The organism is Nocardia sp. JW2, from assembly GCF_051843015.1.
GTDB lineage: Bacteria > Actinomycetota > Actinomycetes > Mycobacteriales > Mycobacteriaceae > Nocardia > Nocardia coubleae.
Map to the genome: position 1 here is coordinate 56397 of NZ_JBPXLK010000006.1, position 57228 is coordinate 113624.

Genomic DNA, 57228 nt, shown 5'->3' on the forward strand with positions numbered 1-57228 from the left:
ACGACGAACGGAGAGAATCTGGTCAACCAGAACGACGGCAACCTGGTCCTGTACACCGGAAGCGGGGCCGCGGCGTGGTCGTCGAGGACGTGGACCACGGGCCCGTCGACGTTGGTCCTGGAAGACACCGGCAATTTGGTGCTCTACCGCAACGACGGAGGGGCGATCACCTGGTCCACGGGAACGGCACAAGGATAACCGAAGGCCCCGAAACAGGGCCCACACAGTATGTGCGGGCCAGTTTGTCGTAACGTGTCGCGACACCATGCCAATGCTTCGCTTTGTTGAACGCCCGCTCGAGCACATCGCGCACCTTATGGGCGTCTAGTCGAACCTGGGCGGGCATCCACCGGCACGGCCACGGCGTTTCCAGTTGACTACCTGAGACCGTTGCGGAATCACCGCGAAGATCCGCCTGCTGCGCAAGACTTTCGGTTCGCTGCCGAGGAATACGCCTTATCGGCTAGCACCCGATCAGGATTGTGTCGCGGTGGCCACCGGCCGGCTTCGGGACCGCGATCACGACGAGCGCCGCCGGCATCATCGGCGAGCGTCAACGCGGCCAGCACCCGATCCCAGGCGGCCTTATAAACCAGTCAGGTGCTCAGCGAGAAACACGTCATCGAGAGTCGTCTCGCCGCGCTGGATCAGCAGGCAGCTGGACACTCACCGATGACCAAGGATGAGATCAGGAGCCTAGTCAGCTCCGTGGGCGGACTACTCAACGCCTTGCGCCGGTCGGATCCCGCCGACAAGCATCAGGTGTACCGGCAGCTCGGCGTGAAACTGACCTACAACGACGACAACACACGGGCCGATGTCGGCCCCGGACCTGCGGGGATGGTCCGATCGAGATCCCGCCGGTAGCGAGCGGTGCGCCGTCGGCCCCGCACCCGCGGGGATGTTCCGCACGTAATCGACCTCGCCATGCCCCACGGCGCGTCGGCCGCCGACGATGCGTGTCGGCCACGCACCCAGGTAGTAGCTCTCTGGTTCAGATGGAATCTTTCGCAGCCGCGGTCCGTGCGGGAGTACACGCCGATCCGTCGATCGAGTGGCGCGCGCCCGCGTCCATTCTCGACGTCCTCGAAAGGGCCGCGATCAGGACTTGCGGAACTCGGTTGTGCGGTGGCGGCGGTGCAGCTCGCCGATCGCGGTGCCGTCGGCGGTGTTGAACGCGGTGAGCAGGGTCGTGGTGCCGCGACGTGCGTAGGCGTTCCAGATCCCAGCACTTGCGTGTGCTGCGCGATCTATCGGAGGCGGCAACTCGGGTGACTGTGATCTCAGCTGTCGGTGCGTGAGGACCGGCGGTATCGCGTGTCCTTTCTCGTGAAGGTGTCACAGCTGGATCGAGGAGAGACGATGACGAGCAGGGTGCGAGTGGCGGCTGTGCAGGCCGAGCCTCGGTGGCTGGATGTGTCCGCCGGCGTCGACCAGGTCATCACGTTGATCGAGGCCGCGTCGGAGCAGGGCGCCCGGTTGGTCGCTTTCCCCGAGACGTTCATACCCGGTTTCCCATGGTGGATGTGGTTGCGCGCGGTCGAGTGGGACGGCGACATCCTCGCCAGGTACCACGCCAATTCGATGACCGTCGACGGCCCCGAGCTGCGCGCGATCCGCTACGCCGCACGCCGCCGAGGCATCCACGTCGGCCTCGGCTTCTCCGAGCGAGCCGGGAACCGCGTGTTCATGTCCCAGGCGCTGATCGACGATCAGGGCGACATCACCGTCTCCCGCAAGACGCTGCCCACCGCCCTGGAACGCAGCGTGTTCGGCACGGCGGACGGGCCCGCGCTGCTGCGTGAAACCGCACTCGGCACGATCGGGGCGCTCGGTGGCGCCGACCATTTCCTGTCCGGCGCGTGCGAGGCAATGCAGCGGGCGGGTGAACACATCCATCTGGCGTCCTGGCCCGGCTTCACGTTCTGCCGCGGTGACACCCGGATCGACGCGGCGGAACTGAGCACCGCTGCCAGCCGCAGGTACGCGCGGGCGGCTCGCAGCTACCTGCTGGCCCCGACTGCGGTAGTCCCGGTGCGCGGATGGCAGGCCGCGGCGGAGGGCCGCGCCGACGTGCTGCACGGGGGCAGCGGTGTCGCCCGGATCCTCGGCCCCGACGGTCACGACCTCGCGATCCCGATGAATCCCGACCAGGAAGGGCTGCTCGTCGCCGACCTCATCGTCGCCACCGCGCGCTATCGCCCTGCCTTGCCGTTCGCCGACCGCGCGCTCGCCTGACAACTCCGCGACACACACCCCACGGTCCGCGCGCCTCGGTGCGACGACGACTAAGAAGTTGTCATGGTCGGCCCCGGATGGGACCGACGAATACCGATAATTTCCGGGTCGGACTGCAGCGCCGTCCATCGATGCGGCGGGTGACACTGGCACGGCGGGAGAGATCGGTGCGCGAGACCGGCCCGATGAACCCGCGAGGCCGGTCGATCGGGGAGGTCGCTGTGCTGCTGTTGGTCGGCCCCGATTCGGAGTTGTCATCCGCCGAGGAAGTTTCGCTAGTAACCGTGGCGAGGATCGGTTGGTTGGCGTGGTCCCGGTGGTGCCGGCGAGCGTTCTACTCCATCGGAGATCGTCGTGCGTCGGAAAGGGGAGTCCGCCAAGCTGCGGGATCGGCAACGGCAAATCTGCGACCGGTCACTGAGGTCGGTACGAGCCGGATGAAGAAGTTCTTCGCGCCGCCCTGCCACGGGAACAGGGGTAGATCCACGGTGTCCATCAGGTCACCGATTTCACGAATCCCTTCGGCGCGACCCTTGATTACTATGCTCCAGGCTTCGTGGGACTCGGCCAGGTAGCCGTCGACCTCCAATGCGACGCGCGGATTCGACAAGGCGGCGGACATCTTCGTACCGGGCGCGGATCTGAACACGATGGTTCCATGGTCGACCAAGTAGTTGAGAGGGAAGATATCCGGGTCGTCGTCCACCGACACGGCGAGGCGGCCTATCTCCTGGGTGCGGAGCAAGGCCCAGCATTCGTTGACAGCGAGTTCTTCGGCTTTCGGGTTGTCGTTTTCCATTTCTCAGCCTTTCTGTCGTGAACGCCGGCCGATAATCGTCTTCCCTAGGAACCACTTCACAGTGTGCTGGATTCATTCCGGATGCACGACCACCACCGAGCAGTCGGCGTGCTGAACCACGGTGCCAGGCAGGTTCGCGACACGGCGCTTCTCAACGAGTCTCAACATTGCGGTGAGGTCCTCTTCTTTCAGGCACGGACAGTGCCACCGCCCTGGAGCGGCCGTCCGCTCGCGGTTGGACTCGGCCGTCACGATAGGCTCACGCGGACAAGAGGTTGGCGTTCCTGGAGGTGTGGTGCGCGGGGGGAAGTTCGCCGAGGCAGTCTGTTTGGCCGCTGTGGCAGCGATGGTGGCAGGGTGTGGGCAATTGGTCGAAGGCTCGCCGATCCCGGTGAGCACAGATCCAGCCGCGACGGTGCCGCCGCAGTCGGCCATCTTTCCCGGCGACCTCGCGGAGGCCAGCGTGGCACCGGGCACCGCGGACTTGATGGGGCGTGTCCGGTCCTCGCACGCGTGCTTGCTGCATGATCGGGAGTTTGCGCGGCGCTACGGGACCCCTGCCGACGGCTGGTTGATCGAGAGATTCAGCAAGTGCGGGGTGATGGTCAACTCCGATGTCGAGCCCGGCGCGGGCTACATCTTCGAGTTGTCGCTTGCCGATGCATATCTCAGCATCGATCGCGACCAGGACACCGCCGAAGCAGTCGGTGGCCATGAGGTGTTCCGGTCACGAACCAGCTACGGCACCCACGACTGCACCTACTACCTTCCGATCGGCAAGACAGGGTTCGCGCACGGCCTGCGCGGTCGGCGTGTCCATTCCCCCGGCCAGCCCAGCGAATGGCCTGCCCGCTGTGAATCCACCAAGGAGTACCTGGGTGCTCTGGCGGATACCTTGATCGAGATGCCGCCGCGCGACATCGGCGCATCACCTGGATCGCGGTCCCTGGTGCAGAAGAATCCGTGCGCGGCTGATGTGAAGATCCGGGATCTGTTTCCCGGCTGGAACGGTGGACAGACCGGGTGGGTCAGCGCGTACTCGTGCACGCTCGACTTGAGCAAGCCGGGAGACCCCTACAAGATCACCGTCACAGCGACGTTCATGCGTAACAACGAGCAAGCCGCGGTACGACCGGAAGACCGGGTCGTCACCCACGAGGGCATGAGTGGAGTCGAATACCCGTCGACGGGGAATGCCGCACTGCCGTCACCCAACAAATGTGGCTACGCGCTGACCTATGTTCCGGCCGCGGTACCGGGGGCGGCCACGGCGCACGTGGTGAGTGTGTCGGTGGACGCCAACCCGCACAACCCACTGGCTGCCAGCTGGCCCGCGGCGCCGTTCGACATGTGCGAGCGTGCTCGGGCGGTCAGCAGTGCGGTCCTGGCCGGTATTGGCTGACAACCGACCATCCGAAGGTTGCTATCGTGTCGCCTGCCGGAAGTCGCGGCGCTTCTTATCGCTCCGGTGGATTCGCGAAGCACACGCGCCCGAGCGGAATTGGTAGAGCCTAGTGACCATATTTGCGGCGACGGAGGAAGGGAAGTCACTCTCGGCCTGGAGGCGGCGGATCTCGGTCTTGGTACGACAGTTGCTGGTCATGGTCGGCTCCGTGTGCGGGTCGTCCCACGCTCGATCCCGCCGGGTTGCGTTGATGACCTAGCAACTCTCACGACCAATTTGGAGGTCAACCGAACAGACGCAATCGCCTATATTTCGAGTGGGGCATATCCATTTGGCACGGTGCCCCAGCTTCAGCTGATCTCGTTTTATCCGGCTGATATCGGAGATTTGGATGCTTCAGAGGTCGGCTCACAGGAGATGGGTATCTTTCTGGATCTGCGGGAGCGCGTCAGTTTCCGGAGGGTCAACCTATCTTCGCGCTTACCGGTCCACACCCTGTAGCGCGATGGAACGGCGGCAGGGTTGTCATCCTACTCAGGGCATACGTGGGTCAGGTGCATATCGATATTGTTAACCCGGAGAATGCTGTATGGCTTGGCGATCTAGACGGCGATGATAACTTCTAGCGCAGTCCCGGATGATCGGATAGTCCCCTGGGGTTGGCTGCCGGCGAAAGTAATGCTCTGACACGTTCGTCGGGAGATGTTTGGGAGACCGCCTTTACGTCCGTCAACGTGGTTATGCAGATCGGAACGACTCGCACCGGGAGGAGTGAATCGCCCCGGTGAGTCCGGAGACCTATCGGTGTGACAGCCCAACGGCGTGCTGGGCTGGGTGTTGAGCGTAGGACGGTTCGACCACTACGCACACGGTCTGATTCAGCGGACATCATTGGTGCTGGACTGACGGCGCAATCATCCTGAAGCTCTTCTCATCCAGCGGTCTACTCCGCAAACCGCCCGCTACAGGCATGACGGTTGGCGGATTTTAACCCGTGACCACTTGACGCCGGTTCACGTCGTCCGAAAGCTACCCGAAAGTACCCAAAACTACTGGGATAACAGGACTTTGGCGCGCGCAGCATCCTGGTTACTTCCCATCGTTTCCCGCTGTTTCCGGCTATTTCTGTGTGATTGATGTGGGTTGGGTCGAGTACCGCGGACGCGGCCTTGCTGCGCTTTCAAGAAGTCGTCAACTTCGCCCGTGCTCGGTCGGTGTCGTGACGATGCACCGGCAGGCCGCTCGATGGACGGCTAGGGCGCTGTGACGCTGCGGTATGACGGTGCTGCTCAGGGCGCGTGATGAGGTGGTGTGTATGTGGAACCGGATGCTGGTCTGCCGTGTTGGTGATTTCGGCCACGGAGCGGTCGAAAGTGAATGAAGTTTGGCTGGTTGGTCTGCAAACGCGCAGGTCAATTGGTATGCTCCCCGCGCGAGCGGGGATGAGCCCGGGATGAAGCTTTCGCCACCAGTTTCGCCTACGTGCTCCCGGGGACCTCGGTGTGGCGTGAAACCGGAGATCGGCCGGTCAGAAGCGTTCGAGGTCATAGAGTTCGGCCCCGGAGGTGTCGAAGACCGACGCATGATCGGCATCCGAGAACACGACGAGGTAAGTGGCACGATTGGAGCTCTGAACGACGCGTAGCGAGTACCTGCCTTCGGCGTCGGGTTTGCTGGACATCGAGCACGTCATCGGGCCGCCGATGTCGAGCGGTCGACCGTTGCTGTAGTAGAACCCATCGCAAGCGCCGCCGTCGGAACCGAAGGTTTTGGTGCCGGTGCCGTCGGAGGCAGACCAGGCGCCGGACATCGTCTCGGCACCGCCGACCTGCTGCGCTTCTTGTTGGCTGGTCAGCTGGTTGGCGGAGAAACCGAGCAGCGTGACCACCCCGATGACGACGAACGTCGCGAGGACCGGGTGGCGCCGGGCCTGGTTGACGACCTTGTTCCTGACATTGACCGGGCCCGAGGCGTGAATATCGCCCGCTACACCGAAATTGCCGGAGTAGGTGCGCGACCCGGCATCGGACGGGACGGGAGACGGAGCCGGGGTTGCGGTCAGTCGCGCGAGTTCGGCGCCGAATCGGCTGTCGGCGGCGACCGCCGCCGAAATCGACCGTTCCACCGCGACATGGGTTTCCGCGGACACCGCGCCGTCGGTGGCGCGGGCCTCGTAGAACAGTTGTTGCACGGCCGGGTCGCCGCCGAGCTTGGCGACAACAGCCTCGCGCACCCCATCGATCGCGAGGTCGAGCGCTCGGCCGGTGATTCCGTTGATAGGTTGGCGGACTCGGCCGGCCTTGCCGATCGCCCAGGCGACCAACATGGTCACGGCAATTTCCACGGTCATCGCGTATTCACCTTTCCCGAATTGCGGGGCGCGCCGCGGTGGGCCGCGGCGCGCCGGTTCAGCCCCATGTGCTGGAGTCCCAGTCGACGGCGTTGTCGATCTGCTGTGTGCCGTTGCGGCCCGCCTTGCCCCCGGTGTCCTTGCTGAATCCGAAAGTGCCGCAGTAGGAGTCCACTTCGGTGCGCACGCCGATGGTGTTGGCGGTCGACAGCGTTTCGAGGTCGTGGGCGGACAACAGGTCGTCGAGGGTTTCGTTCTGTTCCTCGTAGCTCATCGCCGCGAACTCGGAACAGGTCACCGTCGTCGGGTCCTGCCCGCACGAGACGGACGCCAGGACCAAGACGATGCCTACCGTCACCGTGGTGACGCGTCGGAATGTCATCGGCGATCCACTCCCGGTCATCGACTCAGGCCCGCGAAGAGGACGAGCCCACCCACGATGGGCAGCGCGTAGAACCAGTCCGTCATGAAGTAGCTGCCGCGCGAGAACGCGATATAGCCTCCGTATCCCACGGATATCAGCCCCAGCACGATCGCCACGATCGCGCCCGAACCGTAGAAATTGAATCCGGCTACACAGAGCGTGATTCCGAATACCGCTACGAACAATGCGTTGACATATCGCATTCGATTACCTCTTATCCGTTTCCGAAGGGCGGGGTGCGCATTCGAGTGCACCCCGCCCGGTGCCCGAATCGGCGGGCCTTCTCGTGACGACGCCGTGGGCGTTGCCGCATCGAGAATGCGCTGCTGCGGTGGTGTCGGGGCGTGTGGCGTGGAAACGCTGAAATACGCTGAACGCCACTGGAAACGGAGAGGTAGCCCTCAGGCGAACAGGGTGGGGTTCCCCCAGGCCAGAGCCGGTAGCTTGCTTGGACGCCCGACGGCCGCACCCAATCCGGCGAGCATCGGATTGGCGACCGTGTCGGGACGATAGGCGACCAGGCGTAGCCGCAGGACATCGCTCACGTCGTAGCGGATACGCGCCGGTTCACCGTAGGTCACCTCGACCTGTTTCTGCGCCTCGCCGTCGAGGAAGACCTGGAAGTAGCCGATCTGGCGCGCGTCGACGGCGTCGTCCAGGATTCCGACCAGGGTCTCGAACTCGTGGAACGACCGGCGCAGGTTGTACTCGATCGGGCTACGCGGGTCGCCACAGAAATTCGCACAGCGGTGAACAATGCTGTTGCCGTAGTGGATTCCGTTCAGATCGGCTCCGGTGATCTGCAGATCCGGTCCGCGCGTGATCGGGTCCAAAGCGTCGGTGAGCAGTCGTGCCGTGCGCTTGCGTGGTGCGACATCGGCAGGCTGTGTTTCGGTGCGTCGGGTACCGAACCGCGGCCCGACCCAGGTGCCACGAGGCGGCGCGGGATGTTCGGTGACTCCACTGAGCGCCGCGAGCAGATCGTTGACGCCCTCGGTCGTGAATTCGCTGATCTCATACCGGGTGGTGGAATGAGCGGTCAGGAAGACCGGGACCTCGTCGACCGAGCGGCCAGGGAGGATGACCGGCAGAATTCGCCGGGTTTCCCTCGGACGATCCCTCGTGATGCCGTCGCGGATGATCGCCGCCTCGAACTGTGCGCCCCGCCCCTCGTCCGCGGCGGCGGTGCCGTCCGCACGGCGTTTGTAGGCGGGAGAGGCGATGACGAGCACGAAATCCGCCTCGGTCAGTTGCTCGATGGCCCACAGCGACCAGTCGAGGCGCTCCTTGTCGTCCCAGACGTCGAGCCGGACGTCGACGCCCGCCTCGCTGCGGAGGAACGTGCTGAACTCGCGTACCAACTCCTTGTGCTCAGGTGAGTCGTGCGAATAGGAGACGAACACCCGTGGTGCGCTGTCCGAGGCCGGCGGGCCGGCCGAGTCCAGCTCGGTGCTCACTGGAGCGAGGTGGGCTGCTCAGCAGCCCGTGTCGGCGTCATCGTTGTCTTGTTCCTCATGTCGTCCCTTCTGATCGACGTCCCGAAGATGTTCTGCCCGAGTGGAATACGAATCGCGCGGCGCGCTCGCCACCCCGTGGCGAAGTCGGTGACGGGCCAGAATGGTAGGCGAGGTCGAGCTCGTCGCGGATTGGATTCACCACGACAGATCCGCCACGGTGTCCAGAGCCCGCACCAACCGGGATCCCGCCGCGACGGTCAGATCCCAGGTGAGTGGCAGCGGAAGTATGCGGTGGTGGTGGTCGACGGTGCGTACGGCCAACGCGATCGGAGCCTGGGTCGGGTACAGCAGCGGGAACAACAGCGTCAGCACGAGCGACTCGGTGCGCAGAGCGACCGCGATATGGACGACCCCTTCGACATCGGCGGTTCTCGGTGTGGATACCGATGCGCCGAGTGTCGCCGCGAGTCTGGCGCAGTCTCGTCCGATCGGCAGGATCTGCACTCGGGCGGGACGGACCTCGACCGCGCCCAGCGTGGTCGGCGTCGAGACGAAGACGGCCATGACGCCGTTGGGCAGGAGCACGTGGTGGTCTTCGGTGCGCTGATTCTGTCGGGTCACAATGGGCGTGACATACCTGCCCAGCCATGGCGTCAGGCGCAGGCAATCGGCGAACGCCACGAGGTCCGCGGCTGAGGGATGCTCGGCGCCCTCGGTGTGCGAGTGCACGATTCCCTTCAATTCGAGGTCGGGTTCGACCAACTCGACGCGCGTGAGGGCGCGCTGGAACGCCGCTGAGAAACGGAAGGTCGCCGTCGGCGAAACACCGTCCGGGTCAGGAAGAAATGACGTGATCAGTGGCATTCCGAGCGGACCGAGCAACCCGCCACCACGTTCCGGTGGGTGGGCGGCAACGTGCTGGTCGATGGCGGTGAGGGCGGAGTCGACGATGGAGATGTGGCGGAACATCTGCCTTCACGCGCCCCGTTGGGCGTCGGGGCCGAAGTCGTCGCCCCCCGCGGGTAGTCGATGTCGTCGCGCAGCGGTTTGCGCGTGCAGCGGCACTGTCGTCACCTGCGAGAACTGGCGGTCGAGTGGCTCGTCCGCCCTGTCCACCAGCAGAATTCGGCCGTCGGAGTCCAGCACCAGGCCGTACGGACGGAACGGATCGCACCTCGGCCTCGACTCCGCCGCATCGAAGGGGACGTCATCGTGGGATCTGGGCCGGCTCATCGCCTCGGACACGGGCGTCTCCTTCGGTAGACTGAACCGTCATGCCAGCACGGGCGAGGTGCGGGGCGCCCGGAGATCTGGAAAGCGCTCGAAAAGCCTGCAGGATGCTGCGCGGTCCCGAGCAGGAGGCTGACTGTGGGCAGCAAGAAGACAACGCTGAAGTTCGTGCGATTCGCCGCCGAGTTGAGAGCCGCCAAGCTACGCGCCGAGCGGACTTCCGGCCCGGTGGCATGCAGCAAAGTGGCCAAACTGGTCGGTGTCTCCGCCAGTAGCGTCTACGCCTACCTGCGGGGAGAGACCCTGCCCGATACCAAGCGCCTCGACGAATTGCTTGCGGCGCTGAATATCTCGGGTCCCGATGCCAAACGGCTGGCCGATCTGCGGGAATCGCTCGAGATGTGGCATCGGGGTGAAGGTGCGGGTATCGCGCGCGGCGCCGAGGACTGCCCCGAGACCGAGACGACCGCACGAGAGGTGTTGCGGCACAACGACCTGCCGCGCGACATCGCCGTTCTGCACGGCCGGGAACGCGAGCTCGACGAGGTGATCACGGTGGTCGGTGACGGCGGCACGGTCTGTGTTCTGTCCGGACTCGGGGGAGTCGGCAAGACCGCGCTGGCGGTTCGTGCCGCGCGACACCTGCTGTCACGGTTTCCAGACGGCTGCCTCTTCCTCGACCTGCGCGGTTACGCGGCCGGGCCGGTCGTGGCACCGGCGGTAGCCGCGGGCGCGCTGTTGCGGCAGATGGGAGTTGCCGCCGAATCGATTCCCGCTCAACCGGACTCGCGGCTGTTGCTGCTGCGAGACAAGCTCGGTGCGGGAAAGTATCTCGTCCTGCTCGACAACATCGTCGACTCGGCGCACGTGGCGCCGCTGCTGCCGGGAGCGGGTGCATGCGCGATCATCGTCACCAGCCGCGGCACGCTCAACGGACTCGACGAGGTGGATCGAGTGCCGATCGGTCGGCTGAGCGAGGACGATGCGCTCGCGCTACTCGATCGCCTCACCCGCGGGCTGCCTCCCGAGCGTGTACCGAGCGCTTCCCAGCGCGCCGCGATCGCGCGCCAGTGCCACGGCCTGCCGGTGGCGATCAGGATCGCCGCGGCGATCCTGCGCAGCGAGATGTGGCCGACGGCCGAGCACGGCGAGCCACTGGTCGCGCTGGAGATGCTGCACGACGGTGACCGTGATGTCGAGTCGCTGTTCGAGTACTCCGTGGTCCGTCTGCCACCGGAATCGGCGCGGGCGTTCACGGTACTCGGCCTGCACCCGGGTACGAGTTTCGACATCGGGAGCGGCGCCGCGCTGATGGGCATCGAGCCCGCGGACATGTGGCGGCATCTGCGCCTGCTGATCGAGGTGAGTCTGCTCGAACCCGCCGCGCGCGGGCGATACCGCTGCCACGATCTGGTCCGCGAGTTCGCGCGCCGCCGCGCCGCCGTCCACTGCGATCGGGCCACCGCGCGGGCGGCGCTGGTTCGTCTCGTCGAGCATTACACCGCTTTCGCCGACGGCATGGACAGAGTGCTGACCCCGTCCCGGCATCGCGGCGAGATGGCGCCTGGTCCGCGTCGAGTCGCGGCGACAGAACCGACGTACCAGGAGGCCATGCTGGCGATGACCGCCGAGCGTGACAATCTGGCCGCCGTGGCCCGCGCCGCGTTCGAACACGGTCTCGACGAGCAGTGCTGGCAGATCGCCTTCGCGGTGCGCGGGTTCGCGTTCATCGCCAAGGACATCGAATTGTGGACCGAGACCCATGAGCTGGCCGTCACGGCCGCCGTGCGGGCCGGAAACCAGTATGCGGAGGCTGTCACCTGCAACAATCTCGGGCTCGCCCTGATGACGGAGGGCGAACCCGCGGCGGCTGCCGTGCGTTATGAGCAGGCGCGGGCGCTGTTCGTGCGGCTCGGCGACCGGCACGGAGAACACACCGCGCTGGCCCATCAGGCGTGGGTGCATGTGCACAGGCGCGAGTTCGAGCAGGCGCTCGAGCTGAGTCTGCGCGCCCTCGCGTTCGCCGATCTGCATGGTGCGCCGCGAAATCGGGCCATCCTGTTGCGGGACACGGCCCTCGTCGAGGTGAGTCTCGGCAGGCATCTCGACGCCTTGCCGAGGCTGCTCGAAGCGGCGGAGATGTTCCGGACGTTCAACCTGTTCGCCGACGAGGCCATGACCGCGAACGTACTCGGTGACGCCTATCTGTCCCTCGGCGATTTCTCCGATGCCCGAGAGGCCTTCGAGCATGCTGTCGCCCTCGGACAGATTGCCTGCAGCGCCGCCGAGCAGGCTCGTGGTCACGCCGGGCTCGCGAAGGTCGCCGACGCCCGTGGCGAACAGGCGGTGGCGCGACACCATCGGCGCAGCGCGATCGACCTGTCCACCCAGGTGGGCGACACCGTTCGGGTCACGGAGATCGTGGCCCGATCCGAGGCGGTCGAGGCTGCGCCGGCCTCGGCTGGAAGTCGGCTGGAGGACTCTGTAATCGCCTGAACGGCAACCCTATCCAGATTCGGGCGCGGCGTGGCTACCGTGAATTCCGTGAACATGGTGGCCACTCTCATCACGGCCGTGACGACCGTCGCGGTCGCCGGACTCGCCTATCTGCTCAACCAGCGCGGCCAGCTCGCCCAGGAACGGCGGCAGGCGCGACTGGTCAGGATCAGCAGGCAGATTCGTGAGCTGTACGGTCCGCTGCACGTCATGGTCGACATCAACGAACGCATCTGGGAGAAGCTGCGCGAAGCGCAGGTTCCCGCCGCGGCGCACCGTCGTCCTGATCTCGCCACCGAGACTTGGCGGCGGTGGCGAGACCACGCGTTGATGCCGGTGAACCGGGCGATGCGCGATCTGATCATCGAACACGCCGATCTCGTACCGGATTACGAGGTTCCGGAACCGCTGCTGAGGTTCTGTTCGCATGTCGCGTCCGTCGAGGTGCAACTGGCCGCCGAGTCCGACGGTGTGCATGTCCGCCCTCTGGTGCCACACCCGGGTGCCGCATACGTGCGCTACGTACGCGACACCTACGGACAGCTTAAAACCGAACAGCAAAAGCTGGTTCGTACGGCGCACTAATTCCGACCGTCCAGAATTCATTTCCGGGCGGTATCGGTTTGGGGTGCGCAATATCGCCGAAACGGCTGCGGCAGAACGAATAGTGCCGTATTCATCTACCCGGTGAACCTTGCCCGGCAACGCTGCCGCGAACCGGCTCACCACCGTCTTGAATCTGGACTGGAGCATGTCTTGAGTTTCATCAAAGCGAGGCCGTCGCGATGGCTGGCCGTGACAACGGTTTCAGCTTTGCTGGTGGCCGGCCTCGCGAACGCCGAGGGCGCACTGTCGTTACTGGAACGGTTCACCTCGGCAGACGAGCGTGCCCTGCCCACCGTCTCCCCGACATCGGCGCTTCCCTTCGCTTCCACGTCGAGCCTCGCCCCATCCCCGGGGGTCGCGCCTTCGACAGGTGCCCGCGCGGACGGGTGGTACGAGTTGACCTCGTACCGAGCCGTCTCCTGGAACAACGGTTTCGACCCGGTCGATCCGGTTCGAATCGGATCGGCGAGCTTCCCGAGCAGCATTGTCGGCTACTACCCGTCCACGTCGTCGGACCCCATGAATCGCGCGATCTGGACGATCGGCGGCACATGCGATCGGTTCTCGGTATGGATCGGCAAGGACGCTGATTCCGGTTCGTCCGACGGAATCGGTCGATTCGTCGTGCAGGCCGATGATCATGAGGTCTTCACCGGCGAGATGACGATGGCCGACGGCGCCCGCGAGGTCGCCGTCGACATTTCCGGTGCCATCCGGCTGACGTTGTTCGACACGAGAAGGCCCCAGGATGCGAAGAATGCGTGGGGCCGGCCGAGGGTGCATTGCACGGAGCCGCCCGGGCGTAAGCGCTGAGACCGAGTCGGTAGGAATTCGTTCGCACCGGATGAAACTTTGGCAAACCAGCAGCAGAGTGCGTCCCACCGCGCTGCGGAAAATGGAAGAGAAAAATGAATCCACGGATCGGAACAATCGAAAGAGACCGCGCGCTGGGGCTTCTCAACGAGCATCAGGCAGCCGGGCGCATCGACCTCAGGGAATTCGATCTGCGGGCGCAAAAGATCACCGCTGCCGCCACCCAGGCCGACCTGGACGCCATCTTCGCGGATCTGCCGTCGCCGGTGAGCAACCGACGTAATCCATTGCTGCTCGCCACCGTCGCGTTGGGGATTACATGCGTCGTGCTGGTCGGCGCGGTGGTGGTACTTGCCTCGCAGCGGTCGTCCGCACCGGCGAACGACACGGCGGCGCCGGTTTCGGTGACCGCCCCGCGTCCAAGCGCTGTAGCCGCCGCGCCGACCACTTCCCGATCCGGCACATCGACATCGACACCGGCTGCCGGGTCGACCTCGGGAGCTCTGTCGGACGTGAGCACCGATGCCGTGCAATACGTGATGGACTTCAAACCTTTGTCGGGTGGGGAGTCCGCGGATCTCGAGTTCGGGCCGAGCCGGGTGTCGGGAACTTCCTACAGCCGCTCTGTTCTGCTCTCGCCCTACCGGAAGGAAATGGCGTTCGTCGAGTACGACCTCGGACGCAAGTTCACCCGCCTCGACGGTGTGCTCGGCGTACAGGACGATTCGACGCCGAGCGACATCGCCGTGCAGTTCCAGATCTACGCCGACGGAACGCTACTCACCGACGTCCTCGTGAAACTCGGTGCCTCTGTGCCGATCCATCTCGAATTCGACAAGCCGTTGCGTCTGCGCCTGCAGGTGACCGATACCACCGGCGGTGCCTGCGTGGGAGTCTTCGGAGATCTGCGCGCTACCCGGTAGCGGATGGTCAGCTGGGGTCCTGTTCGACTGACTGTCGGGCCAGCTCCTCCACCAGCTCGGTCACCTCGGCGTCGCCGGGACTGCGTCGTCCGACGGCCGCGCGCAGGTCGGCGACGAACGAGCGTGACTGCGGGCCGGTCTCTTTCCGGGTAGATCCGTCGCGAGGCCGGATCGGTGAACCATCGGTAGATTGAGCTTCTCGCGCGACCGTGGTGCGCGGAAGGGTCGCCGAGCATCGCGACCGCGAGCGGGTTCTGGGCAGAACGGTGTGCAAGTCAGTACTCGCCATCGCCGGGGTCGCGTCGATTCACTTGACAGCGACCGGCTTCGATGTCGTCAACCTCGATGTCCAGGTGGACGCGGACCGTGCCGATCTTGGGCTTGGCCACTCGGTAGAAGGCCAGACACGGTCTGTCGTCGATCCTTTGGCCCATGGTTCACACATCCCGGATCATCGCCATGTTCGGTTGCGGCAGCTCCTCTGGCACTGCTCGAATCTTGCGGGCGCTGGGAGAGATTCGTCGTCCACAACGTGTCCACAGGGTGGCATGCTGCGACAGCATGGACAGTCACAGCGCTATCGTCGGTGCGCAGCTCCGAGCTGCCCGCGAGGCTGCAGGCGTGTCGTTGGCTGGGTTGGCAAGCCGGATACACCGAGGGAAGTCGGCGTTGGCCTACTACGAGACCGGGGAACGAACACCGCCTCCGGATGTCATAGGTGAACGTTCGTGCAGGTCAGAGAGATTGCTACAGTGTGGCGTGCAACGCATGGTCCCCAACACAACTCACCGCGATCGCCTCGGGGGAGTCATCGCGAACGCAATTGAGGATCTGCGTGAATCACGCCTTGAGACCGCTGTTCGGCTCGGCGTCAATGAAGCCGACGTACCGTTGCTCGTCGCGGTGGACGAGGGCGTTACACCGTCGACCGACTTCTCGACTTCTGTGAACCGCTGGGCCCGGTGCCAGGAATGACCATCATCAGTCTCAACCCAGAACCGGCGCCGCTGCCCCGAATAAGCGGCAAGGTGCGCCCCCTCGATCCCGAACGTGACTACACGCCGAGGGGACAGTTTCACCGCTGACTGGTCTCCGCGTTGTCGCATCAGGTGAGCACCTCAGGAAAGACCGCGACGAACCGATCAAGTCGCGAACGGATGGCGTGAAGCAGTGAAGACCGCCGCCGCAGCCATTTCCAGCCGTCGATCAGCGTCGTTCGCCATCACATTCTCCCGAATCCTCGCCTGCCACCGCTATCGATGTGAGGTGCATGCCGGAGCACCCCTTCCGCCGGTCTAGTTGCCCGTCCTTGCGGCGGACTCGGCACCGGCGTTCATCGCGGCCAAGTCCTCGGCCACGGCATCCCACAGCGCGCCGTACTCGGGCACGAGGGTGCGGACGTGTGCCAGGGTCGGATAGTCGTTCGGGTCGAATGCCAGATGCCCCGGACGACCGCCCGGCATGGCGGTGTCGGGCCATCGACGGGCCGGTGCGTTAGACGCGGAGTCGTCGACGAACAGGATCTGCGCCTGTCCCTGTGCGCCGATCTTCCACACAGCGCGGGTCGACGCGGAAATGGTCACGGGCATGAAGTCCTCCGATGGCCATGGATAGCGACAACGGGATCGTAAGACAGCCAAGCCGTTTCACGGAGTGTCGCGCCACAGGATGACGTCCACCGCCCAGCGAAGACCCCTCACCGGCGGAACGACGTCCGACCATTTCTAGAACACGTTATAGTTTCCGGATGCGGCCCGGACAACCCGCCGCACGAAAGGTGGTACAGGTGCTGACCTGGGACGATGAAGCCGATGTCGTCGTTGTCGGATACGGCGGCGCAGGGGTTACGACCGCACTCGCCGCTCGCGAACGCGGCGCGGATGTCCTCGCGATCGACCGGTACCTCGGCGGCGGCGCGACAGAGCTGTCCGGCGGAATCATCTACGCCGGGGCGGGCACCTGGGTGCAGCACGCCGCCGGCATCGACGACGACGCAGACAACATGTTCGCCTACCTGCAAGCCGAGGTCGGCGACGCGGTGAGCCCCGCGACGCTACGCCGCTTCTGCGAGGAGTCCCCCGCACTCATCGACTGGCTCACCGAACACGGCGTGCCGTTCGAGGCGTCGGTGTGCCCGTACAAGACCTCCTACCCCACCGACGACTACTACCTCTACTACTCCGGCAGCGAAAACGCCGGTGGCTACCGAGAACTCGCGAAACCACGTCAGCGCGGACACCGCGCCCACGGACCCGGCGTCTCGGGCAAGGCGGTGTTCCGCCCGCTGGCACGATCGGCCGCCGCCCGCGGCGTCCGGGTCCGAACCGGAACCACGGCGACCCGGCTCGTGGTCGAGGACGGCCGGGTGACCGGCATCGAAGCGGTCACCCTCGACGGCGCACCCGCCGCCGTGCGACGCCGTTTCGCGGCACTGGCACGGATCTCGTCGAAACCCGGTGTGTACCACCAGGGCCTGCGCCGAGCCGTGCAAGCGCTCATCGCACGCGTCGAGCGCAAACACGGTGTGCCGGTGCGGATCCGGGCCCGCTCCGGTGTCGTACTGACCACCGGCGGATTCATCGCCAACTCGGCGATGGTCGCCCGGCACAGCCCCCACTATCCCTGGGCGCAGGGTCTGCCGCTCGGATCGGCCGGGGACGACGGCAGCGGCATCACGATGGCCGAGCAGATCGGCGCGGCCACCGGGAAGATGGACGCGATGTCGGCATGGCGTTTCATCGGCCCACCCAGCGCCTTCTACGGCGCGATCGCGGTGAACACCGAAGGCAGTCGCATGGTCGACGAATCACGCTACGGCGCGGCACTGGGCGCCGCTATCGCCACCGCCCCCGGCCGCCGTGCCTGGCTGCTCGTCGACGCCGAGCTCGCCGCCGAAGCACGCACCCAGATCGCCGGCCAGTCGGTGTGGTTCCAGCGCATGCAGACCGAACGGCTCCTCCGATTCGGCCGCACCACCGGCCGCACCATCGAAGAAGCCGCCACCCGGGCGGGCGTCGACCCCGCAGGCCTGCGCGCCACCGTCGACGCCCACAATCACGCCATCGACCAGGGCACCCCCGACCCACTGGGCAAACCCGACGACATCCGCCGCCCCATCCGCACCGGCCCCTACGCCCTACTCGACATCTCCTTCGCCGCCCGCCTCACCTACCCCATGCCGATGCTCACCCTCGGCGGCCTCCTCGTCGACGAACAAACCGGCGCCGTCCGCACCGAAACCGGCGACACCATCCCCGGGCTCTACGCCGCCGGCCGCGCGGCAGTCGGCATCTGCTCCAACGGCTACGTCAGCGGACTATCCCTCGCGGACTGCGTCTTCGCCGGTCGCCGTGCGGGAACTCACAGCGTCCAGCACGTCGACCAGAACTGACTTTTTGGGCGTTCCCGAGCGCTGGGCGCCGTGGTCGGTCTCCCTGGTTCGCCACCGAAACAGGGAGACCTGGGGCGTTCCAGGATTCGGCGCGTGACCGCACCGTCAAGATCATCCGAACCCCCACAAAAACCGCAGGTCAGATAGGCGATTTGGTTTACGACAATCAGTCGGATAATCTTTTGGCACACCAGCAAGTCCGGGTGGCGGAATGGCAGACGCGCTAGCTTGAGGTGCTAGTGCCCGTATTAGGGCGTGGGGGTTCAAGTCCCCCTCCGGACACAACCAGTACACCCACGGGTGGTGTCGCTTCGGCGATCACCACCCGTGTTTCGTCTATGTAGGTCAGCTTGAGGCCGAACTGACGGTAAACCGCGTTCTTGTCCTCCGGATCAGCTCGGCCCAGGGCCGACACCATCCCACCGAGGGACTCAACCAGCTCCCGAATTTCTCGACGGTTCAGCCGCGGCTTCTCACCGGCAATTCGTTTCAAGCTCGCCAGCTGGCCCGCAGCGACCTGCCGTTCGGCCTGCGTCTCTCTGGTCCAGCCTGCGACCGCGACAGGATCAGCGCCTGCGTCGACCGCGTCGCGGTACCGAGCTAGCTTTCGATCACAGTTGCTGATCAATCGTCTCGCCTCCTCCATCTGGGGCGCCCGGTCAGCTTGGGCGCTCTCGACCGTGACTAACGACTCCTCGACCTGCTCGGGCCGGACGATCTGAGCCAGCCAGTGATCAAGCTGTCCTGTCAACTTGTCCTCGCGGATGTAGACCGATAGTTGATGGTCGATCTGGTTGGCGATGGCATATTCAGACGGGTACCGGCAACGGTAGTGCGCCTTGTCGTGGTGCCAAGTGCCCTGCATCAGGCGACCACACGACTCATGCGAGATCAGCCCCTTGAATGCATAGGGGTGCTTACGACGCTGGGTAGCCCGACCCGTTGATCGCGGTCCGCGCGAGGCCAACCGCAGCTGCACCGCATCGAACACGGAGCGATCGATCAACGGCTCATGCGCGGGCTGATCGGAGAATACCCATTGTGACTTCGGATTCCAGGTCAGCCGTGTTTCGTGGCCAAGGGCGACGTCCTCTACGTCAATGAGAGATTCCTGCTTGCGTTGCCTGTTCCAGACGGCGTATCCGGTGTAGCGCGGATTGGTGAGAATCGCGCGGATAGCGCTCTTGGACCACGCAGCCCCTTCGCGGTGGCTGTTGCGTGCCCGGTCGTGCGCTGAGGGACAAGCAATTCCGTCCGTGGTGAGCAACTGAGCGAGCGCGAACACGCCAACGCCAGACAAATACTCGCGAAAGATCCGTTGCACCACCGGTGCGGCAATTGGGTCAGGTTCGAGCCGATGCAACCGTTTGCCGTCGGCAGCCTTGCCCGGGTGCGGGTGGGGACCTGCGTCGGCCAGTTTGTAGCCGTATGGCGGCGCCCGCCAAGGTAACGGCCTTCAACCTGAGCCTGCGCTGCCATGGCGGCGCGGACGCGAATCTTGATCCGATTGCGTTCGCCCTTGGACATGCCGCCGAAGACGGACATGATCATGTCGTGGGCTTCGGAGTCTGGGTCGATCTGTCCGCCAACTTCAGGCACCCAGAGTTGGACACCGTAGTGTACGAAGACGGGGAAGGTCAGGCCGAACTGGTTGCCGTAGAAGGCACGTTGTGGCTCGCCGATAACGACTGCATCGAAGCCGCGGTCAGGGACTCGGGGCTGGTCACTATTTCAGTCCTGTTGCCGGGTAGGTGGTGAGTTCGACGGTCAACCCGAGTTTGGGTGCAAGGTCGAGGAGGCGGTCGAGTCGGAACCGCTTGCCGTCCATGATCCGCAGCGACCCCAATGTCGAGCGATGAATCCCAACCTCGGCGGCAAGTTCGTGCTGGGCTCCGACGACGAACCGCCTGCGTCACCGCGCGATGCGAAGACTGCGAATAGGCATTCTTGCCGAATTCCACCGGCGGCGAACCGATCGGGGCGCGTATCGCATCACTGATGACGAGACCAGTCGTCGGCACTGCCCCGACGCGTCTCGTGTCGTGGGTGAGGAGATCGCTGGGGGGTCTCCTCACCCACGACCTATTCGCCACTCCGTGGCCGTTCGTGGCCCTCAGCTCAATCCGGCGACGATCGCCGACCGAACCGGGTCTCCGACCGGCAGTCCCTTGGCGACCCGCCGCCACGCGTTGCGTCCCGCCGTCAACGAGCATCGCACCGCGTCGGTGATCGCCGCCGCATGCGTGTCGCCTAGGGCAGTGCCCGGCACGATGGAGATCTCCAGGTGCTCCGCCAAAGTCAGTGCGCGGGTGACGATCTGGCCGGTGAGCGACCCGTCGGCATCCGTATACAGGACGACTAGGACTTCGGTTCGTTCCTCGCCCGCATGCACCGCCACGCGGACCACGTCGCCTGCCGCGGTCCCGGGGCCGAACGATTGCACCGAGATCCGTGTCTGCTCGGCACCGGCGGGGGTACGTGTGAATTCGATGCCGAGCTCCTGGTCGATCTGTTTCTGGACGACCCGGCTCGATGACGCTTCGTCGCGGGAGGAGGCGGCCAGCGGCCGCACCGTCCACCCGGGCACCCGCATCACGAGGCGCCGCGCGGACAAGGAATGGGGTTCCGGTGTCGCGTCGGCTGCTGCCAGCAGGCGTTGCGCGATGAGGGCGCCCGCGGCGGCTGCCTCGGCATCGGGTTCGGAGTCGTCGGCGAGCGCGAGCAGCACCTCGATGTCGACGGGCAGGTTCAGCCGTGTGGGTCGATGATCTCGCGCCGTCACGATGCCTCCTCGGTGTCCTGGTCGCGGGCGTCGAGCTGGGCGCGCAGGGCCTCGCGCAGCATCTTCGTTCCCGCCGCGCGCAGCCGTTTGACCTTCTCCTGGCTGAAATTCAGGTCCTCGGCGACCTCTTTGGTCGTCTGCACGTCGGTGTAGGTGCCGTCGGGGGCGAGTACGAAGGTCGCGCGCAGCACGGCGGCGGTCTCGGGGTGCGGGATCGCGTCGAGCGCGTCCCGGAGGACGGCGCGGTCGGCCAGCCGGTCCTCACCGCCGACGAGTGTGTGGTCTTCGACGACGAGCGCGGTGGATTCGTAATCGACGCGCAGGCCCGGATGACGTTTCTCCGCTGTGCGACGCCGCCTGTTCTGCAGCACCTGCCACTGGAGTTGCTGCAGGACATGGGTTTTCCAGTGCCGGATACGTTCGGCGGGCAAGGTCGCCGTCAACGCGACCATGGTGTCCTGAGCGACGTCCTCGAAGTCCGAACGCATGTCGGGGTCGACCCGCTCGACGACATACCGCGCCTTGGCGACCGCATAGGTCGACATGGTGACCAGATCGGCGCCGAAGATGTGTTCCACCACCGCGAGGCGCAGCGGTGCGGGGACCGCGCTCCAGGTGGCGCCGAGCCAGGTGTCCAAGGGGTCAGAAGTCAACCCGTGCCCCCACTTCGTCGGCGACACCGTCGAATGCCGCACTGTCCGAGGAGAATTCGCGCGACGCATGCGGTGCTCTGCCGTCGGCACCGATCGTATGAGCTGGGCCTGGCAGCTCGATGCCGAACCGGCATGGTGTTGCTCCGACCGCGCGCCGGTCGGCGGACCGGGAAACGACCGGACGACTCGGGTCACAGCGGGAGCCTCCTGCTGATGGGAAACGGGCTCCTACACAGATGCCGTTGCCCGCGCCACCGGTTCGCACGACGAATGTGAGCTAGGACGGGCAGGTGGGGGAGGACACCATCATCGAGAACGCGATCTGGCAGTACCAGGCCTTCTCGATCTTCCACTTCCCGTCCTCGGCGACGAACGGCACGATCAACGGGCTGGTAGCGGTGTTCATCCTCCCGATGCCATCGGCGAGCATGCCCGGCGCACCGAGTCTGGTTCCGGTGATGGTGACGGTGACCGTGGCGTTGTTCCGGCCCGGTGCTTCGGCGATGCGGTTGGGCAGGCCCGGATCGTCGGCGATGCCCTGCACGTGATCGAGCTTCTCGGAGTTCGGGACCCTCGGGTCGAGCATGCGTGCGAACAGCCGCTCGACGTCGTCGGCCGACAGCAGTGGTGGCGGCGGTGTCGATGTGGGAGTGTTGGCACCGGCCACGGGCATGGCCGAACTGTCCCCGGTGGAGCAACCGGTGCCGAGCAGGGCGGTGATCGCCGCACCGGACAGCGCAGCACCGACAAGGAGTGATCTCGACAAGATGGTTCCCCCGGGAAGGTCGTGGATGCGCATCGGTGTCGAGCTTATCCGTCCGTGGTGAACGCGACTCGCCCCGCTGTGGTCGAGGGCCGACGATGACCGGGCAGTCGGAGTTCCAGCGCGACGACGCGCTGTTGTCCGAGCTCACCGGAGCGCCGCAGCGGTGGTTGGCACTGTGCCGGGACGCGGTCGCCGCGGGCCCCGAGGCGGCTCGTGGACTGCTCGACCTGCGCCGCGAAACCGGTGTGCTGGCACGGCACTCGCTGGCGCGGTGGAAGCACCTCGAGGCCGGCGACGACCCGCTGGAAGAGGAATCGGAGAACCCCGATCTGGAGGGTGATCGGGTCACCGCCGATGTGTCGGCGGCCCACGCGGTGGCCGCCCTCGCCCAAGCCCTGACCGGCGCGCGCGACATCGCCGAGGCGTGTGCGGTCTTCCTGCGGCACACCGAACGGGCCGGATTGCATTCGGCCGGTACCCAATTGCTTCCCGCCGGACCGATCACCGGTGGCGACGACCCGCTGGCCGAGGTGGTGCTGCACCTGCTCGGCCAGGGTGGCAGGCCCTCGCGCGGCTACGGCATCGTGACCGCGCTGGAACTGGCCGGTCGGCGACCACCGACGGTGCGGACCACCCGGGTCAGTGTGCTGTTCGTCGATATCGGGGGCGCCGGACGAGTCGGCGTGCTGCGCTTGGAGCAGGTGCGCGAAGGGCCGAGCGGGTTGCACCCGGACCCGGCCGCCATGTCGTTCCTGCAGGCGGATCGCGAGTTCACCGACAGTCTCGCGCGGGCGTGGGAGGTGAGCCGGCCTGCCGCGACCGGCGCGTGCGTGCTGTGGTCGGTGACCGGGGCGGGTCGCGTGCCCGAGAACGACATCAACGGTGCGTCGATGGCGGCGGCGATGGCCGTCGCGCTCGACGACCTGGCGCCGCGCCACCAGTTGGTCCGGTGGCTGCGGGTGCGCCGGCTCGACCCGGCCTGCGCGGTGACGGCGGGCCTGTCGGAGACGGAACTGACCCCGGTCGGCGGATATGCGGGCAAACTCGCCGCGGCGCAGCGTGCTTCGCTTCGGGTGGTGGTCGCCGCCACCGGCTACGAGGAGGCGCGGCGGCAGGCGCCGGAGAACTTCCTCGACCGCATCGCGGCGGCCGCGACGGTTACCGAAGCTGTGTCGCGCACGCGCAGCAGACCGAATATGGCGCTGTGGCTGGTCTCTGTCGCCGGTGTGCTCGCCGTCCTGCTCGCCGTGCTCTCGGTGACCGGTCTGGCCCGGGTCCGGGCCGAGAACGCCGCTGCCAGAGCCGAGTCGAATTCCCGGCTGTTCGCGGGAGTGGCCCGGGGTGGTGCCGACTTCGACCCCGCGCTGTCGCAGCTCGTCGCCCTCGCGGCGGTGCGTACGAGCGCCACGACGGATGCCCGATCGGCCCTGTTGGAGTTCTCGGCTCTCGGCACGCCGATCCGGATCCTGCCCGGGGTCTCCGGTGACGCGGTCTCGGCCGGTATAGACCCGCCACGGCTGGCGACCAGTATCGGTGGCGACATGATCGCCATCGGCAACGGCGACGGCACCGTGCAGCTCGTGCGGGTCGATGATGCCGGGGTGACCCGAATGCCGCCGTTCGCGGCGGTGGCCGGTCCGGTGCGGGCACTGGCCGTCAGCGCCGACCAGCGTTGGCTTGCTGTGGCCGGTGAACGCTCGGCGGTGTTGTGGAGCATCGCGGAGAATCCGCGGCGGACAACCAAATTCGCGTTGGCGGAACATCTGCCCTCGTCGCTGGCCTTCGGTCCGGGCAACGACCTGTTGGCGATCGGCACCCACGGTGGAACGGTGCTGTCCTGGCGGTTCGGTGCCGATCCCGCGCGCCCCGTGCCGCAGCCCACGCTGACTGTTCCGGGTAACCACGCGTTCGTCGCGGCCGACGACCGGGTCCTCGTCGCGGCCGGTTCCCGGATCGTCGACACCACGTGGACGACGACCGTACGGGGCTGGGACGCAACAGCTCTGGATCCGGCCCGTCCCGCTTTCGAGCTGTCGGTCGAGCGACCGAACGGCGCCGAGATCAGGTCGGTCGATGTCGACGGTGACGTGCTCGCGGTGGGGCTCAACCCCGGCGAGATCGCCAGGTGGCGTCTCGGCGCCGACATCACCCGGCCCGAACCGCTGCGCGCGATGTCGCGAGGTGCCAACGAGTACTTCGACGTGGCGCCGACCGGGGACGGCCGCACGGCAGTGGTTGTCGGTGGTGATTCCCGTGCTCGCCTCCTCGATCTCGACACCGGTGCGGTGCTCGCCCGATTCCCCGGCGGATCCGTGGCGCGCGCCGAAGTATTCCGTGGCGGGCGTGCGCTGGTGACCTCCGGATTCGACCGTGCCGTGCACGTTTTCGATCTCGCGGGACAGGCCGCCGAACTCGGGCCGCGGACGCTGTTCAGGCTTCCCCAGGACGTCTCCGCGCCGCCTCCCGGCGTGCTGCCCGACGCATTGCTGCCGCGCTTGCGCGCACTGTCGAGAACCCCCGCGAGCACAGGACGAGATTCCGTGGACGGCGATCCCTCGGGTTTCTTCGACACCGTGGTGCTCAGCCCCGACGGGACACGAGCCGCCACCCTGAACGAACGCGCCATCCAGGTCTGGGACATCACCGATCCCACCCCGAAGCCGTTCGGTCGACCGATCGACAACGGCCTGGTCGACACGCGAGGTGTCGTCTTCGGCCCGGACGGCACCCTGGCCGTCGGGCGGGGGCTGACATCATCGGTGGAACTGTGGGACCTGACCCGGCCCGGCGGCCCCGAGCTCCGGTCCACACGGCGATTCGGGCACGGCTATCCGACCGTACTCACCGTGAGTCCCGACGGATCGAGGCTGGCCGTCGGCAGTCACCGCACCGGGCACATCACGGTTTACGACCTGAGCGCCTGGCCCGACGTCCGACCGGTGGCGGAACTGTCCGGCCTGCACACGGCTGGTCAGGACATGTCTCTGGCCGTCACGACAGACAACATTCTGGCCGTCGGCACCCGCGCCGGAGCCTTCGTCTACCGCCTCGGCGAACCAGGCGGGCCCCGACCGCTGCCGATCCCCGTCGCCGCACGTGGCCCCGCCGGTTCGGTCGCCTTCGACCACACCGGTACCCGCCTCGCCGTCGACGATCTCGCCGAGGACCGCATCGCAATCTGGGACTACACCGACCCTGACGCGCCGACCGTCTACGCCGCCCTGCACCACGGCGAAAGACACTGGCAGAAGACAATGCTCGCGTTCGCGGCCGGTGGAACCGTCCTCGTCGAATCCGCCACCGACGGCACCCTGCGCCGTTGGCACACCGACGCCACCACCGAAGCCGCGCGCATCTGCGCCACCGGCACCGCACCCATCACCGCACAAGAGTGGTCGAACACCCTCCCCGGCCGTACTTTCGTAAACCCCTGCCCCACAAGGTGACAACGGGTTGGCACTGCACGTCAGAGCCTTGGCACCGACCGACTGTAGACAATCCTGCTGCGGCGGGGCACCGTCCTGCGCGATCACCTCCGGGCCGGCGGATGACCAACTGTCCGCGGTCGGCGGCCTCCCTCTTCATCTGACGGAACAGTGAGGCGGATACCGGAAAGCGTTGTGGTCGCGAAGCTTCGCTACATCATCCAGAACGTGGGCCGTCAGCCGAGCGGTCGAAGGGATCGCGACCTTCACGCTTCGGGGATGCCGAGGAGGGTCGCTCGGCATTCGCGGACGGTGGTGCGCAGGGCATCGACCACGGCGGCGACCTCGGGGCGGCGCAGCGTCTCGGGCCGGGTGACCAGCCAATAGGTGAGCTGGACCCGGACTTCGTCGACCAGGACCCGGACGAGGTCGGGGTGGCGATCGGCCATGAAGCAGGGGAGCAGGCCGATACCGGCGGCCGCGCGGGTGGCTTCCACGTGGACGAAAACGTTGGTGGAGGAGACGGATTGGCGCATGGTCGGCGCGAAGCTGGTAGCCACGTCGAGGTCGTCGACCTGCAGGATCGACTCGATGAAATAGACCAGCGGATAGCGGGCGAGGTCGTCGATGGTGGTGGGGGCGCCGTGGGCGTCGAGGTAGTCCCGGGCGGCGTAGAGACCGAGACAGTAGTCGCCGAGTTCGATGGCCTCGGCGCGGTGTACCTGGGGTCTGCCGACGACCACCTCGAGATCGAGGCCGGTTCGCTGGGTGGATGCGCGACGGGTCGCGGCGACGATCTCCACCGCGATACCGGGGTGGCGGCGCTGCACCCGCGCCGCCGACGGTGCGGCCAGGTAGGCGCTGAACCCGTCGGTCGCCGAGAGCCGCACCACCCCTTCGAGCGTGCGTTCACCGCCCGGGGAACCGAGTGAACGCACGGCGGCTTCGACCGTCTCGGCAGCTACGAGGGCTTCGCGACCGAGATCGGTGAGCTCCCAACCACCTGCCACTTTCGTGAGAACCCGTCCGCCCACCGCCGCCTCGAGGGCGGCGATGCGCCGGGAGATGGTGGTGTGGTTGATCCCGAGTTCGGCTGCGGCCGTGACGAACCGCCCCGACCGGCCGACGGCGAGCAGTACGAGCAAATCATCGGCACTCGGCCTGCGCCCGGACGACGCGACGGAACGGCTCATATCTGCATATTCGCAGATTGCCGCTGCGAAACTGGGCATTGCGACCGAAAGACTTCTGCACGAATACTCCTCGCATGGAATGTGAGTCAGCTCACAGCGCGTGAAGGAGTAGTGCGATGAGCGTCAGCAGCACGACCCGGCCGACCGGTGACACACCGGAGGAGACACCGTCCGGGCTACGGCGGGTGGTAACCGCCTCGATGGCGGGCACCGTCGTCGAGTGGTATGAATTCTTCCTCTACGGCACCGCCGCCACCCTGGTGTTCAGCAAGGTGTTCTTCGCGAAGGGGACCAGCGACCTGGACGCGATTCTCGCCGCGTTCGTCACCTATGCCGTCGGTTTCGCGGCGCGCCCGCTCGGCGGCATCGTCTTCGGCTATTTCGGTGACCGCTACGGGCGCAAGAAGCTGCTGCAGACGAGTCTCGTGCTCGTCGGCGCGGCGACGTTCCTGATGGGCTGCCTGCCCACCTTCGCCCAAATCGGTTACTGGGCACCGGCTCTGCTCGTGACACTGCGCTTCGTCCAGGGCTTCGCGGTCGGTGGTGAATGGGGTGGCGCGGTGCTGCTGGTCGCCGAGCACAGCCCCAGCCGCAGCCGCGCCTTCTGGTCGAGCTGGCCGCAGGCGGGAGTGCCCGCGGGCAATCTGCTCGCCACCATCGTGCTGCTGGTGCTCACCTCGACGCTGTCGGACGCGGCGTTCCTGAGCTGGGGTTGGCGGGTCGCGTTCTGGCTGTCGGCGGTGGTGGTGCTCGTCGGCTACTACGTCCGCACGAAGGTGACCGACGCGCCGATCTTCCTGGCCGCCCAGCAGGCGCTCGAGCACACCAAGGCCACCTCGTTCAGCCCGTTCGAGGTGTTGCGCCGTTACCCGCGTGGGGTTTTCACCGCCATGGGGCTGCGCTTCGGCGAGAACATCATGTACTACCTGGTGGTCACCTTCTCCATCACCTACCTCAAGGTGCAGGTACACGCCGATACGACCACGATCCTGTGGTGGCTGCTCATCGCCCACGCCGTGCACATCGCGGTGATCCCGCTCGCCGGATACCTCGGTGACCGGATCGGGCGACGGCCGGTGTACCTGGCCGGTGCCGTCGCAGGCGGCACGTGGGGGTTCTTCGCGTTCCCGATGATGGACAGCGGGCACAGCGTGGTGATCCTGTCCGCCATCATCGTCGGCCTCGTCTTCCACGGGTTCATGTACGCCGGTCAGCCCGCCATGATGGCCGAGATGTTCCCCACCCGAATGCGGTATTCCGGTGTGTCGCTGGGATATCAGGTGACCTCGATCGTGGCCGGTTCGCTGGCGCCGATCATCGCGGTGCGCCTGCTCGACTCCTACGGTTCGTCGGTGCCGATCGCGGTCTATCTCGCGGTGGCGGCGACGGTCACGGTGGTCGCGGTGCTGTGTGCGCGGGAGACGCGGGGGATCGACCTGGAAACGGTCGATCTGGCCGATACCGACGCACCGAAAAGGCTGGCGGCATGAGTGACCTCACCGGTCGCACCGCGCTGGTCACCGGCGCCGCGAGCGGGATCGGCGCCGCGTGCGCGCGGGTCCTCGCCGCCCGCGGCGCCGAGGTGACCGTCGCCGATCTCGACGGTGACGGCGCGAAAGCCGTCGCCCACGAGATCGGCGGCCACGCCTGGTGTGTCGACCTGCGTGACGTCGACGCACTCGCCGAGCTGCGCCTGGACACCGACATCCTCGTCAACAACGCGGGTATCCAAACCGTCAGCCCCATCGAGGAATTCGAGCCCGAACGGTTCCGGACCATGCAAACGCTGATGGTGGAGGCGCCGTTCCTGCTGATCCGCGCGGCACTGCCGCACATGTACCGGAACGGGTTCGGCCGCATCGTCAACATCTCCTCGGTGCACGGACTGCGCGCCTCCCGGTTCAAGGTCGCCTACGTCACGGCCAAGCACGGGCTCGAGGGTCTGTCGAAGGTGACGGCGCTCGAGGGCGGTCCGCACGGTGTCACCTGCAACTGCGTGAACCCCGGATATGTGCGAACACCGTTGGTGGACAAGCAGATCGCCGACCAGGCCGTCGTCCACGGCATCCCCGAACAGCAGGTGGTCGAACAGGTGCTGCTCACCGAGAGCGCGATCAAACGCCTGATCGAGCCCGAGGAGGTGGCCCAGCTGGTGGCGTGGTTGGCCTCGGACGCGGCGGGCATGGTGACCGGGTCGTCGTATGTGATGGACGGCGGGTGGAGCGCCCGCTAGACCCGCCGCCCCACGATCAGCCGGAGAAGTGCTCGGCGACCATGTCCTCGGTGAGTCCGTAGTCGGCGAGCGAGTAGTGGTGGGTGGGTTTGCGTGCGCCCGTGCGGCTTTCGGCGTCCAGGGCGAGGACGGCCGCACGGGCCTGCGGGGTGAGCTCGGTGCCGATCGACCGGTAGATCGTCTCGACGGTGCCGACCGGGTCGGAGCGCAGGTCGTCGAAGTCGATATCGATGAAGTGGGCCTCGGGGTGGCGGGCGCGCGCGGCGGTGAACTCGCGCAACCCGCGAGACCACAGGTCGAGTTGCGTGCGGCCGATGACCTCCGGGGTGAAGACGGTCGACCAGCCACGGGTGGCGTGCTCGTTGAGGCTGCAGACCGAGGGGATCACGGTCGCGGGGTCGCGATGGGTCTGGATGACGACGGCATCGGGGTAGACGGCGAGCAGGGCGTCCAGACATAACAGGTGACTGGGATTCTTGAGCACCCAGCGGCGGGCGTCGTTCATCCCGATGAGCTGCAGGTTGCGCCGGTGCCGGGCATAGGCGGGCGTCCAGTCCTGGGTGGTGAGCCACTGCGAATAACTCGGCAGGTACGCCAGACACTCGTAGGAGTGCGACATCACCGACTGGCGGAGCAATTGCCAGCACTCCTCGACGTCGGCGGCGCTCATGTAGTGCAGGCCCATGAACTCCGGGTTCTGCACCTGATGCTGACGCAGCCCCGCGTCGATCTGTTGATAGGCGGGATTGTCCGCCCAGCTCTCCCGCGGCGGGCGGGGCTGCGGGAAGTCTGTCAGCCACATCTCCAGCCCCTGGTTGGCGGGGTCGGCCGCCAGCAGGCGGTGCAGTGCGGTGGTGCCAGTGCGCGGCAATCCGGTGACGAAAATCGGCCGGGTGACCGGTGTTTCGGCGAAACCCGGATTCGCGGCCCACGCGGCCTCGCTCAGCGCACGAGCGACCAAGGTGCCGCGCAGGAAGAACCGCGACATCTTGGACCCGAGCTCGGTGAGCCCGGCCTCGTCGCGATAGGAATCGAGCAGCACCCCGAGGGCTTCGGTGTAATCGTCGGAGCCGAAATCGGTGAGGCCGGTGAGTTTGGTTGCCGAGGCGTGCAGGTCGGCTACGGTGCCGACATCGGTGCGCACAGTCATCGAGGGAAACTCCTGATCAGTTGTGGTATTCGCCGCAGTTGACGTCGAGGGTCTGGCCGGTGATCGCGTTCGCCCAGTCCGAGGCGAGGAACACCACGGCGCGGGCGATCTCGGCCGGCTCGGGCAGCCGCTTCAGATCGGAACGGGCAGCGGTCTGTTCGTAGACCTGCTCGACGGTGATGCCGTACTTCTCGGCGATCTGGCCGAAGTACCACTTCAACTGGTCGCTCCAGATGTAGCCGGGCAGCACACTGTTCACCCGGATGCCCTTGCCGCCCAGTTCGGTGGCGAGGGTCTGCGACATCGCCAGCAGCGCGGCCTTGGTGAGCTTGTAGCTGCCGTAGCGGGGTTCGCTGTGGCGCACCACCGCCGAATTGATCATCACCACGGCGCCCTTGGACTCCGACAGGGCGGGCGTGAACGCCTGCGTCATCCGCAGACCGCCGAGCACGGTGAGATCGAGGCTGTCACGGATCTGGTCGTAGTCGGTGCGTTCGAGCGGCTTCATCGATGGCACCGAGAAGGCGTTGTTCACCAGCGCGTCGACCCGGCCGAATTTCTCGACCGTGCGCGACACGAGGTGCTGCACCGCGGTGTCGTCGGTGATATCGGTAGGCACACAGAGCGTTTCGCCGTCGATCTCGGCGGCCACCTCCTGCAGCCGCGATTCGGTGCGAGCCGCGAGGACCACCTTCGCACCCGCCGCCGCGGCTTCCGTGCAGATCGACCGGCCGAGCCCCGGCCCCACACCGGAGACGACGACAACTTTCCCGTCCAGCAGGCTCATCCCAACATCCTCTCGGCGAAAGCCCGCTGCCGGGCGGTGATCCGGTCACGCCATGCGGCGGCATCGATCCGGTTGTCGTCGTAGTACGGCAGGTGCGCCGCAACCTCGGCGAGGTCGACGAGTTCCACACGCGGGCCGTCGGCTTCGGTCATGGGCTGGTCGGTGCGCTGCCACCGGAACTGCAGAATGCCCCGCGTGCGGCCGGTGGTCTCGATCCAGTTCGTGATGCCGGGATCGCGCTTGCTCACCACCATGCGGATCATGCCATCCGGATCCACCTGTGCCTGAGCATGATTGAGGCTCGTCTGATGGTTCACGTAATCCAGTGAGATGTACCAGAGGCTGCCCAGCTGGAACCCCTGATACGGCGCGTCGGATTTCGGCACCGTGATCACCAGGGCCTGATCGTCGGCGAGGTCGAAATGTCCCACCGAGGAGTACTGGGTGCTGAGACCGCCCGGGGTGAGCCGCGGTGCGGTGAGGGTGTTCACCGGCAGGTCGAGATAGAACCACTTGGGGAAGTTGAACCAGGTGTGCACCCGGGTGAGCAGCATGTTCCCGGCGGCCCGGTAGCGCTTGCGCAACCGGGCCAGATCCGGTTCGTCCGGTGCGGTGCCGACGGTGTCGACCCGTTCGATGCGGATCGAGCCCTTGCGTTCGGTCCAGTCGCTGTAGACCTCGCGGACCGCGAGCATCGAGGCGCCCTCGCCGAGCGGGAAATAGTCCTCGCCCGCATCGGCTTTCGCCGGACCGAACCGGATCGAGAAGCTGCCGTCCGGGGCGATCGGGATCCGCCGGTCGTCGAAGGCATCGGCCCCACCGGGCACGTCGGTGGCCGTGTAGTCACCCTTGAGTACCTGAAAACTCAGGTCGACGGTGCTGCCACGCACCCCGCTCACCACATACTCGGCCGTCGGCTCGATATTCGCGTGGTAGTAGAGGGTGTCCGGGTTGTCCAGGCCCATCTTGGCGTACGGGCCGGTGGAAGACACGAAGTAGGGGTGCGAGGTGCCGTGGGCACCCGAGAGGCGAAGGCAGGCGGCGATACTGGCGGCCAGGTAGTCGTAGCCTTCGGCGCGGTCGGCGTCGCTGCGCACGAATTCCGCACCGGCGATCAGCGTTTCGGCCTGCGCGACAGCGGCGAGGAACGGTGCGGTGAGCGAATCAGGCGGTGCGCCCGTGTCGGCGGTGGTGGTACTCGGTTGGTTCAACGGACTGTGATCCCTAGCTCTCGGAGGATATGGGCGGCGATCTCGGCGGGGGAGCCGAGGTCGGGGGTGATGACCAAGTCGGGTTGCGCGGGCCGCTCATAGGGAGAGCCGATGCCGGTGAAACCGGGCAGCTCGCCCGCACGGGCCTTGGCGTAGAGGCCCTTCGGGTCGCGGCGTTCGCATTCGGCCAGCGGGGTGTCGACGAACACCTCGTGGAAGGGCAGATCCCGGTCGGTGTGCACGGTGCGGGCGTGGTCGCGTTGCGTGGCGAACGGGCTGATGACCGACACGACCGCGACGGTTCCGGAGTCGGCGAACAGGGCGGCGACCTCGGCGACCCGGCGCACGTTCTCGTCCCGGTCGGCGGGGGAGAAGCCGAGTCCGGAGTTGAGGCCGTGGCGCAGATTGTCACCGTCGAGCAGGTAGGCGGGGCGCCCGGCTTCGACGAGCAGGCGTTCGAGTTCCACGGCGACGGTCGACTTCCCCGAACCCGACAGGCCGGTCAGCCAGATCGTCGCCCCGAGGTGTGTGCGTTCGGCACGCGTCACCGCCGAGCGATGCCAGGTCACCGGACCGGTGCGTGTGCTCGACACCTCGATCGTTTCGCGACCGGTGACCATCCCCGCCGCGACCGTCTCGTCGGTGCGCGGATCGATGAGGATGAAGCTGCCCGTGCGCCGGTTCTCCCGGTACGGATCCGACAGCAGCGGACGCCGGGCACGCAACCGGACCCGGGCGATGTCGTTGAGCGACAACGCCTCCACCTCCGACACGCGGTGCAGGGTGTTCACGTCGAGCCGGTAGTCGATGGCGACGACCTCGGCCTGCGCGGTCTGCGCGGCTGTGCGGACGAGCAGGCTGTCGCCGGCGCGCAGCCGCGCGGTTTCGGAGAACCAGCACAGCATGGCGTCGAGTTCGGTGCTCTGGTGTGGGGAGTTGCCCGGGCGGGCGAGCAGGTCGCCCCGGCCGATGTCGATGTCGTCGTCGAGGGTCAGCGAGATCGCCATCCCGGTGAACGCCTCCTGGACCTTGGTGCCGCCCGGTCCCCAGATCTCCCGCACATGCGAGGCGTGACCGGCGGGCAGGACCACCACCTCGTCGCCCGGTTTGAAGATGCCGCCCGCCACGGTGCCCGCGTAACTGCGCTGCGCCGATCCCTGCTCGGCGCGGATCACGTACTGGATGGGGAGCCGTGCGTCGATGAGGTTGCGGTCCGAGGCGATGTGCACGTCCTCGAGGTGACGCAGCAGCGGCGGACCCGGATACCAGGCCAGATGCGGTGAACTGTCGACCACGTTGTCACCGTGCAGGGCCGAGACGGGCACGAAACTGAGGTCCCCGACGGTCAATTTCGCGGCGAACGCGGAGAATTCCTCCCGGATCTCGGTGAAACGCTCCTCCGACCAGTCGACCAGGTCCATCTTGTTCACGCACACCACCAGGTGCGGGACGCCGAGCAGGGTGGCCAGGAAGGCATGACGGCGGGTCTGCTCGCTGACGTCGGTGCGTGCGTCGACCAGAATCAGGGCGAGATCGGCGGTGGACGCGCCGGTCACCATATTGCGCGTGTACTGCACATGCCCCGGAGTGTCGGCGATGACGAACTTGCGGCGCGGGGTTGTCACGTAGCGGTAGGCGACATCGATGGTGATGCCCTGCTCGCGTTCGGCCCGCAAACCGTCGGTGAGCAGCGCGAGATCGGTGGTGGCACTGCCCCTTTCGGTGCTGAGGCGCTCGATGTTGGCGAGCTGGTCGTCGAAGAGGGACTTCGAGTCGTAGAGCAGGCGACCGATGAGGGTGGACTTCCCGTCGTCCACGCTGCCCGCGGTGGCCAGGCGTAACAGGTTGCGGCGCATCAGAAATAGCCCTCTCGCTTGCGGTCTTCCATCCCGGTCTCGGAGATCCGGTCGTCGGCGCGGGTGGCGCCGCGCTCGGTGAGCCGGGTGGCCGCGATCTCCGCGATCACCTGCGTCGGGGTGGTGGCAGTGCTTTCGACGCAGCCGGTACACGTGGCATCGCCGACGGTGCGGAAACGCACAGTGGTCTCGAAGGCGCGTTCGCCGGGTGCCTCGGTGACGAAACGGGTCGCGGACAGCAGCATTCCGTCGCGCTCGATCACCCGCCTGCGGTGCGCGTAGTACAGCGAGGGCAGCTCGACGGCCGCCTGGTCGATGTACTCCCACACGTCGAGTTCGGTCCAGTTCGACAGCGGGAACACCCGGATGTGCTCGCCCGGCTGGTGCCTGCCGTTGTAGAGGTTCCACACCTCCGGACGCTGCGCGCGTGGCTCCCATTCGCCGAAACGGTTGCGGAAGCTGAACACCCGTTCCTTGGCGCGTGCCTTCTCCTCGTCGCGGCGTGCGCCACCGAACACGGCGTCGAAACGGTGCTCGCCGATGGCGCGCAGCAGGGTGGTGGTCTGCAAGGGGTTGCGGGTGCCGCCGGGGCGTTCGACCACGCGACCCGCGTCGATGTCGTCCTGGACCTTCGCGACGAGGAGGCGGGCGCCGGTGCGCTCGGCGGTGCGGTCGCGGAACGCGAGCACCTCGTCGAAATTGTGGCCGGTGTCCACGTGCAGCAGCGGGAACGGCAGCGGCGCGGGCCAGAACGCGCGCCGCGCCAGATGCAGCAGCACCGCCGAATCCTTCCCGCCCGAGAACAGCAGCACCGGCCGTTCGAAGGTGGCCGCTACCTCGCGCAGGATGTGCACCGCTTCGGCCTCCAGGGCCGCCAGGTGCGTCAACTCGTATCCCGTCTGCACTGTCCACCTTCCCGGCGGGCTCACGCCCGGGGTTGCGCTGTCGAATAATCGACGCTATCGTTCGGTATTGTGACACCGACGATAGGCCGGGCCGAGAGCGCCGGTCAAGAGGTGACGTCGGATCCGGCGTCGGCCGAACCGGATTCGAGCGTTGTCTCGGCCCCGACCCAGCGGGTGGTGAAGGTGCTCGAGCTGCTCTCGCGCCACGCCACCGAGCGGCTCACGCTGGCCCGCATCGTGCGCGAAGCCGGGATCTCCCGCGCCACCGCCCATGCCGTGCTCACCCAGCTCACCGCCGACGGGTGGACCGTGCGCGACGGCGACGGCTGCTACGGCATCGGCCTGCGGCTGCTCACCGTCGCCCGGCGCGCCGAAGCCGCGTTCCCGCTGCGCCGCACCGCCGCCCCGGTGCTGCGCGCGCTGTCGGACCAGGTGTCGGCACCGGTCTTCCTCGCCGAACGCGACGGGGCGAACATCGTGGTCACCGAACTCGTCGGCGACCCGTCGGCGACCTGGATCCGGCCCGGCCGTCGGCTGCCGCTCGCCCCACCCGTCTGCCGCGAATTCGTCGCCTGGGCACCGGAATCCGAACAACGTGCCTGGCTCGCCGGCGCCGACCCCACACACCGTGAGCGCCTCGCGCACGTCCTCACCGAGATCCGCGCCCGCGGCTATTCCGTCGAGCGCCTGGTCGACGATTCGACACCGATGCTGGAAGCCCTTGCGGCCCTGCGTGACACACCGATCACCGCCGCCCTGCGCGCCCAGCTCGGCTCGGTGATCACCGAACTCATCACGATCGACTACCTGCCCGGCGAGCTCGGGCCCGACAATGCCGTCCTCACCGTCGCCGCCCCCATCCGCGACACCACCGGCACGGTTATCGCCTCGGTAGTAACCTGCCCCGACTCGCGCCTCACCGCCGCCCAGGTCACCGCCCTCGGAACCGCCACCGCCGCCGCGGCCGACCAGATCACGTCGTCCACGCGCTAGTCGCCTGTCCATGAATGGGATGGCAGGGGCCTGCAGAGGCACGCGTGGCTCTCGTTTGCGGGGTTGCGCCGTTACGCTGAGCGGGACGCCTGCTCGAGGGAGATCGGCGAGGCGGGTGTGAGGAAGGACGGGGACGTGGCAGATAACGTCGATCGCTGGTGGGAGTCGGCGGGGGCGCCGGGTGGGTCCGAGGGGACACCCGCGGATCCGCCGGACGGTGTGGGTGGGCCGCCGGGTGCGGTCGCGCCGCCGCCGGGCGCGGATCCGTCGTCGTCCGGGTCTACCTCTCAGCCCGCGATTCCGCAATCACCGCACGGGGATCCGACGATCCTCGCTTCACCGGGGCCTGTGCCGTTTCTGCAACCGCCGGGCCTGGGGGTCTTCCCTCAGTCGGGTGTGCCGCAGTGGTCGGGTGCGTTTCCGCAGCCCGGTACGCCGCAGGGATCGGAGGCCTTCCCGCAGACATCCGGACAGCAGGGGTCCGGGGCATTCCAGCAGCCTGGGCTATATGGACCAATGCCAGGCCCGCAGCCGGGGCCGGAGGGCTACCCCGGGGCGCCACAGGGTTATGGGCAGCCGGGTGGATACGGAATGCCCAACTCGCAGCAAGGAATTCCGCAGCAGGGGCTCGGGCCGAGCATGTCTGTGCCGTTTCCGCAGCACGGGCAGACGTATGGGTATTCGCCGCAGCCGCCGCGAAAGGGTAATGCCGGTCTGCTGGTCGGAATCGGGGCCGTGGTTCTGGTGCTGGCCGTGGTGATCGTGACCGCGGTGGTGATCGGAACCCGTGGTGAGGACGAGGCGGCGGTTGCCGCGCCGACGACAACCACGCAGACTGTGCCGCCCACGGGAACCAGCATCGCTCCGCTGTCGCCGGGTTCGAAGGGTGTGTTGGTGGCGAGCGAGCGCGTCGCCTACGACGTGCCGTCGAGCTGGAGTATCGCACCCGAGTCCGATCTGATGACGATCGTCGGTTCGAGCGGTTTGTTCCCCGGCGTCGGCAAGGCGTCCGAAGGCGAGAATTACTGTCCCGGTTCGGCTTACCGCGGACTCGCGGGCGTCGGGTTCAGCTTGGAGAGCACGCTCTCCGCGGCCGCGACCACGGTGGCGAAGATCGCCGCGGAGGGCGGTTACTCGGATTCGACGGGCGGCAAACTCACCGCGCCGACCTCGCTGACGACCAAGAGCGGTGTCACCGGCCAGTTCGTCGAGGGCTCGGGCCCGTGGACACCCCAGCGATCCGGATGCACCGCCAACGCCTACTCCGTCTACACCTTCGCCTTCGAGAACGCGGCAGGCGCAACCCTGGTCCTTGCCATTCTCGTCGACCGCGGCACGACCGGCGAACTGTCCGCCGACGACGCCAAGAAGATGATCGCGAGCATTCGCCTGATCTGACCGCGCCGACCGCCGGGACTGCCCGATCCGCGGCAGTCCCGTGCCTGAACGTGCCTACTGTTCAGCCGCTTCCGCCCCGACCTCCGTGGCGCCTGCCCGCCTCGGCGAGCCCGCTCATCCGGGTGCGTCGCACAGCGGATCGGGGTGGGAGGTGGTGGAATCGCAGGATGCGTATCGGGAGTGGAATAGTCGCGGCTGTCGCGGTCGCGATCATGGCATTGCCCGGGTTGGTCGCGGGACCGGCCGGCGCGGTGACCGACACCGCGTGCGGATCGGCGCTCTCGCCTGCCGATGTCGGCGAGATCGCCCGGCTCTCGGACACTTCCGAAATAGCGGGCGCCGACACCCTGGCCCGGCTCGAGGACGCCGTCGACAGGCATCACCGGATCACCGAGATCCTCGTCGAACACCGGGATCTGCGTGGGCTGTTCGCGATCGGCCTCGACGGCGTGGAATCCACCGCGGTGATGCCGATGCAACGAGATCCCGCGGCCTTCCTCGACCGCGAATACGCGCACTCGATCAGTCTCGAGCTGCTGCGCCGCTTCCTCGACAATCTGCACGCCGAATTCTCCGGCGGCGTCGTCGAACCGCAGTGGGCGCACTATTTCGCCCTCGCCAAGGACTGCGGCGCCTCGCGGGCACGCACGGCGATGGCCGGATACAACGCGCACCTGACCGTCGACCTGACCTATTCGGTGGCCGCCGTCGGGAGCCGTCCCGAGCACGCACCGGACTATTTCAAGATCGTCGCAGGTATCGCCTCGGTCGGCGACGTGATCGTCGACCGGACCAAAGCCGTCTACGGTGCCGACCTCGGGCCGCTGTGGCGGTTCTATTTCGTGGGGGAGGGCCTCGATCAGCTGTTCGGCGCGGGTGTGGCCACCGAGCAGATGCTGATCGCCGCCGACCTCGGTGCGAACGTGGTGATCTTCAGCAACGGACTCGCGCTGCAGGACCCCGCGCTGGCGCCCACGATCCGGGCCGAGGTCGCCGCGCTGTGGCAGGCCGCTGATCTGGCGTTCGAGGCGCTGGCGCGCATCAACGCCCTCTGAACGAACAAGGCCCCGGACCTGCGGTATGCGAAACCGCTTGTCCGGGGCCTTGTTTCGATCGTCAGCCCGCGGTCTTCTCCGGGTTACGGATCTCGACGATCGGCAAGACCAGCGCGGCGGGCGCACCCGCGGGGACCACCGGCTGCTTCGGCGCGACCGGCTCGATCCGGCGGTATCCCGCCTCCTGTGCGGGGCGGGTGTCGACCTCACCCTTGTTGGGCCAGTAGGCGGCCGCACGCTCGGCCTGCGCGGTGATCGTCAGCGACGGGTTCACCCCGAGATTGGCCGACACCGCCGCGCCGTCGACAACGCTGAGCGTCGGGTAGCCGAACACACGGTGGTAGGCGTCGATCACGCCGTGCTCCGGATCGGCACCGATCGCCGCACCACCCAGGAAGTGCGCCGTCATCGGCACATTGAACACATCGCCCCAGGTGCCGCCGGCGACGCCGCCGATCTTGTCCGCCACCCGGCGCGTCACCTCGTTGCCCGCCGGGATCCACGTCGGATTCGGTTGCCCGTGGCCCTGTTTGGACGTGAGCTTGCGCCCGAACAGCCCGCGCTTGGTGTAGGTGGTGATGGAATTGTCCAAGTGCTGCATGACCAGCGAGATGATGGTGCGCTCGCTCCAGTTCCGCACGCTCATGAAGCCGAAGAAGGTGAGCGGGTGGGTGATCACCAGCCACAGGAACCGCAGCCACCTCGGCACGCGCCCGCCGCCGTCGACCATCAGGGTCTGCAGCATGCCCATCGAATTGGAGCCCTTGCCGTAGCGGACCGGTTCGACATGGGTGTCGGGGGTGGGGTGGATCGAGGACGTGATCGCGACACCCTTGGTGAAGTCCTGGCCGGGCGCGAGCGTCTTGGTCGCCGCGCCGACGATGGACTCGGAGTTGGTGCGGGTGAGCAGGCCGAGCCGGTCGGAGATCTTGGGCAGCGCGCCCTCGTCGCGCATCGCGTGCAGCAGCTTCTGGGTGCCGAGCGTGCCCGCGGCGAGCACCACCTGCTTGGCGGTGTAGGTCTTGGGGTTCTTGCGCACCCAGGCGCCGGTGCGCTCGGTGGCGACGTCCCACGTACCGTCGGGCAGCGGACGCAGCGCCGAAACGGTGGTCATCGGAATGACCTGCGCACCTGCCTTTTCCGCGAGGTAGAGGTAGTTCTTCACCAGCGTGTTCTTGGCGCCGAACTTGCAGCCCACCATGCAGTCACCGCATTCGACGCAGCCGGTGCGCTCGGGGCCCGCCCCGCCGAAGTACGGATCGGCGACGGTCTTGCCCGGCTCACCGAAGAAGACACCGACCGGCGTCTGGACGAAGGTGTCACCCACGCCCATGTCCTCGGCGACGGCCTTGAAGATCTCGTCGGCGGGCGTCATGTGCGGGTTCTGCACCACGCCGAGCATCTTCTTGGCCCGCTCGTAGTACGGCGTGAGCTCGGCTCGCCAGTCGGTGATGTCGCGCCACTGCGCGTCCTGGAAGAACGGCTCCGGCGGAACGTAGAGGGTGTTGGCGTAGTTCAGCGAACCACCGCCGACACCGGCGCCGCCGAGGATGAGCACGTCGCGCAGCGGGTGGATGCGCTGGATGCCGTAGCAGCCGAGCTTGGGTGCCCACACGAATTTACGCAGGTCCCAGCTGGTTTTCGGCAGTTCGTCGTCGGCGAAGCGGCGGCCCGCCTCCAGCACGCCGACCTTGTAGCCCTTCTCCACCAGTCGCAGCGCGGTGACACTGCCGCCGAATCCGGAACCGACGATCAAGACGTCGAAGTCGGTGGTTCGCTCGGACATAGAAGAGCTCCTCGATGATGTCGACAGTGACGCCGGTAACGCTAACGCCGACAGCCAGCACTGTCAAAGTCCGCCCGGGCCCGGCCCCTATGCTGGTCGCGTGCCTCGATACACCCGCGCGGAACTCGCCGACGCCAGCGGCGTCGCGGCGCGCACGATCCGCTATTACCACTCGCTCGGCGTCCTGCCCAAGCCAGGGCGCGCAGGCAAGGAAGTGGTGTATTCCAGCGAGCATCTGGACCGATTGCGCGACATCGTCGCCATGCAGGGCCGCGGGCTTCGGCTCGACGCCATCCGTGAGGTCTTCGACGCCGAACCGACCAGCGGCGACTGGCGCACGCTCTTCGACCCGCGTTCGGCCCAGGCCGCGCAACGCAGCGCGGAGATCGACGACGCCGAACTCGCCGCCCTGCTCGGCGACCGTGGCTCGGACGTGCTGACCGAACTGATCGCCGTCGGTTATCTGGAGCGCCGCGGCGAACGGTGGTACGTGCCGGACCGCCCGATGCTCAAAGGCGCCCTCGTGCTCTACGACGTCGGTATCGACATCCCGCTGAGCGGCGAACTGCGCACCATGATCCGCTCGCGGATGGCCGCGCTGGCCGACGAGGTGGTACGCGCGGTCCGCGATGCGTCGGGCGGCTACGCCGGCGAAGACCTCGCCGTCGACCTGACCCGCTTCCGTGAACGCCTGCTCGCCATGGCCTGGGAGGTCGGCGGCACCACGCTGGCCGCCGAGGTGAACCGGGCCGCCGAGGAGGCTGCCGAAGCGCGCCGCGAGACGGCGGGCTCACCCCCGGTCGGCTGATCGACATGACTTTCCCCACGTGGCGCCGTCGCTACTCCCGAGGGACCGGTCGGTACGGTAGCGAAGGAGGTGATTCCTGCGGTATGTGGGGTGAGAGATGTGTGAACGGCGGGCCCACCGGTACCGCCGCCGAACGGGGAGTGCCCGAGTGAATTCTCGCGAGGAGATCTTGCGCCGCGTCCGAGACGGGCTGCTCGACCTACCCGACGACGCGCGACGGGTGACGGTTCGTCGCTCATCGGGTCGCTCGGCCGACGCCGACCCGGCCGAACGCGCCGCCGTCCTCGCCCGCTTCGTCGAACGGCTGCGCGAGCAGGGCTCGCTGGTAAGGCTGGTCGATACCACCGGCTTGCCCGCCGCAGTGGCCGATGTGCTCTACGGCATGAGCGTGCGCACCGTACTCGCCGCCGTCGAGCCCGGTCCGGCATGGCTCGACCATTGGGCCGGCGCGCCGGGTCACGCCGTGGTGCACGGGGCCGGCGCGGCGAGCAGTGGCGACGCGGTGGTCCGCGACGCTGTCGCCGGCGATGCCTCGACCGGTTCGCTCGCCCTGGAAGCGGACGGCGGTCCCGCCGTGTCGGAGGACATGCCCCAGGTGTGCGTGGTCCGCGCCGAACGGGTGTTCAGCTCCCTGCCCGATGCGCTGGACCGCCTCGATCCCCGTCGTCCGCTGATCTGGCGCGGCGGCCCCGCGGACGCGGAACTGGCCCGTCAACTGGTTGTTCTGCTGGTCGAATAGATCATCGACCTCGATTCGGACGCGCCGCACACGGGGGTTGTGTGGGACCTCAAGTCTCAGTTACTCTGAGTACGACGATGTGACGGTTGACACTGCCGTGCGCATCGACGCGAACCGAGGAGGCACCGATGACGCTGACCGAATCGAGCCGTGGCGGACTCATCAGCGAGGAATACCGCGATGCCCTGGCGACCCTGTCTCAAGGGTCCGTCGACCGGCATTTCGATCCCTACCTCGATATCGACTGGGATTCGCCGGAGTTGGCTCTCGACCCGAACGACCCGCGCTGGGTGTTGTCGTCCGAATACGATCCGCTCGGTGCCACGCAGTGGTATCGCGAGCAGCCGCTGGAGCGGCAGATCGAGATCGGCAAGTGGCGCACCGCGAACGCGATCAGGGTCGGCGCGGCGTTCGAGAGCATCCTGATCCGCGGGATGATGCAGTACATCATGAAGCTGCCGAACGGCTCACCCGAGTTCCGGTACTGCTTGCACGAGATGACCGAAGAGTGCAACCACATCCAGATGTTCCAGGAACTGGTGAACCGCATCGGTGTGGATGTACCCGGCATGCGCCCCTTGTTCCGGGCACTCTCGCCGTTCATCGGCGTGGCGGGCGGCTACGCGCACACGATCCTGTTCATCGGCATCCTCGGCGGCGAGGAACCGATCGACCACTATCAGAAGGCCATGCTCCGCGCGGGCGCGAACCTGCCGCCGATGGTGGTGCGCACCATGGAGATCCACATCGCCGAGGAAGCGCGCCACATCTCCTTCGCCCACGACTTCCTCGCCGCCCACATCGGGCGGATGGGCAAGTTCAACCGCGGCGTGTGTTCGGTGGCGTTCCCGATCGCGATGCGCTGGCTGGCCGGGGAGATCATGGCTCCGCCCCGTTCGTTCGCCACGCAGTTCGACATCCCGCGTGAGGTCATCCGGGAGGCCTTCTGGAAGTCCGAGCACTCGCAGCACGTCCTGGCCGGCTACTTCGCCGACGTGCGGAAGCTGGCCGACGATCTGGGCATGATGAACCCGATCGCCAAGCAGGTGTGGAAGGCGCTCGGCATCGACGGGCCGCTGTCGCGCTACCGCAGCGAGCCGGAGCGGAGTGCGCGCAGGGCAGCGTGAGCCGCCCTCAGCCGCCGTTGGTCATCAGCTGGGTGATGACCGTGGTGAGGGGTTGTTCGGCGTCGAGGGTGAGTCCGTGGCGCCGGGCGACGCCGTCGACCACGTGCCAGGCGTAGGAGGCGACCTCCTCGATCAGCTGCTGTCTCGACAGGACCGGGGCGGGGTCGTTGGCCCAGCGGGTGACCGTCGCCTCGGTCATCGAGACGATCGCGAAGGTCATCGCGTCGGCCGAGCCGTCGTCGGCCACGCCCACCACCCCGGCCAGTCCGGTGACCAGCGCGCGGGTCGACGCGGCGAGCGTCGCGATGAGCGAACTCATCGCGTCGACGTCCGGATCGGCCTCCGACGGCCCGGTGCGCAGGAATTCGTGCAGTCGTGGATGCTCGGTGACCCACGTGACGACGGCGTCGACCGTGCGAACGAGGATCTGGTGGATGGAACCGTCGCCGATGTCGAGCGCGTCTTCGATATCGCCGACGAACCGGTCGGTGATATCGCTGCGGATGCGCCGGTCGAGCTCGTCGCGGCCCGCGAACTGCCGGTACACAACGGATTTCGCGAGCCCGGCGTGTTCGGCGATCTGGACGATCGGCACCTCGACACCCGGCGGCGCCTGCTCGATCAATTCGATCGCCGCCTGGACGATCCGTTCCCGGCGGCTGTCGTTGTGCGGCTGCCACCGGGCTTGTCTGCCGCTCACGGCGCGGGCTGGTCGTGACGTTGCGCTCGACACCGCCTGAGTGTAAAGCACACGATCCGGTATCGAACTGTTACCGAGGGACTGTCACCGGATCGGTGCAACTGGCCACCCCGTTCACCACCGAACAGGGCGCAGGCGCTCGCGTCGGGCGATAGTCGTCGCCGACGCCGCCCGCGGCGGTGATCTCCCGGTAGGCCGCGACAGCGTCGGTGGGCTTGCGGGTGAGTGTGGGGTCGGTCAGCACGTCGACGGTGTAGAGGCCGAATCGTGGTGTGTAGGAACCCCATTCGTAGTTGTCGGTGAGGCTCCAGTAGTTGTAGCCGAGCAGTGGGATGCCGTCGGCCACGGCCCGTTGCAGCCAGTAGACGGTGTCGCGCAGCGAATCGGCGCGGGTGTAGCCGTCGGGGCGTGGCAGCCCGTTCTCGGTGGGCATCCCGTTCTCGACGATGTAGAGCGGACGGCCGGGGAACTTGCGGGCGTAGTGCTCGAGGACGTAGTAGATGCCCTCGGGGTGCAGTGGCATGGTCCAGAGCTTGCCGGGGTCGGGGATGCGCGGTTCGGCGGGGGAGAAGCTGTAGTAGTAGTCGATCCCGATGTAGTCCAGGCGCGCCGAGATGCGGTCCAGCAGCGGGCCGTTCACCGCGTCGTCGACGGCGGGCAGGTGGGCGACGTTGCTCGTGACCATGGCACCCGGCTGCACGGAGTGGATGTGCTCGTGGATGCCGTTGTGTGCCTGTGCGATTCGGTCGACCATGCTCGGTGCGTCGGCGGGGGCGAGCCCGCCGTGACGTAGTTCGTTGGCCAGATACACCATCGGCTCGTTGAACGTCACCCACAGCGGGTCCGTGTGGGCGAAGCGGTCGACGATGCTTCGCGCGTTGGTCAGCCAGTCGGCCACGATGCGCGGATCGCGCCAGCCGCCGCGATCCGCTACCCAGCCGGGATAGACCCAGTGATCGAGGGTGAGCATCGGTCGCATGCCCGCCGCGACGATCGCGCCGACGACCTCGTCGTAGAACCGGAGACCTGCCTCGTCCCAGACGCCGGGTCGAGGCTGCACCCGCGCCCACTCGATGCCGATGCGGTACACGCGCACGCCGAGGTCGGCCGCGAGGGCGATATCCGATCGGAACCGCTGGCGGAAGTCGACCGAGTTCAGGTACGGATGCTCGGTGCTGCCGGACTCCGCGTAGCGGCGCCAGTTGCTGTCCGGTGCGTCGCCTTCGGCCTGGAACCCGGAAGCGGCTACACCCCAGAGGAAGTCGGGGCTCATCGGTGCCAACTGGGTGGATGCCGGTGGTCGGGCGGTAGTGGGGGAGGTGCTTCCCGCGAGCGCGGCGAAGACAACGGCGATCGTGGCGAGGATCCTGCGGCGACTGGGGGAGGGCATGGCACTCCTGGCGGCTGGAATGGGCGGGGAGGAGAGTCCAGTGTGCGGCATCGACGAGCGGTAGTCCGGGAATTGCGGCAGTAAGGCGAACGTCCATTTATTACATTCGGTTACGCCGATATGCGCATCTAACTATGTAAGCCCAGTCTTTCCAACCCACAACTCACCTCCGATACATGTGCCCACGAACAAACCACTAGCAAGGACGGGGGAGTGAAATGCCTCTCAAGCACACCCCTTGGGTTCGTTAATCCAGCGCGCTCGAGCCAGGATTCGGGGATGGTGTGGAATCCCTTGCCCCGTGTGGCGCGCGTGTTCGGAGCACAAGCCTGGGTGATGCGGGGGGCGAGTGTCGTGTTGCCCGCCGAGCGGTTGCTTCGCCGGTTCTCCGGTGGGCGTTGGGGTGTCCTGGATCTGGCCGGTCTGCCGTCGATCGAGGTGACGGTGGTCGGCCGCAAGTCGGGTGTACCGCGTACGACCTCGCTGCTGTGTGTGCCCGACGGCGACGGCTTCTTCCTCGTCGGTTCCAATTGGGGCAAGCCCGAGCATCCGGCTTGGTCGGCGAACCTGCGTGCCGCGCGCACGGCGTCGGTGCGGTTCAACGGCAGTGCGGCGTTTCCGGTGTCGGTCGCGGAGATCACCGGGGTGGAGCGTAAGCGGGTGTGGGATCAGGTCGTGGAGTTCTGGCCTGGTTACGAGATGGAGTATGAGCTCGCCGGCGGGCGCGAGTTCCGGATCTTCCGGCTCGACCGGATCGTCTGACGACTGTGCCCCGGCGACAGTCGTTGTCGCCGGGGCACAGCCACGGGTTCAGACCTGCGCGGGTTTGCGGCTCAGGCCGTACATGACGGCCGCACCGAGTGCCGCGCCGACCGGCCACGACAGCGCGGTGACCGAGGCGGAATCGGGAACAAGGGCAACGACGACGCTGACCGCACCCGCGATGAGCAGCGCGACGAGCGCTCGCGGGTTGAAGCCCCGGGTGTAGAAGTAGGTGCCGTCGGTCGCGCCGGAATAGAGCTCGGGCACCTCGGTGCGCTGTTTGCGAACCAGGTAGTAGTCGACGACCAGGATGCCGAACACGGGGCCCATGAGGGCGCCGACGCCGCCGAGGAAGTAGACGATGAAGTCCTGGTTGGCCCACAGCTTCCAGGGCAGCACGACGATCGACAGGACGGCGGTGATGATGCCGCCGGTGCGGAACGAGATGTACTTCGGTGCGGCGTTGGAGATGTCGTAGGCGGGGGAGACGAAGTTCAGCACCACGTTGATGCCGACGGTCGCGATGGCGAACAGCACGGCCGAGATGATGACGATCGCGTCGTTGTCGATGTGGGCGACGAGTTCCACCGGGTCCGACAGCACTTCCCCGTACACCTTCAGGGTGGCGAGGGAGATGATGATCGAGATGACGACGAACGCGGTCTCGTTGAAGGGGATGCCCCAGGCGTTGCCGCGCCGGATGGCCTTCTGACTGGGTGAGAACCGGGCGAAGTCGGCGTAGTTCACGAGCGGTCCGGCCATGAACGCGACCATCAGGAACGCGACCCCGATGAACGCCGACACCGTCTGTCCACTCGAGAGTGCCTCACCCGCACGGGCATTGAGGTCGATACTCCAGTCGGCCTCGCTCATGATCCACACGGCGAGGGCGATCATGCCGATCCACACGACCGGTCCGGCGAAGTCGGAGGCCTTGCGCACGATCTCCATGCCGTAGCTGATGATCATGAGCTGCACCGTCCACAGCACCAGGAACGCGATCCAGCCGAGCGCGGACAGTCCGAGGAAGCTGGGTTTCGTCCACGACTCGAGACCTGGCGACACCCGCAGGATCAACACGATCACCGCGGTGGAGGCCAGGTAGGTCTGGATGCCGTACCAGAAGATCGCGACGAGCGCGCGGAGCAGGGCGGGAATGTTGGCGCCGAACACGCCGAAGGTGGCGCGGGCGAAGACCGGGAACGGAACCCCGACCTTCTGACCCGCGACACCGACGAGGTTGCTCCCGAGCCACAGCATCAGCACACCGGCGAACAGGGCGAGCATGGTCTGCCAGCCGGTCATGCCGAGGGCGAGCATGCCGACGGCGAAGCCGTAGCTGGCGATGCTGTGGGCCGAGGTCATCCAGAGACAGAACAGGTCCCAGGTGCGCCAGGTCGCCGTCTCCTTGGTAGTGGGCGCCAAGTCGTCGTTGACCAGCTGCGAGTGTCGTCCCGCGCCCTCGGGCGCGTGGACCTGTGTTTCTGTCATCGCATTATCTCTCTACTACTACTGCTAACTGTGCTGGGGGAACCCGAGGTTGATGCCGCCGTGGCTCGGGTCGAGCCAGCGCGACGTGATCGCCTTCTCCTGGGTGAAAAACGAGAAGCCCTGCGGTCCGTAGGCTTTCGCGTCGCCGAAGATCGACGCTTTGTGGCCGCCGAAGCTGTGGTAGGCGACGGGCACCGGGATGGGGACGTTGATGCCGATCATGCCGACGGTGACGCGGCGCTGGAATTGCCGTGCGGCCCCACCGTCGTTGGTGAAGATCGCGACCCCGTTGCCGTAGGGGGAGCTGTTGATGAGTTCGATGCCTTCCTCGAAGCCGCTCACCCGGACGACGGAGAGGACCGGGCCGAAGATCTCGTCCTGGTACACGGCGGAGCTGGTCGGGACGTTGTCGATGAGGGTCGGGCCGAGCCAGAACCCTTCGGCCGCACCGTCGATGCTGGTTTCGCGGCCGTCGACGACGATGGTGGCGCCGTCGGCGGCGGCCACGTCGAGGTAGCCGGCCACCTTGTCGCGGTGTTCGCGGGTGATGAGCGGTCCCATGTCGCAACCTCGGCGACCGTCGCCGGTGCGCAGTTCGCCCATGCGTTCGGCGATCTTGGCGACGAGTTCGTCGGCGATGCTGTCGACGGCGAGCAGTGCGCTCACCGCCATGCAGCGTTCGCCCGCCGAGCCGAAGCCGGCGTTGACGGCGGCGTCGGCGGCGAGGTCGAGGTCGGCGTCGGGCAGCACGAGCATGTGGTTCTTGGCCCCGCCGAGTGCCTGTACTCGTTTGTCGTTGGCGGCGGCGGTCTGATAGACGTAGCGCGCGATCGGGGTGGAGCCGACGAAGGAGATCGCGGCGACGTCCGGGTGGACGAGTAGGGCGTCGACGGCTTCCTTGTCGCCGTGGACCACATTGAGGACACCGGCGGGCAGGCCCGCTTCGGCGGCGAGTTCGGCGAGCCAGTTGGCGGCCGAGGGGTCCTTCTCGCTCGGCTTGAGGACGACGGTGTTGCCCGCGGCGATGGCGATCGGGAAGAACCAGAGCGGAACCATGGCGGGGAAGTTGAACGGGCTGATGATCCCGACCACCCCGACCGGTTCGCGCACCGAGTACACGTCGACGTCGGTGGAGACGTTCTGGCTGAACTCGCCTTTGAGCAGTTGTGGCATGGCGAGGGCGAATTCGACGACCTCGAGTCCCCGGGCGATCTCGCCGCCCGCGTCGCTGAGGACTTTGCCGTGTTCGGCGGTGAGGATCTGGGCGAGGTCGTCTTTGCGGGCGTTGAGCAGTTCCCGGAAGGTGAGCAGGAACCTGCTGCGGGTGGCGATCGAGCTGTCGCGCCATTGGGGCAGGGCGGCGGCGGCCGCGGCGACGGCGGTGCCGACGTCGGTGGCGGTCGCCATGCGCACCTCACGTTGGGGTGTGCCGAGGGCGGGGTCGAAAACCGGTGCGGTGCGGGTGGATTCGCCCGGCCAGGCCTTGCCGTCGATCCAGTGCTCGAGAATCTGTGTCATGGTCGTTTCCTTGTCTTCAGAGTCCGGCGAGTACGTCACGAATCGCGGCGACGCCCGCGGTGGCCTCGGCGTCGGTGATGACGCAGGGCGGCACCACGTGCAGGCGGTTGTCGGCGATGAACGGGAGCACGCCGCGTTCGAGCAGACCGGTTTTGAGCTTGCCCATGGTCGCGGCGGGGACGGGGGTTCGGGTGTGTGGGTCGGTGACGAGTTCGAGTGCCCAGAACACGCCTTCGCCGCGTACCTCGCCGATGACGGGGAAGTCGTCGGCGAGGGCTCGTAGTGCGGGGCCGAGGGTTTCGCGGCCGACGCGCTCGGCGTTGGCGACGATGCCTTCGGATTCCATGGCGTCGAGTGCGGCGACGATGGAGGCGGCGGCCAGGGGGTGGCCGCTGTAGGTGAGGCCGCCGGGGAACACGGTGTCGTCGAAGGTGTGTGCCACGGGGTCGGAGATGATGACGCCGCCGACCGGGACGTAACCGGAGTTCACGCCCTTGGCGAAGGTGATCAGGTCGGGGACGACATCGTGGCGGGAGAACGCGAACCAGGCGCCGGTGCGGCCGAAGCCCGCCATCACTTCGTCGAGGATGAGCAGGATGCCGTAGCGGTCGGCGATCTCACGCACACCGGCGAGGTAGCCCGGCGGTGGGACGAGCACACCGGCGGTTCCTGGCACGCTTTCGAGCAGGATGGCCGCGATGGAGGCGGGGCCTTCGCACTGGATCACCCTTTCCAGGTGGTGCAGGGCGCGTTCGCATTCCTGTTCGGCTGTCTCGGACCAGAATTCGCTGCGGTACAGGTAGGGGCCGAAGAAGTGGACGTGCCCGCGGGCGAATTCGTTGGGTACGCGCCGCCAGTCACCGGTGGCGACCACGGCGGCGCCGGTGTTGCCGTGGTAGGAGCGGTAGGTGGAGAGCACCTTGTCGCGGCCGGTGTGCAGGCGGGCCATCCGAATGGCGTTCTCGATGGCGTCGGCGCCGCCGTTGGTGAAGAACACCTTGTCGAAGCCGTCCGGGGCCAGCGCTGAGATGCGCTGTGCCGCTTGTCCTCTGGCGAGGTTGGCGGTGGCGGGGGAGATGGTGGTGAGCTGGGCGGCCTGCTCGGCGATGGCCCGGGTGACCGCCGGGTGCTGGTGGCCGATATTGACGTTGACGAGTTGGCTGGACAGGTCGAGGTATTCGCGGCCGGAATGGTCCCACACGGTGCAGCCACGACCGCCCGCGATGACGAGTGGTTGCAGTGCGGCCTGGGCGGACCAGGAGTGGAAGACGTGGTCGCGGTCGAGCCGGTAGGCCAGGGCGTCGAGGTCGGTCGCGGTGTCGGCGGCGGTCATGATGCCGCCTTCATCGCGGTGATGTGTTTGGTCATGCCGGGAATGACGGTCTCGCCGTAGACGCGCATGGTCTCCTCCTTGTTGTCGTGTTGGAGATAGCCCGCGAACTGGTCGACACCGAGTTCGGCGAGGCGCTGCAGCTTCTTCAGATGTTCTTCGGCGGTGCCCAGGACACAGAACCTGTCGACGATGTCGTCGGTGACGAAGGCGGCGTGGGTGTTGCCCGCGCGGCCGTGCTGGTTGTAGTCGTAGCCTTCGCGACCGGCGATGTAGTCGGTCAATGCCGGTGGGACGGAACCGGATTCGCCGTAGCGGGCGACGATGTCGGCGACGTGGTTGCCGACCATGCCGCCGAACCAGCGGCACTGGTCACGCATGTGGGACCGATCGGTGCCGATGTACATGGGTGCGGCCACACAGATCTTGACCGCGTCGGGGTCGCGCCCCGCGGCGGCGGCCGCGTCCTTGACGGTGCGGATCATCCATTCGGCGATGTCGAGGTCGGCGAGCTGGAGGATGAACCCGTCGGCTACCTCACCGGTGAGCTGGAGGGCTTTGGGCCCGTAGGCGGCGACCCACACATCGAGGGTCGAGCCGGTGCTCCACGGGAATTGCAGCACGCGTCCGTCGACCTCGACGGGGCGGGAGTTGGCGAGTTCCTTGATGACGCGGATGGATTCACGCAGGGTCGCCAGGGTGGTCGGTTTGCCGCCACCCACCCGGACCGCGGAGTCGCCGCGGCCGATGCCGCAGATGGTGCGGTTGCCGTAGGCCTCGTTGAGGGTGGCGTAGGTGGAGGCGGTGACCGTCCAGTCGCGGGTGGCGGGGTTGGTGACCATGGGGCCGACGGTGATGCGTTTGGTCTCGTTGAGGATCTGGCTGTAGAGCACGTACGGTTCCTGCCACAGGATGTGGGAGTCGAACGTCCACAGGTGGCTGAAGCCGTGCGCTTCGGCGAGTTTGGCCAGGTGCACCGTGCGCGCCGCAGGCGGGTCGCACTGCAGGACCGCTCCGAATTGCATGGTGGCTCCCTAGATGAGGTATTGACAGGGGTTGCGGCGGACGAAGCGTCCGTCGCCTTTGCGGCCGAGGTAGGTGTTATCGTCGACGACGACCTTGCCTCGCGAGAGCACGGTGTCGACGTGACCGTCGATCTCGTAGCCCTCCCAGGCGGAGTGGTCCATGTTCATGTGGTGGGTCGCGTCGACGCCGATGGAGGTGTGGCCGTCGGGGTCGTAGATCACCACGTCGGCGTCGGCGCCGGGGGCAAGGACGCCCTTGCGGCCGTAGAGCCCGAACATGCGCGCGGGGGTGGTCGCGGTGATCTCCACCCAGCGTTCGAGGCTGATCTTGCCGTCGACCACACCCTGGTACATGAGGTCCATGCGGTGTTCGACGGAGCCGATGCCGTTGGGGATCTTGGAGAAGTCGCCGATGCCCATGTCCTTCTGCCCCTTCATGCAGAACGGGCAGTGATCGGTGGACACCATCTGCAGGTCGTTGGTACGCAACGCCTGCCACGCTTCGTCCTGGTGGTGGTCGTGCTTGGAACGCAGCGGCGTGGAGCACACCCATTTGGCGCCCTCGAAACCCGGCGCGCCCAGCTGGTCCTCGAGCGACAGGTACAGGTACTGCGGGCAGGTTTCGCCGAAGACGTTCTGGCCGCGGTCGCGGGCCGCGGCGAGCTGGGCGACGGCCTGCTTTGCCGACACGTGCACCACATACAGCGGCGCGCCGGTGAGTTTGGCGAGCATGATCGCCCGGTGGGTGGCCTCTTCCTCGAGTTCCCAGGCGCGCGCGATGCCGTGGTAGTAGGGGTCGGTCTTGCCCTGGGCGAGCAACTGGCCGACGAGCACGTCGATCGCGGGCCCGTTCTCGGCGTGCATCATGGTGAGCAGGCCGGTGTCGGCGCCGGTCTGCATGGCGCGCAGGATCTGGGCGTCGTCGCTGTAGAACACGCCGGGGTAGGCCATGAACAGTTTGAAGCTGCTGATGCCTTCGCCGGGCAGTTCGCGCATGGCGCGCAGGGATTCGTCGTTGACGTCGCCGATGATCTGGTGGAACGAGTAGTCGATCGCGCATTCGCCCGCGGCCATGTCGTGCCAGGTCTGCAGGCTGTCCTGGACTCGCTCACCGAATTTCTGGACGGCGAAGTCGATGATGGTGGTCGTCCCGCCCCAGGCGGCGGCGCGGGTGCCGGTTTCGAAGGTGTCGGCGGCGGTGGTGCCGCCGAAGGGCATCGACATGTGGGTGTGAGCGTCGATGCCGCCGGGGATGACGTATTTGCCGGTCGCGTCGATCACGCGGTCGACCGTTTCCGTCAGATTCGCACCGAGGACGGTGCTGCCGGGTTCGAGGAGGGCGACGATGCGTTCACCGTCGATGAGCACATCGGCCGCGCCGCGCCCGGTCGCCGAGACGACGGTGCCGCCGGTGATCAATGTTGTTGCCACGGTGATCCTTTCCGGCTCAGGGCGCCACGATCGAGGAGTAGGAGTCGGGGCGGCGGTCGCGGTAGAACTGCCAGTCGCCACGCACCTCGCGCACCACGTCGAGGTCGATCTCGCGGATCACCAGTTCCTCGGTGCCGGTGGATGCGACCTCGCCGACGAAATTGCCGCGCGGGTCGACGAAGTAGGAGCTGCCGTAGAAGGTCACCGCGTCGTCGCCGAATTCGTCGCTCTCGGTGCCGATCCGGTTGTTGGCGGCGATGAAGTACTGATTGGCGGCCGCCGCGGCCGGCTGTTCGAGTTCCCAGAGCCGGTTGGACAGGCCGGGTTTGGTGGCCGAGGGGTTGAAGACGAGTTCGGCGCCTGCCAGGCCGAGGGCGCGCCAGCCTTCGGGGAAGTGGCGGTCGTAGCAGATGTAGACGCCGATCTTGCCGACGGCGGTGTCGAACACCGGGTAGCCGAGGTTACCGGGGCGGAAGTAGAACTTCTCCCAGAAGCTGGGCAGGTGGGGGATGTGGTGCTTGCGGTATTTGCCCAAGTAGGTGCCGTCGGCGTCGATCACGGCGGCGGTGTTGTAGAGGACTCCGGGCTGGTCTTCCTCGTACACCGGCAGCACGATCACGATGTTGTGTTCGCGTGCCAGGGCGGCGAACCGTTCGGTGGTGGGGCCCGGCACCGATTCGGCGTATTCGTAGTACTTCTTGTCCTGCACGTTGCCGAAATACGGCCCGTAGAACAGTTCCTGGAAGCAGATCACCTGAACGCCTTCGGCGGCTGCCTGCTCGACGAACTTCTCATGTTTGGCGAGCATCGATTCTTTGTCGCCGGTCCAGGTGGTCTGTGTGATGGCTGCTTTGATGATCGTCACCGGTCGATCTCCTGCCTAGGATTTGGGTTATGTTATCGTCAGTACTAAACATTTCTTGAATGTTTCACCCAATGCCGGGAAGTGTAAATCTCGAGGGGCCGACGGCGAGGGAAAAGTGGACAAGAAGATCCGGATCGATGATCCGACGCCCGCCGGGATCGCCGGGGCGATCGCCCGGCTCATCACCAGTGGCGAACTGCGCCCGGGTGATCGGCTCCCCACGGTGCGCGAACTGTCCGCGCAGCTGGGAGTGAGTCCGGCGACCGTGAGCCACGGGTGGCGGGCGCTGGCCCAGGCCGGGCTGGTTGTTTCCAAGGGGCGCAGCGGAACCTTCGTCACCGGGGTGCCTCGCGCGGCCCCGACGCGTGCGGGTGGGATGACCGGTGGGGCCGAGTCCGCGCGCCTGGATCTGTCGCTCGGCACGCCCGATCCCGCCCTGCTCCCCGAGGTCGGATCGCTTCTCGCGCAGGTGGCTTCGCGTGCGGAGAGCACCGACTATCACCAGCCACCGGTGGTTCCCGAGCTCGGTCGGCTGCTGCAGGCCGACTGGCCGACGGGGTCGGGTGGGTTGACCGTCGTCGACGGGGCGATGGACGCGGTGGCGCGCAGCCTGGCCGCAGTGGTGCGCTTCGGTGATCGGGTGATCGTCGAGAACCCGACCTTCCCGCATTTCCTCGACTACCTCGACACCATCGGTGTACAGGCCGTCCCGGTGGCGATGGATGAAAACGGTGTGCTGCCGGACGAATTGGCGCGCGCCCTCACGCTCGCACCCGCCGCCGCCGTCCTACAACCGCGCGCCCAGAATCCGACCGGTGCGTCCATGACCGCCGAGCGCGCCGAGACGCTCGCCAGGATCCTCGGTCGCAGCGAGCATCGGTGCATGGTCGTCGAGGACGACCATTCCGGTGCGATCGTCGCCGCCCCCGACATCAGCCTCGGCCGCTGGCTACCCGACCAGGTGCTGCACGTGCGGAGTTTCTCCAAATCCCACGGCCCCGACCTGCGCATCGCCGCCCTCTCGGGCCCCGAGGAGGTGATCGACCGTATCGTCGCCACCCGCATGCTTGGCCCCGGCTGGACGCCGCGCATCCTGCAACGTCTGCTGTACGAACTCCTGCGTGACGACACCGCGAACGGCACTGTCTCGCAAGCACGTACGGAGTACGCCGATCGGCGACGCGCACTCACCGGTGCTTTGAGCCGGCACGGTGTGGCGGTCGCCGACGGGGATGGACTCAATGCCTGGGTACCGGTGACGGATGAACGCTCGGCGCTGGTTCATCTGGCGGCCAACGGCATTCGGGTGGCTCCGGGCGGTCCTTTCCTGGTGGGTGAGGAGGCGGGTCAGTCGCAGGCGGTGCGTGTGACCGTCGCGCCGTTGCGGGACGGCATCGACGATGTGGCACGCATCTTGGCCACCGCCGCCCAGCCGCCGCGGCAGTCGGAGTACTTCTCGTTGCAGACGGGGCGTTGACGGGCTTTCCCACCCCTCTGGTGAGTTGTCCAACTAACTCTGGACAAAACCTCAGGGTGCTCGCTAATGTCTAGAGTCAGTTGGGCAACTAACTAACACGGGAGTGATTCCGCCCGACTCTGTCGATCGGGATCGCCGCCTGTCTCCACCTGAAAGGACCACCATGCCTGTCACCCGTGTACTCGACTCGACCATCTACCACCGTGAAACCGGCACCGGCGCACCGATCGTGTTCCTGCACGGCAACCCGACCTCGTCGTACCTGTGGCGCAATGTTCTGCCCGGCGTCGGCGCCGGTCGGCTGATCGCTCCTGACCTGATCGGCATGGGCGAGTCGGGGAAGCCTGCGATCGACTACAGCTTCGACGACCATGCGCGCTACCTGGATGCCTGGATCGAGGCGATGGGGTTGGACAGTGTGGTGCTCGTCGGACACGACTGGGGTGGCGCGCTCGCTTTCGACTGGGCGGCACGGCATCCGGATCGGGTGCGCGGGGTCGCGTTCACCGAAACCATCATCAAACCCATGAGCTGGGAGGAGTTCCCCGCGGGCGGTCGGGATCTGTGGCGTGCGATCCGGACCGACGGTGTGGGCGAGTCCATCTTCCTCGAGGATTCGTTCGTCCGAGACGGGCTCGCCACCATCTCGGGTCGGCTCGAGCCCGCCGACCTGGCGGTGTACCAGCGCCCGTTCCCGACGCGGGAGAGCAGAATTCCCGTGCTGCGCTTCGCCCGATCGATGCCGCTGGACGGAACTCCGACCGATGTCGTCGCGCGCGCCGAAGCGTACGACGAATGGCTCGCGTCCAGCCCGGGCGTGCCGAAGCTGATGGTGAACTTCACGCCCGCCTACGGTGCGATGACCGAACCCGCCGTCATCGACTGGTGCGCGAAAACCATTTCCGCCCTGCATATTCAGCAGTACGACGAGGTCGCCGGCCACCACACTCCCGAGGACCAGCCGGATCTGCTGGCGGCCGCCATCTCCGAGTGGCTCGACCGCAATGATCTGCGGCAGGTACACCATGCCGAGGCGCTGGTCTGACCTGCGCGCTGCGGCGCCTGTCAGCCACCTCGACTATCCGCAGTAGGGGTGCGCGCCCCTCGGCCATCGGATCGAATGCGCCGCCCACGACAGCCGACTACCCGTTCGGTGCCGCTTCGAAGGTGATGGACTCACCCACATCGGCCAGTCGAAGGCGAGCGCACCACCCTTGAATCGCACTCGAGGTTCCCGGGTGGGGGGCTGGTGGCATTGCCATACTTCGACCATGCAGTCTTCGCACCGCGCGGTCGGTGGCCCAGCGTGTCGGGCCGCTCCTGGGCAGAACACATGACCGGCGCGACCGGATGGACCGGGACGATGCTGTTGCGGCCCGGGTTGATGGTGCTGACGGGTGAGGTCGGAACCACGGCGCTGCATGCGCACCACACAGTGCAGATCATGCAGAGCGAGTCCGCGTTCCGTATCGGAGACGCACACGGATCGACCGCGAGCTGCCGGGCCGCGGTGATTCCGCCGAACACCAGCCACCGAGTCGTCGAGGGCACCGCCACGGCGACATTGATCCACTTGGCGCCCGAAGCGGCGGTGGCGACCGTGCTGTGTCCCGATCCCGCGGATGCGGTCGATGTCTGGGTGCGTCACGGGGCGATGTTCAGCTGCGGCCCGATCGGAATGACTGCCCTTGTCACCGGCGCCGGCGAGCCCGACCGTAGCGCCTGGCATCCGGCGGTGCGCCGTTCCCTGGCCGATTTGCCCGGGCTCCTCGCCGACGGCCCGGTGCGGCTCGGCGAACTCGCCCAGCGGGCGGGGCTGTCGGAGAGCCGACTGGCGCACCTGTTCTCGGCCGAAGTGGGGCTTCCGTTCCGTGCGTACGTGCGTTGGCTGCGGATGCAGCACGCAATCCGGCTGTTCGCCGCAGGTCGGACCCTCACCGAGGCCGCTCACGGTGCCGGATTCGCCGACAGCGCCCATCTGAACCGCGTCTGCCACAGCATGTTCGGCGCAGCCCCGTCGCACTTCGGGCAGCTGCGGTTGGTGGACGAACTCGGCGGCCCGTAGCAGGTTTGTTCAAGCAGGCGCCGAGGTGGACAGCAACGCTGTTGGCAGGCAATCCAACTCAGGAGGTCCCCATGTCCCGCATGCCTGCCGGCGTCCGATCCGCGTTCGAAGCCGAACTGAACCGCGCTCGCCTGAGCACCGATATCGACGAGATGTGGCACGCCCTCGAACGGGC

The 57228-nt window shown here is 66.9% G+C and carries 51 protein-coding genes, 1 tRNA gene and 2 pseudogenes (2 of these 54 running past the window's edge); 25 read left to right on the plus strand and 29 right to left on the minus strand.

The features are described from left to right. Positions 1 to 198: the 3' portion of a hypothetical protein gene (locus tag ACSVDM_RS11225; protein WP_439264492.1), read on the plus strand. 1308 nt of this gene lie to the left of the window's left edge; the window shows 198 of its 1506 coding nt (coding positions 1309-1506); the start codon falls outside the window, past its left edge; its stop codon occupies positions 196 to 198. A gap of 903 nt (positions 199 to 1101) precedes the next feature. Here ACSVDM_RS11225 and ACSVDM_RS11230 read toward each other — a convergent pair. Then, the gene (locus ACSVDM_RS11230) at positions 1102 to 1266 is read right to left on the minus strand and encodes a hypothetical protein (RefSeq protein ID WP_439264494.1); all 165 of its coding nucleotides are present in this window, start codon (positions 1264 to 1266) and stop codon (positions 1102 to 1104) included. A gap of 96 nt (positions 1267 to 1362) precedes the next feature. Between ACSVDM_RS11230 and ACSVDM_RS11235 the strand changes: the two genes are divergently transcribed. Then, positions 1363 to 2238: a nitrilase-related carbon-nitrogen hydrolase gene (locus ACSVDM_RS11235; protein WP_439264496.1), complete on the plus strand. Its 876-nt coding sequence runs from the start codon at positions 1363 to 1365 to the stop codon at positions 2236 to 2238. A 334-nt stretch (positions 2239 to 2572) separates the two neighbouring features. On the opposite strand, the gene ACSVDM_RS11240 is transcribed toward ACSVDM_RS11235, so the two are convergent. After that, complete coding sequence (locus ACSVDM_RS11240; protein ID WP_439264498.1) at positions 2573 to 3037, minus strand: pyridoxamine 5'-phosphate oxidase family protein; 465 nt, start codon at positions 3035 to 3037, stop codon at positions 2573 to 2575. A gap of 367 nt (positions 3038 to 3404) precedes the next feature. Between ACSVDM_RS11240 and ACSVDM_RS11245 the strand changes: the two genes are divergently transcribed. Further along, entirely contained in the window at positions 3405 to 4439 is a 1035-nt protein-coding gene (locus ACSVDM_RS11245) for a hypothetical protein (protein ID WP_439264500.1), read from the plus strand. Between the two features lie 1531 nt (positions 4440 to 5970). On the opposite strand, the gene ACSVDM_RS11250 is transcribed toward ACSVDM_RS11245, so the two are convergent. The 6 genes from ACSVDM_RS11250 to ACSVDM_RS11275 all read right to left on the minus strand — a co-directional run bounded on the left by ACSVDM_RS11250 (position 5971) and on the right by ACSVDM_RS11275 (position 9918). Continuing rightward, entirely contained in the window at positions 5971 to 6792 is an 822-nt protein-coding gene (locus tag ACSVDM_RS11250) for a hypothetical protein (protein WP_439264502.1), read from the minus strand. A 58-nt stretch (positions 6793 to 6850) separates the two neighbouring features. Next, positions 6851 to 7174, minus strand: a complete 324-nt coding sequence (locus ACSVDM_RS11255; protein WP_439264504.1) for a hypothetical protein — start codon at positions 7172 to 7174, stop codon at positions 6851 to 6853. Positions 7175 to 7191: 17 nt separating this feature from the next. Further along, positions 7192 to 7419 (minus strand): hypothetical protein, encoded by a 228-nt coding sequence (locus ACSVDM_RS11260; protein WP_225280010.1) that lies wholly within the window; start codon positions 7417 to 7419, stop codon positions 7192 to 7194. 198 nt (positions 7420 to 7617) lie between these two features. Continuing rightward, a complete protein-coding gene (locus ACSVDM_RS11265; RefSeq protein ID WP_439264506.1) occupies positions 7618 to 8673 on the minus strand; it encodes an SEFIR domain-containing protein in 1056 nt (351 codons plus the stop codon). A gap of 195 nt (positions 8674 to 8868) precedes the next feature. Continuing rightward, positions 8869 to 9642 carry a Mov34/MPN/PAD-1 family protein gene (locus ACSVDM_RS11270; RefSeq protein ID WP_439264508.1) on the minus strand — a complete coding sequence of 258 codons (774 nt, stop codon included), beginning with the start codon at positions 9640 to 9642 and terminating at the stop codon, positions 8869 to 8871. Between the two features lie 6 nt (positions 9643 to 9648). Further along, complete coding sequence (locus ACSVDM_RS11275; protein WP_063006029.1) at positions 9649 to 9918, minus strand: hypothetical protein; 270 nt, start codon at positions 9916 to 9918, stop codon at positions 9649 to 9651. 123 nt (positions 9919 to 10041) lie between these two features. On the opposite strand from ACSVDM_RS11275, the gene ACSVDM_RS11280 reads away from it, so the two are divergent. From ACSVDM_RS11280 to ACSVDM_RS11295, 4 genes are all read left to right on the plus strand, one after another. Further along, the gene (locus tag ACSVDM_RS11280; protein WP_439264511.1) at positions 10042 to 12399 is read left to right on the plus strand and encodes a tetratricopeptide repeat protein; all 2358 of its coding nucleotides are present in this window, start codon (positions 10042 to 10044) and stop codon (positions 12397 to 12399) included. Positions 12400 to 12453: 54 nt separating this feature from the next. After that, positions 12454 to 12984 carry a hypothetical protein gene (locus ACSVDM_RS11285; protein WP_225280339.1) on the plus strand — a complete coding sequence of 177 codons (531 nt, stop codon included), beginning with the start codon at positions 12454 to 12456 and terminating at the stop codon, positions 12982 to 12984. A gap of 171 nt (positions 12985 to 13155) precedes the next feature. Continuing rightward, entirely contained in the window at positions 13156 to 13818 is a 663-nt protein-coding gene (locus tag ACSVDM_RS11290) for an NPCBM/NEW2 domain-containing protein (protein WP_225280006.1), read from the plus strand. A 95-nt stretch (positions 13819 to 13913) separates the two neighbouring features. Then, on the plus strand, positions 13914 to 14741 hold the full coding sequence (locus ACSVDM_RS11295) for a DUF1707 domain-containing protein (RefSeq protein ID WP_439264513.1): 828 nt from the start codon (positions 13914 to 13916) through the stop codon (positions 14739 to 14741). A gap of 122 nt (positions 14742 to 14863) precedes the next feature. Here ACSVDM_RS11295 and ACSVDM_RS11300 read toward each other — a convergent pair. After that, positions 14864 to 14989, minus strand: a pseudogene (locus ACSVDM_RS11300) (transcriptional regulator); the annotation flags it as partial. A gap of 313 nt (positions 14990 to 15302) precedes the next feature. Here ACSVDM_RS11300 and ACSVDM_RS11305 point away from each other — a divergent pair. Further along, positions 15303 to 15716, plus strand: coding sequence for a helix-turn-helix domain-containing protein (locus tag ACSVDM_RS11305; protein ID WP_439264514.1), 414 nt, complete (start codon positions 15303 to 15305; stop codon positions 15714 to 15716). Between the two features lie 320 nt (positions 15717 to 16036). Here the strand turns inward: ACSVDM_RS11305 and ACSVDM_RS11310 are convergent, their stop codons facing one another. Next, positions 16037 to 16330 carry a hypothetical protein gene (locus ACSVDM_RS11310; RefSeq protein ID WP_439264516.1) on the minus strand — a complete coding sequence of 98 codons (294 nt, stop codon included), beginning with the start codon at positions 16328 to 16330 and terminating at the stop codon, positions 16037 to 16039. A gap of 158 nt (positions 16331 to 16488) precedes the next feature. Between ACSVDM_RS11310 and ACSVDM_RS11315 the strand changes: the two genes are divergently transcribed. Both ACSVDM_RS11315 and ACSVDM_RS11320 read left to right on the plus strand, forming a co-directional pair. Next, positions 16489 to 18132 (plus strand): FAD-binding protein, encoded by a 1644-nt coding sequence (locus tag ACSVDM_RS11315; RefSeq protein WP_439264518.1) that lies wholly within the window; start codon positions 16489 to 16491, stop codon positions 18130 to 18132. 197 nt (positions 18133 to 18329) lie between these two features. Further along, positions 18330 to 18414 (plus strand) — tRNA-Leu (locus ACSVDM_RS11320). Positions 18415 to 19147: 733 nt separating this feature from the next. On the opposite strand, the pseudogene ACSVDM_RS11325 reads toward ACSVDM_RS11320, so the two are convergent. Then, positions 19148 to 19459 (minus strand): annotated as a pseudogene (locus ACSVDM_RS11325) (recombinase family protein); the annotation flags it as partial. Between the two features lie 101 nt (positions 19460 to 19560). Between ACSVDM_RS11325 and ACSVDM_RS11330 the strand changes: the two are divergent. Next, positions 19561 to 19890, plus strand: coding sequence for a hypothetical protein (locus tag ACSVDM_RS11330; RefSeq protein WP_439264519.1), 330 nt, complete (start codon positions 19561 to 19563; stop codon positions 19888 to 19890). Between the two features lie 355 nt (positions 19891 to 20245). On the opposite strand, the gene ACSVDM_RS11335 is transcribed toward ACSVDM_RS11330, so the two are convergent. The 3 genes from ACSVDM_RS11335 to ACSVDM_RS11345 all read right to left on the minus strand — a co-directional run bounded on the left by ACSVDM_RS11335 (position 20246) and on the right by ACSVDM_RS11345 (position 22333). Beyond that, positions 20246 to 20914 (minus strand): hypothetical protein, encoded by a 669-nt coding sequence (locus ACSVDM_RS11335; protein ID WP_439264521.1) that lies wholly within the window; start codon positions 20912 to 20914, stop codon positions 20246 to 20248. After that, positions 20911 to 21567 carry a hypothetical protein gene (locus ACSVDM_RS11340; protein WP_439264522.1) on the minus strand — a complete coding sequence of 219 codons (657 nt, stop codon included), beginning with the start codon at positions 21565 to 21567 and terminating at the stop codon, positions 20911 to 20913. The genes ACSVDM_RS11335 and ACSVDM_RS11340 overlap by 4 nt, the downstream gene beginning before the upstream one ends. 277 nt (positions 21568 to 21844) lie before the next feature. Next, entirely contained in the window at positions 21845 to 22333 is a 489-nt protein-coding gene (locus ACSVDM_RS11345) for a hypothetical protein (protein ID WP_439264524.1), read from the minus strand. A 95-nt stretch (positions 22334 to 22428) separates the two neighbouring features. Between ACSVDM_RS11345 and ACSVDM_RS11350 the strand changes: the two genes are divergently transcribed. Beyond that, positions 22429 to 25779 carry a WD40 repeat domain-containing protein gene (locus ACSVDM_RS11350; protein WP_439264526.1) on the plus strand — a complete coding sequence of 1117 codons (3351 nt, stop codon included), beginning with the start codon at positions 22429 to 22431 and terminating at the stop codon, positions 25777 to 25779. A gap of 245 nt (positions 25780 to 26024) precedes the next feature. On the opposite strand, the gene ACSVDM_RS11355 is transcribed toward ACSVDM_RS11350, so the two are convergent. After that, the gene (locus ACSVDM_RS11355; protein ID WP_439264528.1) at positions 26025 to 26951 is read right to left on the minus strand and encodes a LysR family transcriptional regulator; all 927 of its coding nucleotides are present in this window, start codon (positions 26949 to 26951) and stop codon (positions 26025 to 26027) included. A 116-nt stretch (positions 26952 to 27067) separates the two neighbouring features. On the opposite strand from ACSVDM_RS11355, the gene ACSVDM_RS11360 reads away from it, so the two are divergent. Together ACSVDM_RS11360 and ACSVDM_RS11365 are read left to right on the plus strand one after the other, a co-directional pair. After that, positions 27068 to 28441, plus strand: coding sequence for an MFS transporter (locus tag ACSVDM_RS11360; RefSeq protein ID WP_439264530.1), 1374 nt, complete (start codon positions 27068 to 27070; stop codon positions 28439 to 28441). Then, positions 28438 to 29184, plus strand: a complete 747-nt coding sequence (locus ACSVDM_RS11365) for a 3-hydroxybutyrate dehydrogenase (RefSeq protein WP_439264533.1) — start codon at positions 28438 to 28440, stop codon at positions 29182 to 29184. The genes ACSVDM_RS11360 and ACSVDM_RS11365 overlap by 4 nt, the downstream gene beginning before the upstream one ends. Before the next feature lie 16 nt (positions 29185 to 29200). Here ACSVDM_RS11365 and ACSVDM_RS11370 read toward each other — a convergent pair whose 3' ends face one another. From ACSVDM_RS11370 to cysD, 5 genes are read right to left on the minus strand one after another with little or no spacing between them, the layout of a single operon-like run. Beyond that, positions 29201 to 30334: a sulfotransferase family protein gene (locus ACSVDM_RS11370; RefSeq protein WP_439264536.1), complete on the minus strand. Its 1134-nt coding sequence runs from the start codon at positions 30332 to 30334 to the stop codon at positions 29201 to 29203. Between the two features lie 16 nt (positions 30335 to 30350). Next, positions 30351 to 31121, minus strand: coding sequence for an SDR family oxidoreductase (locus ACSVDM_RS11375; protein ID WP_439264539.1), 771 nt, complete (start codon positions 31119 to 31121; stop codon positions 30351 to 30353). Beyond that, entirely contained in the window at positions 31118 to 32332 is a 1215-nt protein-coding gene (locus ACSVDM_RS11380; RefSeq protein ID WP_439264542.1) for a hypothetical protein, read from the minus strand. The genes ACSVDM_RS11375 and ACSVDM_RS11380 overlap by 4 nt, the downstream gene beginning before the upstream one ends. Continuing rightward, positions 32329 to 34188, minus strand: coding sequence for an adenylyl-sulfate kinase (gene cysC, locus ACSVDM_RS11385; protein ID WP_439264545.1), 1860 nt, complete (start codon positions 34186 to 34188; stop codon positions 32329 to 32331). Before cysC ends, ACSVDM_RS11380 begins: the two co-directional genes overlap by 4 nt. Then, a complete protein-coding gene (gene cysD, locus ACSVDM_RS11390) occupies positions 34188 to 35093 on the minus strand; it encodes a sulfate adenylyltransferase subunit CysD (protein ID WP_439264548.1) in 906 nt (301 codons plus the stop codon). The genes cysC and cysD overlap by 1 nt, the downstream gene beginning before the upstream one ends. 69 nt (positions 35094 to 35162) lie before the next feature. Between cysD and ACSVDM_RS11395 the strand changes: the two genes are divergently transcribed. The 3 genes from ACSVDM_RS11395 to ACSVDM_RS11405 all read left to right on the plus strand — a co-directional run bounded on the left by ACSVDM_RS11395 (position 35163) and on the right by ACSVDM_RS11405 (position 38539). After that, positions 35163 to 36086 (plus strand): IclR family transcriptional regulator, encoded by a 924-nt coding sequence (locus ACSVDM_RS11395; RefSeq protein WP_439264549.1) that lies wholly within the window; start codon positions 35163 to 35165, stop codon positions 36084 to 36086. 591 nt (positions 36087 to 36677) lie between these two features. Continuing rightward, positions 36678 to 37484, plus strand: a complete 807-nt coding sequence (locus tag ACSVDM_RS11400; protein ID WP_439264551.1) for a hypothetical protein — start codon at positions 36678 to 36680, stop codon at positions 37482 to 37484. A gap of 167 nt (positions 37485 to 37651) precedes the next feature. Next, complete coding sequence (locus ACSVDM_RS11405) at positions 37652 to 38539, plus strand: DUF5995 family protein (protein WP_439264553.1); 888 nt, start codon at positions 37652 to 37654, stop codon at positions 38537 to 38539. A 61-nt stretch (positions 38540 to 38600) separates the two neighbouring features. Here ACSVDM_RS11405 and ACSVDM_RS11410 read toward each other — a convergent pair whose 3' ends face one another. Then, positions 38601 to 40325, minus strand: a complete 1725-nt coding sequence (locus tag ACSVDM_RS11410; protein WP_439264555.1) for a GMC oxidoreductase — start codon at positions 40323 to 40325, stop codon at positions 38601 to 38603. Between the two features lie 100 nt (positions 40326 to 40425). On the opposite strand from ACSVDM_RS11410, the gene ACSVDM_RS11415 reads away from it, so the two are divergent. The 3 genes from ACSVDM_RS11415 to ACSVDM_RS11425 all read left to right on the plus strand — a co-directional run bounded on the left by ACSVDM_RS11415 (position 40426) and on the right by ACSVDM_RS11425 (position 42999). Next, positions 40426 to 41133 carry a MerR family transcriptional regulator gene (locus tag ACSVDM_RS11415; RefSeq protein ID WP_439264556.1) on the plus strand — a complete coding sequence of 236 codons (708 nt, stop codon included), beginning with the start codon at positions 40426 to 40428 and terminating at the stop codon, positions 41131 to 41133. 148 nt (positions 41134 to 41281) lie between these two features. Further along, positions 41282 to 41872, plus strand: coding sequence for a hypothetical protein (locus tag ACSVDM_RS11420; protein ID WP_439264558.1), 591 nt, complete (start codon positions 41282 to 41284; stop codon positions 41870 to 41872). A gap of 128 nt (positions 41873 to 42000) precedes the next feature. Then, a complete protein-coding gene (locus ACSVDM_RS11425; RefSeq protein ID WP_439264560.1) occupies positions 42001 to 42999 on the plus strand; it encodes an AurF N-oxygenase family protein in 999 nt (332 codons plus the stop codon). Positions 43000 to 43006: 7 nt separating this feature from the next. Here ACSVDM_RS11425 and ACSVDM_RS11430 read toward each other — a convergent pair whose 3' ends face one another. Then, the gene (locus ACSVDM_RS11430; RefSeq protein ID WP_439264562.1) at positions 43007 to 43732 is read right to left on the minus strand and encodes a TetR/AcrR family transcriptional regulator; all 726 of its coding nucleotides are present in this window, start codon (positions 43730 to 43732) and stop codon (positions 43007 to 43009) included. A 37-nt stretch (positions 43733 to 43769) separates the two neighbouring features. After that, positions 43770 to 45089, minus strand: coding sequence for a family 1 glycosylhydrolase (locus tag ACSVDM_RS11435; protein ID WP_439264563.1), 1320 nt, complete (start codon positions 45087 to 45089; stop codon positions 43770 to 43772). Positions 45090 to 45368: 279 nt separating this feature from the next. On the opposite strand from ACSVDM_RS11435, the gene ACSVDM_RS11440 reads away from it, so the two are divergent. After that, complete coding sequence (locus tag ACSVDM_RS11440) at positions 45369 to 45851, plus strand: nitroreductase family deazaflavin-dependent oxidoreductase (protein ID WP_439264565.1); 483 nt, start codon at positions 45369 to 45371, stop codon at positions 45849 to 45851. A 48-nt stretch (positions 45852 to 45899) separates the two neighbouring features. Here ACSVDM_RS11440 and ACSVDM_RS11445 read toward each other — a convergent pair whose 3' ends face one another. Genes ACSVDM_RS11445 through ACSVDM_RS11470 form a run of 6 tightly spaced genes read right to left on the minus strand, consistent with a single transcriptional unit; the run spans position 45900 to position 53505 of the window. Beyond that, a complete protein-coding gene (locus ACSVDM_RS11445; RefSeq protein ID WP_067638289.1) occupies positions 45900 to 47342 on the minus strand; it encodes an NCS1 family nucleobase:cation symporter-1 in 1443 nt (480 codons plus the stop codon). A 24-nt stretch (positions 47343 to 47366) separates the two neighbouring features. Continuing rightward, positions 47367 to 48860 (minus strand): CoA-acylating methylmalonate-semialdehyde dehydrogenase, encoded by a 1494-nt coding sequence (locus ACSVDM_RS11450; RefSeq protein ID WP_439264567.1) that lies wholly within the window; start codon positions 48858 to 48860, stop codon positions 47367 to 47369. A 16-nt stretch (positions 48861 to 48876) separates the two neighbouring features. Further along, the gene (locus ACSVDM_RS11455) at positions 48877 to 50193 is read right to left on the minus strand and encodes an aspartate aminotransferase family protein (protein WP_439264569.1); all 1317 of its coding nucleotides are present in this window, start codon (positions 50191 to 50193) and stop codon (positions 48877 to 48879) included. Next, a complete protein-coding gene (locus ACSVDM_RS11460) occupies positions 50190 to 51215 on the minus strand; it encodes a TIGR03842 family LLM class F420-dependent oxidoreductase (RefSeq protein WP_439264571.1) in 1026 nt (341 codons plus the stop codon). Before ACSVDM_RS11460 ends, ACSVDM_RS11455 begins: the two co-directional genes overlap by 4 nt. A gap of 9 nt (positions 51216 to 51224) precedes the next feature. Then, entirely contained in the window at positions 51225 to 52646 is a 1422-nt protein-coding gene (gene hydA, locus ACSVDM_RS11465; RefSeq protein ID WP_439264572.1) for a dihydropyrimidinase, read from the minus strand. 16 nt (positions 52647 to 52662) lie between these two features. Then, positions 52663 to 53505, minus strand: coding sequence for a nitrilase-related carbon-nitrogen hydrolase (locus ACSVDM_RS11470; RefSeq protein WP_439264807.1), 843 nt, complete (start codon positions 53503 to 53505; stop codon positions 52663 to 52665). Positions 53506 to 53626: 121 nt separating this feature from the next. On the opposite strand from ACSVDM_RS11470, the gene ACSVDM_RS11475 reads away from it, so the two are divergent. From ACSVDM_RS11475 to ACSVDM_RS11490, 4 genes are all read left to right on the plus strand, one after another. Then, a complete protein-coding gene (locus ACSVDM_RS11475) occupies positions 53627 to 54988 on the plus strand; it encodes a PLP-dependent aminotransferase family protein (RefSeq protein ID WP_439264574.1) in 1362 nt (453 codons plus the stop codon). A gap of 163 nt (positions 54989 to 55151) precedes the next feature. Continuing rightward, positions 55152 to 56033, plus strand: a complete 882-nt coding sequence (locus tag ACSVDM_RS11480) for a haloalkane dehalogenase (protein ID WP_439264576.1) — start codon at positions 55152 to 55154, stop codon at positions 56031 to 56033. Positions 56034 to 56321: 288 nt separating this feature from the next. Continuing rightward, positions 56322 to 57053, plus strand: coding sequence for a helix-turn-helix transcriptional regulator (locus ACSVDM_RS11485; RefSeq protein WP_439264577.1), 732 nt, complete (start codon positions 56322 to 56324; stop codon positions 57051 to 57053). A gap of 71 nt (positions 57054 to 57124) precedes the next feature. Next, a protein-coding gene (locus ACSVDM_RS11490; protein ID WP_439264579.1) for a DUF3703 domain-containing protein crosses the window boundary here: on the plus strand, positions 57125 to 57228 show its 5' end (the start). The gene runs 256 nt beyond the window's last position; the window shows 104 of its 360 coding nt (coding positions 1-104); it begins with the start codon at positions 57125 to 57127; its stop codon lies off the right edge, out of view.

Coding starts and splice junctions, on each gene's coding strand:
- ACSVDM_RS11235 (WP_439264496.1), top strand. CDS start 1,363: ATGACGAGCAGGGTGCGAGTGGCGGCTGTGCAGGCCGAGCCTCGGTGG.
- ACSVDM_RS11240 (WP_439264498.1), bottom strand. CDS start 3,037: ATGGAAAACGACAACCCGAAAGCCGAAGAACTCGCTGTCAACGAATGC.
- ACSVDM_RS11250 (WP_439264502.1), bottom strand. CDS start 6,792: ATGACCGTGGAAATTGCCGTGACCATGTTGGTCGCCTGGGCGATCGGC.
- ACSVDM_RS11255 (WP_439264504.1), bottom strand. CDS start 7,174: ATGACATTCCGACGCGTCACCACGGTGACGGTAGGCATCGTCTTGGTC.
- ACSVDM_RS11260 (WP_225280010.1), bottom strand. CDS start 7,419: ATGCGATATGTCAACGCATTGTTCGTAGCGGTATTCGGAATCACGCTC.
- ACSVDM_RS11270 (WP_439264508.1), bottom strand. CDS start 9,642: ATGTTCCGCCACATCTCCATCGTCGACTCCGCCCTCACCGCCATCGAC.
- ACSVDM_RS11285 (WP_225280339.1), top strand. CDS start 12,454: ATGGTGGCCACTCTCATCACGGCCGTGACGACCGTCGCGGTCGCCGGA.
- ACSVDM_RS11295 (WP_439264513.1), top strand. CDS start 13,914: ATGAATCCACGGATCGGAACAATCGAAAGAGACCGCGCGCTGGGGCTT.
- ACSVDM_RS11305 (WP_439264514.1), top strand. CDS start 15,303: ATGGACAGTCACAGCGCTATCGTCGGTGCGCAGCTCCGAGCTGCCCGC.
- ACSVDM_RS11310 (WP_439264516.1), bottom strand. CDS start 16,330: ATGCCCGTGACCATTTCCGCGTCGACCCGCGCTGTGTGGAAGATCGGC.
- ACSVDM_RS11315 (WP_439264518.1), top strand. CDS start 16,489: ATGCGGCCCGGACAACCCGCCGCACGAAAGGTGGTACAGGTGCTGACC.
- ACSVDM_RS11330 (WP_439264519.1), top strand. CDS start 19,561: ATGGCGGCGCCCGCCAAGGTAACGGCCTTCAACCTGAGCCTGCGCTGC.
- ACSVDM_RS11350 (WP_439264526.1), top strand. CDS start 22,429: ATGACCGGGCAGTCGGAGTTCCAGCGCGACGACGCGCTGTTGTCCGAG.
- ACSVDM_RS11355 (WP_439264528.1), bottom strand. CDS start 26,951: ATGAGCCGTTCCGTCGCGTCGTCCGGGCGCAGGCCGAGTGCCGATGAT.
- ACSVDM_RS11360 (WP_439264530.1), top strand. CDS start 27,068: ATGAGCGTCAGCAGCACGACCCGGCCGACCGGTGACACACCGGAGGAG.
- ACSVDM_RS11365 (WP_439264533.1), top strand. CDS start 28,438: ATGAGTGACCTCACCGGTCGCACCGCGCTGGTCACCGGCGCCGCGAGC.
- ACSVDM_RS11370 (WP_439264536.1), bottom strand. CDS start 30,334: ATGACTGTGCGCACCGATGTCGGCACCGTAGCCGACCTGCACGCCTCG.
- ACSVDM_RS11375 (WP_439264539.1), bottom strand. CDS start 31,121: ATGAGCCTGCTGGACGGGAAAGTTGTCGTCGTCTCCGGTGTGGGGCCG.
- cysC (WP_439264545.1), bottom strand. CDS start 34,188: ATGCGCCGCAACCTGTTACGCCTGGCCACCGCGGGCAGCGTGGACGAC.
- ACSVDM_RS11400 (WP_439264551.1), top strand. CDS start 36,678: ATGCCCAACTCGCAGCAAGGAATTCCGCAGCAGGGGCTCGGGCCGAGC.
- ACSVDM_RS11405 (WP_439264553.1), top strand. CDS start 37,652: ATGCGTATCGGGAGTGGAATAGTCGCGGCTGTCGCGGTCGCGATCATG.
- ACSVDM_RS11410 (WP_439264555.1), bottom strand. CDS start 40,325: ATGTCCGAGCGAACCACCGACTTCGACGTCTTGATCGTCGGTTCCGGA.
- ACSVDM_RS11425 (WP_439264560.1), top strand. CDS start 42,001: ATGACGCTGACCGAATCGAGCCGTGGCGGACTCATCAGCGAGGAATAC.
- ACSVDM_RS11435 (WP_439264563.1), bottom strand. CDS start 45,089: ATGCCCTCCCCCAGTCGCCGCAGGATCCTCGCCACGATCGCCGTTGTC.
- ACSVDM_RS11440 (WP_439264565.1), top strand. CDS start 45,369: ATGGTGTGGAATCCCTTGCCCCGTGTGGCGCGCGTGTTCGGAGCACAA.
- ACSVDM_RS11445 (WP_067638289.1), bottom strand. CDS start 47,342: ATGACAGAAACACAGGTCCACGCGCCCGAGGGCGCGGGACGACACTCG.
- ACSVDM_RS11450 (WP_439264567.1), bottom strand. CDS start 48,860: ATGACACAGATTCTCGAGCACTGGATCGACGGCAAGGCCTGGCCGGGC.
- ACSVDM_RS11455 (WP_439264569.1), bottom strand. CDS start 50,193: ATGACCGCCGCCGACACCGCGACCGACCTCGACGCCCTGGCCTACCGG.
- ACSVDM_RS11460 (WP_439264571.1), bottom strand. CDS start 51,215: ATGCAATTCGGAGCGGTCCTGCAGTGCGACCCGCCTGCGGCGCGCACG.
- ACSVDM_RS11480 (WP_439264576.1), top strand. CDS start 55,152: ATGCCTGTCACCCGTGTACTCGACTCGACCATCTACCACCGTGAAACC.
- ACSVDM_RS11485 (WP_439264577.1), top strand. CDS start 56,322: ATGACCGGCGCGACCGGATGGACCGGGACGATGCTGTTGCGGCCCGGG.